We start from the raw sequence: 57,671 nt of genomic DNA, 5'->3' as shown, positions 1-57,671 counted from the left end.
AAAAGGAGCTCTTAGAGAGCTGGATCAATGTATTTGAGTATCAGTAAACAGTAGACCGATCTTACATATCACATTATTTAGGGTTCAAAAAGGCCCTCCGAAGCTGATTTCGGAGAGCCTTTTTCTTTATGTATCTTCCCATTCGCTGGAATCAGACGGTATTTCCTCCGCTATTCGTTCCGCCTTCCTCTCCCGCCGTTCCACAGGAAAAGCTACCTGGGCTTTAAACAGATCGCCGTCAATACTGATGATAAACTCTCCCTTCTGAAGCTGTGTTAAGCTTCTTGCAATGGAAAGTCCCAATCCGCTGCCTTCTGTGGTTCTTGCCACATCGCCCCGTACAAATCGCTCTGTAAGCTCATCCGGACTGATATTCAAAGGCTTTTCAGAAATATTCTTGATCGTAAATACGGCCTTATCTCCCTCTTCTCTTACGTCTACATAGACGCGGCTGCCCTCCTGGGCATATTTAAAGGCATTCGTATACAGATTTTCCAGAACTCTCCACAGGCGCCTTCCATCTGCCCGGATCATAATGATCTCCTCCGGCAGCGTCTGGATCAGCTCCAGACGGCGCAGAGCAAAACGCTCTTCAAACTCACCGTTTGTCTGCTGAACCAGCTCTACCAGGTTAATATCCGAAACCTCCAGCTTCAGATTGCCTGAACTGGCCTTTGAGGCTTCTACCAGATCTTCTGTCAGCGTCTTTAATCTCTGAGACTTCTGATCCAGCACCTCCAGATAAGCGGCAATTTTGGGATCCTGGATTTTCTGCCGCTTTAAGAGATCTACATAGTTAATAATAGAAGTAAGAGGCGTCTTGATATCATGGGACACATTGGTAATCAGATCTGCCTTTAACCGCTCGCTTTTTACCTTTTCCTGAAGAGCAGTGTCCAGACCGCTGGTAATATTATTGATATGCTCTCCCATTTTCTTTTCCTTGCCTGTGAGCATGGAAGTGTCCAGACGGTAGCCCGTATCTCCGGTAGAAATGGTACTGATGGCCTGATCCAGCAGATCTCTCTGGCAGGCTTCCCTAAACAGCCGGTGAAATACCCAGCCGTCGAGCCATACAAACAGCACAAGCACAACATAATACATGATCCGGTAGCTGATCCGTTCTCCTCTGGTTGTAAATAAAAAGAGAATCAGCCACATCATAAAGCCGTTGCAGCCTAAAAAAGTAAGATAACACAGCGCTCCGCCTACTGCATAGCTGGTCTTTTCCCGATAAGCTTTAAATGCCGCAGTCCCTCTTTTTCCAAGACTCCCCGTCCAAAGCGTTCCGGCCTTGTATCGGCGCAGAAGACTGAAACCGCAGGGAACTGCACAGCTGTAAATGATCAGATATCGAAGCATCTTATTCCAGAAAGGCAGATGTTCCTCACTGAAAAAAAGACCGATTACCATCATTCCAAGCCGTTTCCCCCACAAAAGGAGCACCGCTGCTGCTACAGCCCCCAGGAGAATGCATACCTCCGTAGGAATCCGATCAACCGGATAAAGGCGTATCTCGCTGTCCAGATTGTCTGTATGTCCCGACAGGAACACCAGCCATACTAACGCCGCAAACAGACCGATGAATCCGACAATTACTCCGCCCATTCCCATAATAAACGCATTTCTCACACTGCGGTACTGGGCAGACTCTTCGGAATAGCTGTCAACATAAGGATATGTGGTATCAACCGAAACCACCAGATAATTCTGGTCATTATTATTCGGATTCCATGTTTCCAAAAGAGCAGCCGCATTCTGGGGAATGACCGCCAGATTCGTATCCATACGAATGGTATTTCCGGGAATAAACAGGTATTTTCCAAATCCTCTCAGCTCATCCAGCGAAAGTTCCGGTACATTGGTATACACCGTTTCCACTCCTTCATCGCTCTTATAAACTACCCGGAAGCGCACATTGGTCTGGTGCTCCATGAAATTGTAATAAATAGAATAATACTGTCCCAGACATTCCAGAATATCCAGAGCCAGTTCTTCCTTTGTCATCCGGGTTTCCATTTCACCCATGCTCAGAAAATCAAAGCCTGTATTCAAAAACTGGACTGTAACCTCCATGTCGTCATCGTCCATGGACATAGGGGAACCCTGAACCGTAAAGTTTTCTCCCAGATAGTAGCCTCTGATCCTGGCATACCGGACGATCTGATCCAGTGTCCAGTCCTCATCTACCCCCGGCCCATCCGTAAGCCGGACAATGGGCTTGCTCATATCCAGCTGTCCGTTTGTTTCAAAGAGATCCTTATAGCCGATATATGTAAAAATATTTTCTATATCTTTTCCCAGCTTCATGCTGAAGGTATCAGAGTCCTCGTAGGTTTCCTCATAGACCCAGCTGATCCCTCTTCCGTAGCCTCCGTTTAAATACATGGCGCTGATGCCCGCCAGGGCCATAGCGAGGAATATCACTGAAAGAAGGGATAAAACCACCTTCTGAATACGTATTTTCTTTCTGCTCTGCTCCATAGGTCCACCTACTGTTTTTCAATCTTGTATCCTACGCCCCAGACTACTTTAAGATACTTCGGCTCTCTTGGGTTAATCTCAATTTTTTCCCTGATATGGCGGATATGGACCGCTACTGTATTGTCTGCCCCGATCGCTTCCTCATTCCATATCTGTTCATATATTTCATCAATGGAAAATACCTTGCCCGCATTCTTTACCAAAAGCAGGAGAATATTATACTCGATAGGAGTCAGCTTAATGGGTTCTCCGTCTACTGTAACCTCTTTATTATCATCATTGATCTGAAGGCCGCCGCACTTGTAAACCTGATCCTGCTCCTGCTGGTTTAAGTTGCCAAGCTGTGTATAGCGGCGCAGCTGGGACTTGACTCTGGCAACCAGCTCCAGAGGATTAAACGGCTTTGTAATATAGTCATCTGCCCCGATATTCAATCCCAGGATCTTGTCTGCATCCTCAGATTTGGCAGACAGGATGATAATGGGGATGCTGCTGTTTTCCCTTACCTTAAGAGTCGTCCGGATACCATCCAGTCCGGGCATCATTACGTCCAGGATCAGCAGGTCTGCGGAGTTATTTTCCAGATATTCCAGGGCCTCATAGCCGTCATACGCCTTAATTACCTTGTAGCCTTCTCCTGTAAGATAAATATCAATGGCTTCCACAATCTGCTTGTCATCGTCGCATACTAAAATTGTCTGCATTTGTATTTCCTCCCATTTTTTTCCAAAACGCACACATCCGCGGGACATGTGCCGCGGATGTGTTATGGCTTTGCCTGACTCTTTCTTTCAGAGATTCTCTGTAGCTTTTAGAAGATTCTCCATGCACAAATAAAGTTGTTTCTCCACCACTGGCTTAAGCTTCTGTGTACTACGCGGCCGTTACTGGAGGATGCGTCGATCACAGTCCCGCCTCCTGCCGCAATACCTACATGGCCGTTTACTACCACAATATCGCCGGCCTGAATATCATTAAAGTTGGTGATCTTCGTATAGCGTCCCACATTGCGCCAGCCGGAAGAAGTAAGGTAGCTCTGACGAACACCTACCTGATTCAGACACCAGTATACAAAACCGGAGCAGTCGAAGGCATTGGGACCCTTAGCTCCCCACACATAAGGACTTCCGATCTTGGATGAAGCCACAGATATCAAAGCAGATACGCCTGTACCGGAAGGTGCCTTCGGCGCAGAGGAAGAACCGCCCTGGCTGCCGTTATTTCCTGCCGGCTTCTTATTTCCGCCGCTTCCTCCCGTACTTCCTCCTCCGGTCTGTGCAGAGCTTCCTCCGCCGGAGTTTGCTGCCGGACGTCTCACATTGTCGCTGGTAAGCTTTGTCATGGTCTGGATGCCGACCTGACCATCTGCTGCCAGTCCGTTGCGGCTCTGGAAGTTTTTAACCGCCTGCTCTGTTACCTCTCCATAATATCCGGTCACATTGGCAGAGCTTAAATATCCATATTTGCTTAAAAGCTGCTGTACTCTGGTAACCGTTTCGCCCTGTTCGCCCAGCATCAATCCATTTGGACGAGCCGACGGATCATTTAAGGCAATACGGGTAGATGGACCCAGGTAGCCGTCTACGACCTGATCGTTTCTGGCCTGGAACTGCTTTACAGCAATCACCGTATCCTGTCCATAAGCACCGTCCGGTGTGGTTGTAAGATATCCTAATTCCTTCAGACGCTGCTGGCAGGCTAAAACCACCTCACTCTTTTCGCCGTAAGACAGGAGGTTGGGGCGGACCTCATCGCTGTACAGAAGGTTATAGGTTTTCTGTCCTACCTTTCCATCCGGGCTTAGGCCATTGACCTCCTGAAGCTTAATTACCGCAGCTTCCGTGGAATCTCCAAAATTACCAGTTACCTGATCCGCCTTTGCCAGATAACCCAGCTCATAAAGACGCTGCTGGATCCGCTGTATATCGTCGCCCTGGGTTCCCTTGGAAACGGCATAATACTTGGCGTCCTCAGCCATCAGAGCCTCCCAGGTGGCATCTCCTACAATTCCATCCTGTGGCATCTCATTCTGTCTCTGGAAATGTTTTACAGCCTGAAGTGTTACCTGGCCGAAATAATCGGTAGGTTCATCATTATCCATAAATCCCAGATCCATGAGACGCTGCTGGAGCTTCTTTACGATCTCATGGCGGACGCCTTCCCTTAAGTACTCAGGAACCGGCTCCGCATTCTCCGGAAGCTCTACATCATCCAGATCGGGCAGGATCTGGCCGCTTAAGTTTAAAGGTGCGATAGCTTCTGTTTCCTCCTCAGGGGCTGCCGCCCGTGCCTGGGCCTGAGCCGGAGTTGCCGCCATCCCCCCTGCTGTCTGGTCTGCACAACCTCCCAGTGTGAGAGAGGCTGACAGTATCCCTGAGGCCAGGGCATATGTAAGGTATTTTCTGTATCTAAATCTTTGGTTCATGAAATTGCTCTTGATCCTTCCTTTGTATGACTCAGCCTGAAATATGGCCGGATTTAACAATATGATACCGGATGTAAAATCCCGGTGTGCTGTCTCGTTCACTTTCAGTATCATATTATCATATTCCGATATAAATGGCGAGATTTTTTTACGGGATCAGCCCCCCGGACCGCTGAGGATGGCCTGATGCGTTCCTGCTTTTTCCACTTCTTTTAAATGGCTTCCGCTTAAAAAACGGCACTCTGGCAGCTGCCGCCTCAGCCTGTCCGCTCTTCTGGAAGGAGCGGATCACCTCGTCCAGCTGGCGGAATCGCTCCTCTTCTTTCCGGTCTGAGGACTGAAGCAAAAGCTCCATTTCCCCGGATAGCTTTTCGTTTACAAGACTGCTGATATCCTGACTGAGCTTCTCATTATTAACCTCCAGAGCCCGTCCGATGATCAGGTTCATAATCTGCTGGAACTGGGCCATTCGTTCCTCCATAGAAACAGCCGGGATTGTTTCTGCCTGAACCGGCCTTAATGGCGCCAGACGTTCCTCCTCCTTAAACCCTCTTAAAGCGGCATCCATATCCTTTTCCAGCAGTTCGTCCGTAAGCTGCGCTCCATTTTCCCCATCCTGATGCAGAACCTGGTTTAGGGCATGCTTAATGGCTTTCAGCTGATACCCCTTTTCCTTTAAGCTCTTTACCTGCCTAAACATACGGATATGAAAATCTGTATAATATCTGTGTCCCATCTCATTTCTGGGAATATCCAGCTCCAGTTCTTCCTCCCAGTACCTTAATACATGGGCTTCCACATCCACCTTTCTGGACGCGTCTGATATAAGATAATGTACTTCATCCATAACTGTTCTCTCCTTCACACTGCTTAATGTAACGATCCTCCGCCGTGCCCTGCGCGGTTCGGTTTGACCTTACTTTTAATGTATGCGTTGAGAACTGCTATTATGACTGAAATTTTAACCCTCTGAATTCCCGCCCTGAGGCCGTGCTGCATTGACGAACTTCGTGTACTCCGGCTTCCAGATTAGATTCACCGTTCCAATAGGGCCGTTACGCTGCTTTGCAATAATAACTTCAGCCTCGTTGGGATGCTCCGTATCTTTGTTGTAATAATCATCGCGGTATAAAAACATTACCACATCCGCATCCTGCTCAATAGCTCCTGATTCTCGAAGATCCGAAAGCATGGGCCTGTGGTCTGTACGGGTCTCGCAGGCACGGGACAGCTGGGAAAGAGCGATCACAGGCGCATGAAGCTCTCTGGCAATGGCCTTTAAGGAACGGGAAATCTCGGAAATTTCCTGCTGGCGGTTGTCATTTCCGCCCTTTTTGCTGCCGCTCATCAGCTGCAGGTAGTCAATGATCACAAGGCTTAGACCGTGCTCCAGCTTCATTTTCCTGCACTTGGATCGAAGCTCTGTGATGGAAATGCCCGGAGTATCGTCAATGATCAGCTTGGAATTTCCGATCACGCCGATTCCCTCTACCACTGCATCCCAGTCTGCATCCGTAAGAGTACCGGTACGCAGCTTCTGGGAATCTACGTTCGATTCCATAGACAGCATACGGTTTACCAGCTGTTCCTTGGACATCTCCAGGCTGAATACCATACAGGGCAGATTTTTCCGCACGGATACATAATCTACCACATTCAGCACAAATGCCGTCTTTCCCATGGAGGGACGGGCAGCGATCAGGATAAAATCAGAGGGCTGAAAGCCGGACAGCTTGTAGTCCAGGTCAATAAAGCCGGACGGAATACCCGTAACTGTTCCCTGATTGCGGTAGGCGTCCTCGATCTTTTCCAGCACATTGATGGCAACCTGCTTGATGGGTACAAATTCCTGCCCGCCCTTATTCTGAAGAAGGTCAAATACCGATTTCTCCGTATCTGCCAGAATATTTTCCAACGGTTCCTTTCCCGCATAGCAGGCCCCTGCAATCTCCTCTGTGGTCTTGATCAGCCGGCGCAGCACAGCCTTTTCGCTTACAATATTGGCATAGGATTTTATATTGGCCGAGGTAGGCACCATGGTCATAATATCCCGGACAAAGTCAAGGCTGCTGACCTCAGGTGGGACATCCTTTTCCTTCAAACGGTCCTGCAGAGTAACCAGATCCACCGGTTTTCCCTCGTTAAAAAGCTCCACCATAGCATCAAACATAATGCCGTACTGCTGCTGATAAAAATCACTGCCTGTTATAATCTCTGACGCCGCGATCACAGCCTCCCGGTCCATCAGCATGGAGCCGATTACCGACTGCTCCGCTTCCAGACTGTGGGGAAGCACCCGCTTAATCAGGGCTTCTTCCATGACTCTTTCCTCCTACTATAATATTTGCCAAACCTGCGCTCCGGAATTTTCTGTCCGGAAGCCTGCGAAAACAGGACGGCGCATCCCTTCCTTCCGGAATACGATACGCCGCCCCCTTTACGTCCTTTTTACGCTTCTACTACCTTCACAGCCAGCTTTGCAGTCACTTCCTTGTGAAGCTTAACTGCTACCTCAAAGCTTCCGATGGCCTTGATGGGATCGTTTAAAACGATCTTCTTCTTATCAATATCCAGCCCCAGCTGATCAGCTGCTGCCTTGGCAATTTCCTTGGAAGAAACAGCGCCAAAGGCTCTTCCGCCTTCTCCTGCCTTGATCGAAACAACCACCTTGGACTTTTCAATCTTCTCTCCCAGCTCCTTAGCCGCTGCCAGCTGCTCTGCTGCAACTTTCGCATCATTTGCCTTCTGAAGCTTTAAGTCGTTTAAATTCTTGGCAGTTGCCTCTACTCCCAGCTTTTTAGGCAGGATAAAGTTTCTCGCATAGCCGTCATTTACCTTTACAACCTGACCTTTTTTTCCAAGTGCCTTTACATCCTCTAATAATACAATTTCCATATTGATCCATCCTTTCTGTCTCTATGATACGTCGCCCTCTTCCAGCATCTGCCGGATTACTTCTTTCAGGCGGTCTTTTGCCTCCTGTATGGAAACGCCCTGCATCTGGGCTCCGGCGATGGTACGGTGGCCGCCGCCGCCCAGCTTCTCCATCATTACCTGTACATTGACCTCGTCAATGGAACGGGCGCTGAAATAAATGGTATTATTGTAATCGGTGAGAACCACGGAAGCTTTTATTCCCTTGATCTCAAGGAGTTCATTAGCCGCCTGGGCTCCGGTGATCGTCGGACTGTCAAGCCCCTCTGCCGGGCACACGCTGATGGCAAACGCATCCATATACACCTCTGCTGCCCGCACAGCCTCTGCCTTGGCCTGATAGTCCTTCATATTTTCCCTGAACAGCTTGCGCACTCTCGTAATGTCCGCCCCGCTTCTTCGCAGGAAGGCCGCTGCCTCAAAGGTACGCACGCCGGTCTGATTTGTAAAATTCTGGGTATCAATCACAATACCCGCATACATGGCGTCTGCCTCTGCAGGCCGCACCTTGATGCCGTCTGCAATATACTGCAGCACCTCTGCCACCATTTCACAGGTAGAAGAAGCATAGGGCTCTACATAGGAAAGCACCGCATTGTCAATAACCTCGTTGCTGGTTCTGTGGTGGTCCAGCACAACGATCGTCCGCACCAGGCGCAGAAGGGACGGCTCATCTGTGATGCTGGGACGGTTTACATCCACCACCACAAGCATGGTGCCTGCATCTGCCAGCTCTGCCGCCTGAGGCCCTTTTAGGAACATATCGTCCGGATATTCCGCATTGTCCAGGAAGCGCTCCATCATGGGACGGACGGAGGAAGTAACCTCATTGAGCACAATATTGGCCTTTTTATTCATGGACATGGCGATCCGGTAAATGCCGATGGCTGCGCCGAAGGCGTCAATATCTGCCAGACGGTGGCCCATGATCAGCAGCCGATCCTTATTTTCCATCAGTTCCCGCAGGGCGTGGGCCTTTACACGGGCCTTCACGCGGGTTGTCTTTTCCATCTGCTGTGCCTTGCCGCCATAATACTGGATCTTATCCGAATCCTTTACGACCGCCTGGTCGCCGCCCCGTCCCAGAGCCATATCAATCGAGGTTCTGGCATACTCATAATTCTGAGCATAACTTTCACCGTTCATGCCGATACCGATACTTAAGGTCACGGCCATCTCATTTCCGATATTAACAGTCTTTACATCTTCCAGAATGGGGAAACGGGACTCCTGCATCTTAGCCATGTGCTGCTGGCAGATTGCAAAGAAATATTTATCCTTTTCAATCTTTTTTACAATGCCGTTCATGGAAGCAATATACTTGCTGATCTTACGGTCGATCAGAGCCGTAAGCAGGGATCGCCGCACTTCTTCCACGCTTTCAAGCGCTTCTTCGTAATTATCCAGATAGATCAGTCCTGCTACCAGTTTCTGATCATTGACCTGCTGTTTGTATTTTAACGTCTGGGTCTCATCCATGAGATAGACAGCCGTAATGCCGCCTTCTCCCGTTTCCAGACCATTATCAGCCACGGCCTGAGACAAGGAAGCAATCGCCAGCTCCCGCAGGTCTACCCGGTAATTTCTCTCCAAATATGAGCTGTGTATGCTCACTGTCTCTCCGCCTGTAGCCAGCATTTCCTTCGTAACCTCCGGAAACAGGGCCGTCAGATTAGGCGCTGCCGTCTTATCTTCCCCTAAGATCAATGAAAACTCTCGGTTCATCCACAAAAGACGCCCCGTCCGGTCTGTCACTGCATAGGGAACCAGCATTTCTTTCAGGATATCCTGCTTGCTCTGATCGTAAGCTTCCGCAAATGCGATCAGTCCTACCAGGATTCCCCTTTTTCTGGAACAGTAAAGCCACAGCGCAATTCCAATATAGACAAGAGTAAAAGCCGAAACAATGATTCCCGCCGTAAACGACACCGCCCCCACAGCTGCCGCAAGCAGGACCATAAAGACTGTCAAATACAGCGGCCACTGCAGATATACGCGAAATGTCCACCGCATCTTTCCTTTATCTTTCATATCCTTCCTCCAATTTGTACCCGAAAATGGAATACGCCTATCTTATAGAGTATACCATATCTGCCCGGATTCGTCCATTGGAAAACGGATTTTGAAACGCAGGAGCTTTCATAAGCCTTTTCCAAACCGTAAGGCAAAATAAAAGATACGCACAAAAAACGGTTTACACGCAAAAAAGAATCGAATATAGTAGGAATGACAGCAGAGAATATCTTTAATACAGGAGTATTCATATGAAAAAATCAGACTTTATGAAAGAATTTATAGTAATAACCTTTGCCACCCTCATTGTTTCAGCCGCCGTGTTCTTCTTTCTGATCCCCAGTCAGGTGTCTGTAGGAAGCATATCCGGTCTGGCTATGATCCTCGGCAATATCATCCCTCTCCATATCTCCATCATTACTTTTATCCTTAACGGGCTTTTGCTGATAATTGGCTTTCTCCTGATCGGAAAGGAATTTGGCGCAAAAACGGTTTACACCTCTCTTCTGCTTCCATTATTTTTAAGGATATTTGAAATATGGTTCCCCGATTTTTCATCCATTAACGGCGATCCCTTTCTGGATATGGTCTGCTATATCTTTGTTGTAAGCATCGGACTTGCAATTTTATTCCGGGAAAATGCCTCCTCCGGGGGACTGGATATTGTGGCAAAGCTGTTAAACAAATATTTCCGCATGGATATGGGAAAAGCCATGGCGCTTCCCGGTATGTGCGTGGCCCTGTCCTCTATCCTGTTTTATGATAAAAAGTTGGTCGTTTTAAGCCTTTTAGGCACCTATTTAAACGGGCTTGTACTGGACCACTTCATATTCGGCCTGAATCTGAAAAAACGAGTCTGCATCATCTCTGAAAAAGAAGCTGAAATACGCAGTTTTATCCTGAACCGCCTTCACAGCGGCGCTACCATCTATGAAGGCCGGGGCGCCTATGACGGTCAGCCTAAAACAGAGATCATTACCATCGTGGATAAAAATGAATACGCCCTTTTGATGTCGTATCTTTTAAAAACAGACCCTTCCGCCTTTGTCACAGTTTACACGGTCAGCGAAGTAATCTACCGGCCGAAACCCCGCCAAATTTTATAAAATAATTTCATTCCCCCTCTTGATTTTTCCCCGCTCATGTGATATTATTATCACTGCTTATCAAACAAAGCATGGGCGAATTCCCGAGTGGCCAAAGGGGACAGACTGTAAATCTGCTGGCACTGCCTTCGGTGGTTCGAATCCACCTTCGCCCAGTTGCATACCAGAGTAAGCTTAAGAGCATCAGTGCTTTGCATGTAAAGGCTCTTGTTTTCAGGCCAAGTATGCATATACTCCTATATGGAATGCCGCAGTGGCGGAACTGGCAGACGCCCGGGACTTAAAATCCCGTGGGTAGTGATACCCGTACCGGTTCGATTCCGGTCTGCGGCATTTGATTTTAACCTCTGTTTCTTTTGAAACAGAGGTTTTTTGCTGTATATTTAGCAGAAACAAAAGTGCTGCCGGAACGCAGATTCGTTCCTTCAGCGCTTTTTCTTTTTATATCCGTTTATTCAGAAACCTTTCTGGGCGTTCCTGTGATACGCAGATATTCCGAATCTCAGTCATAAGACGGAGGAAGAAGGGTATGGGGATTTCCCTTTATTTCCTTTGTAGGGGATACCCGACGGCAGGGGCCGATATTTCCCTGCATCTGGCCCACAATCACCTTTTTGTCTCCCAATTTCTTTTTCAGAGTAATGAAAGCACAGTTTCCTGCTGAGAAGCATACAATCTGCCCATCCTTCAGATGAGGTGCAATCCAGTCCGTAATGGCCTCGTGGCGTTTTGCCATAGCAGAGACAAGCACTACCTCAGCCTCCACCAGGGCTTCCTCTACATCAAACGTAATGCTGCGGATCACCGCATGGCCGGTTCCGCAGCTGCCAACCAAATCCACACCATTCCCATCTGCCTGAATGGCCTTTAAGCAAGTTATGTGCCAACATATTTACTCTCAAAAATCAGGGAAATTCAGGACAAATCTATCAAAAAAATCAGGGAAAAGCGGCATTTTTATCCAGATATGGGCATTAGAAGGATAATTTTTTGATATGAATATTGTTTTTCTTCCATCACGAACGATTATTTTTTAAAAAAGGGTACTGCAAACTCAATGTTTCCGTTTGCAATACCCTTTGAAATATTTTATGCAATTTCCTGCTCAAACTCCTCTACTGTAGAGGCCCTGGCAGCCTTTTTAAGCCATACCCCCAGCGTCTCCAGATCCGTTTCGCTGCGGATTCGCTTTTCCAAAGTTTCCGAAATTGGGCCTATATCATACCTTCTGCATTTCCCTTCTCAATTCCGACCGATAAAATGCTCATTTTTACGCCCTCCCATTCTTCTGATTCCTTTACCTCAGATACAACCTGATCCAGCTTCAAAGCACTTCCTCCCCACCCACAAACCGCGACTCGATCACCGGATAAAACGCCTCTGGCCGGGACACGAAGACAGCGCCACCATATGGCGGCATGATAACTTTCAACATCCCATTTTCCACACGGTAAAACACGATTCCTGCATTATACCCATTCTCAAAGGTCAAAATCGGCCTTCCAAGAATCATATCATCCGTAATCCCCAGCTGCCATACAGGGATCTCCATCACAGCCGGTTCCGGGCGGTTGGATATCACGGTAATGGTCTGGTGATCCCCGCTCATTCTTCCGTAGGCGATCTGATGCCGTCCTGCAAAAAGAGGTTTTAGCGCGCCTTTGCGCAGCGCCGGAATCCGCTTGTGGATTCCAGTCATATACCGGTGAAATTCAATCAGTTCCAGATCCTCCTTCCCCCAGGGATAGGTTCTTCTGCTGTCAGGGTCTGTCCATCCGCAGACGCCCGCTTCATCACCGTAATACAGAGTCGGAGCTCCGGGCCAGGTCATCTGGATGACTACAGCCTCCCTGAGAACCGGCTTTTTCACATGCTCCGAGGCACGCTCCGGCCCCATATTCCCCAAACGTCCTACAATCTGGTTCGTCCGGGTAAGAAAGCGGGAATGGTCGTGGTTGGAAAGCTGGTTCATGGCCGTGAAAATCGTATTTGTCTGCATCCGGCTCATGTGGTAATTCATTGCTCCGAAAAACGCCTCTCCATCGCCGTAAAGAGCGCCGTTATAACCGTCGCTGTGCTTCTCCATCCCTGTCAAAAACCAGGTCACGGGCTCCATAAACGCATCATAATTCATAATGGAATCCCACTGATCCCCCTGAAGCCAGCTGGCGGGATCGCCATAGTGCTCTGCCAGGATCAGAACCTCCGGATTTACTTCCTTTACAGCCTTTCGAAACATCTGCCAGAACGTATGGTTATACTCTGCCGTATGCCCCAGGTCAGCCGCCACATCCAGACGCCAGCCGTCTACGCTGTAAGGCGGGGAAATCCATTTTTTTGCCACATTTAAAATGTATTTTACCAGCTTTTCAGAACCCTCATAATTAAGCTTAGGCAGCGTATCATGACCCCACCAGCCGTCGTACGTCCTGTTTCTTGGCCATGCTTCATCACTGTCGTCGTGAAACTGGAAAAAGCTGTGGTACGGACTGTCCTTGGTAAGATATGCTCCCGGCTCATAATCTCCGGAACGCTCGTAAATCTCCTCCGCATCCAGCCATTTATTAAAGGAACCGCAGTGGTTAAACACACCATCCAAGATCACCTTCATTCCCCGTCTGTGGATCTCCTCAACCAGCTCCGCAAACAGGGCGTCGCTGGCTTCCAGATTTTCTCTGGCTGCCGCACGGGTCACATACCGCTCCGCCTGTCGGTTGTCCGTTCCATTTTTATCCACCAGCTTTCCTCCGTCTTTGACAATCCGGCCAAAATGAGGATCAATGTGCTCATAATCCTGGCAGTCATACTTATGGTTAGACGGCGATACAAAAACAGGATTCAGATAAATAGCCTCCACTCCCAGGCTCTGTATATAATCCAGCTTGTCCCCGACACCTTTTAAATCTCCGCCGTAAAAGCAGCCTACATCCATGGTAGACGGATTTCTCCCCCAGTCTTTTACCCGGTATACAGGCTTTCCGATATATACATATTCCATAGATTCCACATCATTGTCCGGATCTCCATTGCAGAAGCGGTCTGTAAAAATCTGGTACATCACTGCTCCCTTAGCCCAGTCAGGCGTATAAAATCCCGGTGTGATTTTGAAATCAAATTCCGGATCTGCCTCATCCACCGGACCCAAACGGTTATACAGGCAGATCTCCTTATTCTTTTTCACTTTAAAATGATAAAGCACTTGATCGGAAGCTGCTGCGATCTCGTGCTCATAATAATCAAAATATGGATCAGAAGCTGTCTTCTTCATAACAGCCTCCTTCTCCCCTTCTATATAATATACCTGATCCGCGTCCGCTTTTGCGGTACGCAGCCGCAGACGTACCCGTTCCCCTTCTTTCGGCTCCATAGGGCTGCGGTAATCCTCTGTTTCTGCTGAAAACAGCGCCTCCCGATTGATCTTATTTGTTCCCTCTTCTTTCACAATGAATTCCTTACCTTTTCATAATGATTCATACTATTTTGAATTAGCATCTCTATTGTATCTGAATTTACTTAAATATACAAGGAAAATCCCGCAATCCGGTGAATGTCCCACGCGCACAAAGCCCGGATTTTCCTCATTGTTTTTATAAAGTGAAAAGCCTGGCGGGGTAGCCAGGCTTTTCAGGAGAAGGTATTTCGTTTCTTATGGGGTGTAGCAAAAACTATATAATGTATTGGGGGGGTTACGTCTATTATAATAGCACAGGCGGAGAAAAAAGTGTGCACAAACATGCATTTTTTTCTCCGCCCTTTACAGTCAAAATAACGATTGAATTTCGCAAATACGAATCAAGCTCCGTTTTTATGCTCAAAACGTTTCTGTTTTTTCTCAAACAAATGAAATCTAGCCTTTATGCCTTTACTTCAGTCTCAGCAAAAAGACCCTCAAACTCATCCTGTCCGATCTTTTCCTTCTCGATCAGAAGAGCCGCACAGGAATGAAGCACATCCTCATGGTCGCAGATGATCTGCTTTGCCTTTGCATAGCATTCGTCTACAATCCTCTTTACTTCCTCGTCAATGACATCTGCAATTCCATTTCCATAAGACTTGGTATGCGCCAGATCACGGCCGATAAATACCTCATCCTCATCACTGCCGTACTGGATCATTCCCACACGTTCGGACATACCGTACTGGGTCACCATAGCTCTTGCCAGCTGAGTGGCCTGCTTGATATCCTGAGAAGCGCCGGTTGTCACATCCTTAAAGATCAGCTCCTCTGCAATGCGTCCGCCCAGATCCACCATGATGCTCTGAAGCATACGGCCTCTGGTGTTGAACATCTCATCCTTTTCCGGAAGAGGCATGGTGTAGCCTGCAGCCCCCATACCGGTAGGGATAATGGAAACCGTATGAACCGGCCCCACATCCGGAAGCACATGGAACAGGATCGCGTGGCCTGCCTCATGGTAAGCTGTGATCTTTTTATCCTTTTCGGAAATAACCTTGCTCCTTTTTTCAGCTCCGATCCCCACCTTTACAAAAGCCCGGTCAATATCATTTTGACGGATAAAACGGCGGTTTTCTCTTGCAGAAAGGATTGCTGCCTCATTCATCAGGTTTTCCAGATCCGCGCCTGTAAAGCCGGAGGTCGTCTGAGCTACCCGGTGCAGATCCACGTCCTCTCCCAGGGGCTTTTCCTTGGAATGAACCTTTAAGATCTCTTCCCTTCCCTTTACATCCGGCCGTCCCACAGCAACCTTGCGGTCAAACCGGCCGGGACGCAGGATCGCAGGATCCAGGATATCTACACGGTTGGTAGCCGCCATGACAATAATTCCCTCGTTGATCCCAAAACCATCCATCTCTACCAGAAGCTGGTTTAAGGTCTGCTCTCTCTCATCATGGCCTCCGCCCATACCGGTTCCTCTGCGGCGGGCTACTGCATCGATCTCGTCGATAAATACAATACAGGGAGCATTCTTCTTAGCTTCTTCAAAAAGGTCGCGGACACGGGATGCACCTACACCTACAAACATTTCCACAAAATCAGAACCGGAAATAGAGAAAAACGGAACTCCAGCTTCTCCGGCTACTGCCTTGGCAAGAAGGGTTTTTCCTGTTCCCGGAGGGCCTACAAGAAGAAGTCCCTTGGGGATCCTGGCTCCCACGCTGGTATATTTCTGAGGATTCTTCAGGAAATCAACTACTTCTTCCAGTTCTTCCTTCTCCTCCTCAAGTCCTGCTACCCGTGAAAAGTTCACTTTGCTGTCACGGCTGAGCCTTGCGCGGCTTCTGCCGAAATTCATCATTCTGGCATTTGCTCCGTTTCCGGCCGCCCCGCGGTTCATCACCGTAATAATCACAATTACCACAACAATAGAAAGGAGAAACGGCATCACAACAGTAAGCATGGTATTTTCCTGCGGTACGCCTTCTACTGCATAATCAATGTTGCGGTCCCTGAGCAGCTGTTCTGCTTCCTTTACATCCGAAACGTTCTGACGGGCGATCCGGTCTCCCTCCAGAGTCAGGGTTACTGTACCCGTAGGTGCCTGGGGATTCTGGCTGATTACCGCCTCCTCTACCTTTTCCGTATCGAGAACCTGTAAAAACTCCTGATAAGTAAGCCTGTCTCCTGCCCCTGCCGTAGACGTAAATTTAAACGCAAAGGCCAGCAGTACCAGCATCATAATGAGAAATACAAATCCTCTGAATGTCTGCTGCTGTCTCAATGTCTGCCTCCTTCAATCAAATGATGTAATACTCTGTACATACCAAAGGACATCAGTCCTCCTGCTCTACTACTCCGATGTAGGGCAGATTTCTGTACTTCTGGTCAAAATCCAGACCGTATCCCACTACGAACTCATCCGGAATGGTAAAACAGGTATAGTCTACCTTTACCTGCTTCTTCACACGTCGCTCCGGCTTGTCAAGAAGGGTGCACAGACGGATATCCGCCGGGCCTCTCTGTTTTAATACCTCGATCAGATATGCCAGTGTCTGGCCGGAATCAATAATATCCTCCACAATGAGAACATGTTTCCCCTCCAGCGGCTCATCCAGATCCTTGATGATACGCACTACACCGCTGGATACAGTGCCTGAGCCGTAGCTGGATACAGACATAAAGTCCATGGATACGGGAACGGTCAGTCTCTTGGCCAGTTCACAGGTAAAGAACACGCCTCCCTTTAAAATACAGATCAGATGGACGTGCTTTCCCTCATAATCTCTGTTAATAAGCTCTGCTACCTCATTGATTCTCTCGTCTACTTCCTTCTCTGTGAGCAATACGCGGATCTTATCTGCCATGATTTTATCCTCCGTTTTTAATCTTTTCTTTTTGCAGGCAGCTTCCTTTCCTCACTGTCGGGAAGTTCTGCCTGAAATACTCTTTTTGTCGCTTCGTCTATCTTGTAATCGCTGCTGATGCGGTATCCGATAACCCACATCACACGGTTTCCGTCTGCCAGAACAGGAATCCGGTCACGAAGCTCAGAAGGGATTTTTTCATCGATCATATACCTTCTGAGAGGCTTGTGAACCCCTGGCGAAAGGGCCAGCTCATCTCCTGGCTGTCTGGTCCTGATGACGGGCGTACCCTTTATTTTATCACAGTCAAACCATTTCGTATACATATTTTTAGGAATTGAAAGGCCTTTTTTGTAAGAAAATACAGTAAAAACCGGCTTTGGAAGAAAATCCAGCCCTTCTGATGCCCCCTCTTTCTCCCTGTTCTTCCCAGAAAATGCTTTTATTCCCCCAATCCGTATCCCCCCATATTCTCTCCTGGCCTCAAGACCATACGGAAGATCGATCCGGCGTCCTGGCTGCCGGTCAAACAGCTCCGCAGCAGCCTGACCGTGAACCAGTCCCAGATCCTTTGATGAACCAGCCAGCTCCTTTAAAACCTCCATCACTGCGTACAGCTGTAAAATGGCATCGGCCTCTTTGAACGGTTTTTCCGGCAGAAAAATGCTCCTGGTTCCATTATTCTCATCCAACGCCCATATCTCAAGCCACCGTCCTGCCTGCTGCCTTAAATAGCTGTCCGCCATTGCCGCCAGCTTTCCCATGCGCAGGATATTGGCCCCGGCTCCAGGATTGATCCGTTTCTCCACCGCCGGAAGGATCTCCCTGCGGATGCGGTTTCTGGTATAATGGTCTGTATGATTGGTGGAATCCTCCTTCCATGAAACCCCTCTCTCCCTCAGGTATTCCCGTATTTCTTCTCCGCTTACATCCAAAAGAGGACGGATCACATTTCCACGCACATAAGGCATCCCCTTTAACCCTCCCAGGCCGCTGCCGCGAAACAGGTTATGTAAAATGGTTTCTGCCTGATCCCCGCTGTGATGGGCCACTGCTGTTTTCACGGAGGAGGTGCCTGCCCCTGGCTCCTCTGATTCCCACTTTTTTCCTTCTGACTCAAAGCTTTCATACCGCAGGATACGACCTGCCTCCTCTTCTGAAATCCCCTCTCTGTCCGCCAGTCCCCTTACATCTGCATAAATAAGGGAAAAAGGCACGGAAAGCTCCCGGCAGAGTTCCTCTGCAAACCGGCTGTCCCGGTCCGCCTCCTCTCCCCGCAGCCCATGATGGACATGAACGGCCCTCAGCCGGATTCCCAGAATATCTCTCAACTGAACCAGGATCCGCAGCAGGCATACCGAATCTGCACCGCCGGACAACGCCGCCATCACCCGGTCTCCCGGCTTCACCATATGATGCTCTTTTATCGTCTTTCTGACCCGTTCTGTCAGCTTATCCATTGTCTTCTCTTTCTACTCCTTTTTCCAGATTCCTGCTGTAAGCACGGTCATATCATCTCTGGCTCCCGGCACGAAGGAAAGGGCAAATTCCAAAATCCGTTCTGCCATCTCCTGGGGCGGCATAAAGTCCAGACTTTCCAGAAACTGGCACATAGCCTGCTCCTTATCCTCTCCCGGAAGGGCATCTAACACCCCGTCTGTCACCATGATAATGTGATCCCCATCCCACAGCTTTCTGGACAGCATCACCGGCTCCGCTTCACTTAAAATCCCTGCCGGAACCTGCCCTGCTTCCAAAACCTCTGCCCCCTCCTGTCCCAGCACAAAGGTAGGCGCTGCCCCCAGCTTCATAACATCCAGCACTCCTGTGTACAGATCCACGCAGCTCATGTCCAGAGCCGCCGGATGCTGCTCCGTTCCTGCCAGTAAAAGCACGGCATTTACCAGCTTAAAGGCTGCTCTGGGTCCAAAACCTGCTTCCAAAAGATTTTCCGTCAGTTCTACCACTTGTCCGCTTTCCTCACAGGCCGGCTCACCGCAGCCCATGCCGTCGCAGAGACTGATCATGGCCTGACTTCCCGGACTTTCGCAGAAGGTATAATTATCCCCGGAACACCGTTCCCCCTGCTTCGGCACTCTGGCTGCCCCGTAAAGGAGCTGATACTCCCCATCCTCCTCAAAACGCACGGTTCCGCTCTGTCTTGTGATAATGCTGCGGCTGTCCTTTGCAGGGTTCCACCTCGTCCCGGGGATCACCTCGCTCATAAGCTCTGAGGCATCCTTTGCAGTCATGCACCGTCCGTTGGTGGTGCGGGCTGTAACATAAGCCTCTCTTCTTCCGCTTTCATACTCCAGGATGAGCATATTTTCCACTGCCACATGGCACCTGCGGAACAGCTTTTTCATTATGTATCCGTATTCCTCCGTTATATCTGCCGCCTGATCGATCTGATGAGAAAATTCTCCCAGGATCAGGGACAGCTCGCGAAACTGGGATACCACTGCGTCACGGCTTTCCAGAAAACGGTTCTTCCAGGACAGATTCATGGCAGCACGGGCCAGACTGCGGTTTAACTGGGCCAGATAATCCTCTTTTTTGCGGCAGCCGGCCAGAAAAGGACGGGGCATGTCCTCCTTTTCGATCTGTCCTTTCTGTTCAAATGCACGGAGGAGATAGTAAAGATAATAACTGTCCTCCCGCTCACTCTCTGCATAGATTCCACACTGGCTGCAGTCCTGGCACACCATGGATGCGGAAGTCTGCATAGCAGCCAGCCCGTCATCTCTTGTCAGGCTTCCTGTCTTGTGCATCCCCTCGTCAAAAGCTTTTGCCAGCCGCTCCATGGATCTTGCCATATCCTCCAATTTCCTGGCTGTATAATAATTTACATCTGATCTGCTTCTTACTTCCCGTCTTCCCGACAACAAAAAAATCCCTCCAATCTGCGCTGACGGACTTCCAATACCAAAAAGCCCGCCTCTTATCCAGTATACGCAGACCGGAGAGGAAATATCTGTCATATTCAGTTAAAGGGTGCAAAAATCCTTCGACCCCATTCGACACACGACTTACTGTCTGGGCTTTAAAAGGATCTCATCCGGATTTACCAGACCCAGCTTTTCCTTTGCTACTTCTTCTGCATACTGCTTGGTCTGTACATAAATTTTGTATTCCTCAAGCTCTCTGGTCCTGTTTTCCTCATCCTGAACCTGACGGGCCAGATCCGCTTCCTTCTGTCTGTAATCCAGGTCTGCCTGCTTTAAAGAAGCCCCTTTTGCATTTACAGCCACAGCAAGAGAAATGACTACCATAGTTATACCTATGATTGCCATCCGATTTTCCCATTTGCCGCGTCTTAAACGCTTTGACCTCCCATAATATGCCATCCCTGTTCTCCTGACTCCCGCTCTCTACGATCCGGAATTATCCTTTCTTGTTATTTTAAACCATCTGCTAAACTTTTTCAAGCACCGGAAGAAGATACGGCTCACAAAACGATCATATGCCGCCATACCTAAAAATACACCTGCTACGGCATAAAACCGAAAGCTTCCGTCATTCTGTTCATACAGCAGCATAAATACGGCTCCTCCAGCATAGATCCAGTAAAAAAAATCTTCCATTCCCATAAAAAGGGAATTATGATGGATCAAAAGGCGCAGCAGCCTTAAGCTGTCATAGACGATCATAAGCCATCCTCCCATAACCAGGCTCAAGCCTGTAAGAAGAAGCTCATAGCGGATACGCTCGCTCATCTGCCCCCACCTCCTATCACTTAAAGAGGCGGGCAAACAGGGATTCTCCCGACCGCCGCAATGCTTCATTGGAACTGTAGGCAAAGCTTTCCACCGTTCCGTCCAGATCTACCTCTCCCTTTTCCAGAGTCAGACGGTTCACATGGAGATCCTTTCCCCGAATCGTCAAAAGTCCCATATCGGTATCCAGCACCACCTCATTTTCATCAAAGGACACACAGTCTGATACTCCGGTAATTCCGGCAGTCTTACGATCCTGAATGGTGATCCGGTGGGGCCGGATGCTGCCAAGCGTTTCTTCCATACAAAAACCTCCCCATATATTCAGTTTAAGGGCAGTCCCTAAACCTAATATATGGGGAGGCGGGCCATTGTATGCCACAGCCTGTTCCGAACCCCGGCCATCAGACCTTTGACCTACAGATAACGGAACAGTTCCTTTGCTTCATCCTTTTTTACAGTTTCCTGTACATCCAGAACCTCAGCTCTTACAGCCTTTGCTCCGAACTGGATCTCGATAATATCGCCTGTTTTTACATTTAAGGACGCCTTAGCCGGTTTATCATTGACCAGGACGCGTCCTGCGTCGCAGGCTTCATTGGCTACAGTCCTGCGTTTGATCAGGCGGGAAACCTTAAGAAACTTGTCAAGTCTCATGAATTATTTATTAACCTCATCCTTTAATGCCTTGCCGGCCTTAAACTTTGGTGTCTTGGAAGCTGCGATGGTCATAGCCTCGCCTGTCTTGGGGTTTCTTCCCTCTCTTGCAGGTCTCTCAGCAACCTCAAAGTTACCAAATCCAACTAACTGTACCTTGCCGCCGTTTACTAACTCCTCAGTTACAACATCTGTGAACGCTTTAACTGCCTTCTCAGCATCCTTCTTGGAAATCTCTGCCTTCTCAGCAACTGCTGCGATAAACTCTGTCTTATTCATCAATTTTTCCTCCTAGATGACGGGAGTCCTGAAATGAAAGCGCCACCCGGCGCAGACCCGTTTTAAACAGTCCTTCAGGAATCCGCTTCTTTCGATAATGTCAGTTTTTACCTTATCATTTATATCTGTTTTGTTCAGATTTGTCAAGGTTTTTCAGTCTTCATCCGCTTTATTACTTTAAGTCTTGTAAATTCCTCTCTTTCCTTCTCCTCAAGGGCATTGGAAATGGTTCTGGAAAGCGCTTCATAATGGGGAATTGTGATGTTTTTTAAGGCATTGGCGCGCTTCTGGGTTTTCTTGATGGAATTAGCCAGGCGATAGGCAGAATTTTCCACCATGGAAAGCTTGATCGTAAGCTCCTTCACCCGTTCAAAGTGCTGTCTGGCAATGTCCAGAGACTCTGAAGTGTTATTAAAACCGTAAGCCACCTTCATAGGCCCCTGTTCATGACGCACCAGAGGGATTTCCGTTCCCATAATACTTCGTGCCTTGATCCCTACACCGTCATCTACAGGCATGGACATGCCGATCTCCTGGACATAGTTGATCCCAAGCTCAATATTCGCTTCCTGGAGAGCCTGGTACGCAGCCGTAAACACAGCGTCGATCTCCGACTGGATTCCCTTTGCCTCATCAATTAACCCCATCAGCTCCCGGATCAGGATATTTCTCTTTTTATCCATAAGACCATAGCCCATAGTGGCAAGCTTCAGGGAATTTTTAGCCGCGATCAGATTTCCTTTGGTGGGAAATGTATTCGGATCCATGCTGCGTCACCTCACCTTTTCTCGTAAAACTGATCCAGAACCTTTGTATCAATACGGTCCAGTTCCTCTCTCGGAAGCATCCGAAGAAGCTCCCAGCCGATATCCAGGGTTTCTGTCATGGAACGGTTCTCATAGTGGGTCTGGCCGATAAAACGGCTCTCAAACTCCCGTCCGAATTCCAGATACTTTTTATCAAGAGGCGACAGCTCGTCCTCACCGATTACAGAAGCCAGCGCTCTTGCGTCTCCCACCTTGGCATAGCAGGAGAAAAGCTGGTTTGCCACATCCTGATGATCTGCCCTGGTATAGCCCTCTCCGATGCCGTCCTTCATCAGACGGGACAGGGACGGAAGAACGCTGATGGGCGGATATACAGACTGGCTGTTTAACTGCCGGTCCAAAACGATCTGCCCTTCTGTGATATATCCCGTCAGGTCAGGGATGGGATGGGTAATATCATCATTGGGCATAGTCAAAATAGGGATCTGAGTCACAGAGCCGTGACGGCCTGCCACAATCCCCGCTCTCTCGTAAAGAGAAGCCAGATCACTGTAGAGGTAGCCTGGGAATCCCTTTCTGGAAGGGATCTCACCCTTGGATGAGGAAACCTCACGCAGCGCCTCCGCATAGGAGGTCATATCCGTCAGGATAACCAGAATATGCATCCCCTTCTCATAGGCCAGGTATTCTGCCAGAGTCAGGGCGATCTTGGGAGTGATCAGCCTCTCTACCACCGGATCGTTTGCCAGATTGATAAACATGGCAACGTGCTCGGAAACGCCGCTCTCCTCAAAGGTTCTGCGGAAGAAATCCGCCACGTCATGCTTTACGCCCATAGCTCCGAAAACAATGGCAAAGGACTCATCCGAACCTTCTCCCAGAGACGCCTGCTGTACGATCTGGGCTGCCAGCTGGTCATGGGGAAGGCCGTTTCCTGAAAAGATCGGCAGCTTCTGTCCCCGGATCAGGGTCGTAAGCCCGTCAATGGCGGAGATGCCTGTGCGGATGTAGTTTCTGGGATATTCTCTGGAAACGGGATTTAGGGGCTGTCCGTTGATATCCAGACGCACATCGGAAATAATGTCTCCCAACCCGTCAATGGGTTCTCCGATTCCGTTAAAGGTCCGTCCCAGCATCTCCTCAGACACGGCAATCTCCATAGGATGTCCCGTAAGCCTTGTATGGGTATTCCGCAGAGCCATACCGTCTGTCCCCTCAAAAACCTGAATAATTGCCTTATCTCCATATATTTCGATAATACGGCCGATCTTTTTCGTGTTTCCGGCTACGGTCATTTCCACGATCTCATCATATGCCGCATTCTGAACGCCCTCCAGAACCACCAGAGGGCCATTGATCTCACTTAAACCTAAATATTCAACTGCCATCTGAATCCTCCTTATGCGTTGCGCTCCACTACATTTTCATAGAACCGGTCTACCTGGGTCTTATACTCGTCAAACAGATCCAGACGGTCATTAGGTACATCGTACTTGATGGAAATGATACGGTCAAAAATAGGATCCTCCTTCAGGACGGACATTGGCATACCCATGGAAATCAGGGTCTTTGACTTCTTGTACAAATATAAAATAATCTCCATCATCTTAAACTGCTTCTTAAGGGGTACAGAGGTATCCTCTTTATGAAAGGCATTCTGCTGCAGAAAGCCCAGACGGATCACTCTGGCAATCTCCAGGACCAGCTTCTGATCATCCGGCAGAACATCAGAACCAATCAGCTTTACAATCTCCATCAGGCTGCTCTCCTGTGTCAGAAGAGCCATGAGACGGTTGCGGTAATCTACAAACTTCTGGTCTACGTTGTCCATATACCAGGAGGACAAATCATTTACATACTCGGAATAGCTGGTAAGCCAATGGATCGCCGGAAAATGCCTTGCATAGGAAAGACTCTTATCCAGTCCCCAGAAGCAGCGCACAAAACGCTTGGTGTTCTGGGTCACAGGCTCGGAGAAATCGCCGCCCTGGGGTGACACAGCTCCGATAATCGTTACAGAGCCTTCTGTTCCGTTTAAATTGCGCATCATGCCTGCTCTCTCATAAAAGGCAGACAGACGGGATGCCAGGTAAGCCGGGAATCCCTCCTCTGCAGGCATCTCCTCCAGACGGCCGGACAGCTCTCTGAGCGCCTCAGCCCACCGGGAGGTAGAATCGGCCATAATAGCCACATGATATCCCATATCCCTGTAATACTCAGCCAGGGTCAATCCGGCGTACAGGCTTGCCTCACGAGCCGCCACAGGCATATTGGAAGTATTGGCGATCAGTGTGGTGCGGTCCATCAGAGGATTTCCGCTCTTTGGATCGATCAGTTCTGAAAACTCCTCCAATACCTGAGTCATCTCATTTCCGCGCTCGCCGCAGCCGATATAGATGATCACATCTGCATCGGACCACTTGGCGATCTGATGCTGTGTCATTGTCTTTCCGGTTCCGAAACCGCCGGGAATGGCAGCCGTACCTCCCTTTGCCAGAGGGAACATGGTATCCAGGATACGCTGTCCCGTAATCAGAGGGCGGGTAGCCGCAAAACGCTTGGCAGCGGGCCTTGGCACACGGATGGGCCACTTCTGGGTCATGGTCAGCTCCTTCTCAGAACCGTCCATCAGCTGAACTTTTACAAGCATATCATTGATCGTATACGATCCGTCCGGAACCACGTCAATGACATAGCCCTCCATGTCCGGCGGAACCATGACCTTGTGTACGATCGCTCTTGTCTCCGGCACCTCTGCAATGATGGTTCCCGGCATCAGCCGTTCGCCCTTTTTCACTGTAATATGTGTATCCCATTTTTTGGAAGTATCCAGCGAGTCCACACTGATGCCCCGGCTGATGGAGTAACCGCTGTGCTCTGCGATCTTGCTTAAGGGCCGCTCAATTCCATCAAAAATATTACTCAGAATACCCGGAGCAAGGGTAACGGACACAGGCGCTCCCGTCCCGGTGACAATCTCTCCCGGCTTTAAGCCGCTGGTCTCCTCATAGACCTGGATCGTTGTCTTTTGTGAGGTAAGTCCGATGACTTCGCCTACCAGATTTTCCTTTCCAACGTACACCATTTCGTTCATCTGGAAACCGGGATCTCCCTCCAGAGAAACCACAGGGCCGTTGATGCCGTAGATCACACCTGTCTTCGTCATTTACTTACCTCCCAAATGAAATGTAAAATCATGTCTGGCTTCCTTTAACTTGGTGTCAAAGGAATGATCGATCAGAACATGCTTGGACGGGATCACAGCCCGGATCCCCCCGCTGAAGGAATACTCGCTGATCTTTACCGTCACGTTATTGTGGAGAGCCAGTCTGCGGGCCTTATCCTCATCAGAGGGATCCATATAAACGATCAGCGCCTCATCTCCTGCGAATTCCTTAGCGCTCCGGATCTGCCGTTCCAGAAGCTCCTGATACTCTCTTGTTTCCATAAAATTCGCCAGCATATCCTTTACTTCCACGAACAGCTTATCCTTAAGCTCCTCCTGCCTGCGGCTTATTTCACGCTTTAAATCCAGCTGTCCGATGGAAAGCTTTTTATTTTTTTCACGCTCCAGCTTTTCCTTCTGGGCCTCCTCCTGCATGGCAGCCCTGCGCTCTGCCTCTGCCTTATGCTCCTCAAAGGCCGCGTCCAGAGCCCGGACGCAGTCATCCAGCATACGGGCGCTTTTTTCTCTGGCATCTGTCATGCAGATTTCCTGAAAATGCTTCAGTTTTTCTTCTGTTGTCATGCAATTCACCTGCTTTCTCTGAAAAAATGTGCCTGGGCGGCTGCGCCCTACAGCTTCAGTCCAATGGCTTCGTTTACATAAGAGGTGATAAAGTCCGGCTTGCGGCCGGTACCATGGCGGTCCGGGATCTCCACGATCAATGGAAGCCTGCGTTCCAGCTTTACATTATCGATGATCTCCGGAAATTCCCTGCCGAACTTCTCTGTCAGCAGGATAATGCCTATATCCTTATCGGCCAGGACCTTATCCAGTTCCTGTTTCAGTTCCTCCCTCTCATGTACCACAGCCCCTTCAACACCTGCCAGCCTCATGCCGGTCCAGGTGTCGATGTTGTCGCTGATCAGATACATTTTCATTACAGCTTACCAAGGATCATAAAGGAAATGATCAGACCGTACAGACACACACCTTCGGCAAGACCTACGAAGATTAAGGATTTACCAAGAATCGAGCTGTCCTCACTGATAGCTCCTAACGCTGCGCTGGCTGCAGCAGATACTGCAATACCGCCGCCCAGACAGGAAAGACCAGTTGCAAGAGCTGCAGATAAGTAACCCATACCGGCTGCAGATGACGCTGAACCGGCTGCGGAAGCCGCTTCCTCTGCCGCAAATGCATTTCCGTTAAACATCAGCACAGCCGCGATCACCATGGTGCCGAAGAAAAGAAACAGATTTGCTCCCAGAGCTGTCTTATAGCGTCCTCTTGTCTTCTCTCCTGCCGCAAATGCTCCAAAGGGAACTCCGATACTTAAAATAAGTGCTGCGCTCAATGTGATCTTAACTAATAAACTCATAATTTTGTTCTCCTTATATTGTAATTTTTTACATTTTCCTATCTTCCATAAGGCTCAAATGCCCGTCCGCTGCCTCGGTAGAAACGGCTGAACAGCTCATAATACTCCAGACGAAGCACCTGGATCCCCACGATCAGTCCCTCCATACCGCAGACAAAGAGGTTGCCGCCGATGACGATGCCCCAGTTGGGATCTCCCGCCTCAGCGCCAGCAAGCATCAGCACCACCTGCATCATGGCTGCATGGCTCACTGCAAAGGCGCCCACACGAACAAAAGAAAGTGTGTTGGAAAAATAGCTTAAAAGCACTTCAAAGAGCTCGAAAATACCCTGAGTGATAAACATTCCCACACCGCCGGATATCTTCTCGGATTTTTTTTCCACCATAGCTGTCAGAGGCTCCTTAAAGAATATCACAGCCAGAGGGATCACAAACATAATAACCAGAACAATCGTAGCAGGAAGGGTTTTTCCGCTCATATACAGCACGATCACGCTTGCCAGAGCCGCATAAAAGACAAGGCCCGCAGCGCCGTTCGTATCAAACCAGAGTTTTTCCGTATCATGGACTCTGGCGCTGTTTATGATATTGAGGATCATGCACAAAAGAATAATACCCATACCGATCGCAATAGCAACCACAAACACGGTGTTCAGACGGCCGATAAAGGGCAGGTCTGTCATTGCCTCCTGAGGACGCAGCCATATGGCGTCTATGATATCCTCAAAACCGAAGATGCTGCCGAAAAGGAAGCCGAAAATCGTTGAGAAGAAGCCGCAGCAGGAAATAATGCCCGCCAGACGCACCTTCTTAAATCGATACAAAAGAAAGCCTCCTATGAGAAGACAGAGTCCCTGTCCCGCATCTCCAAACATAAATCCAAACAGAATGGAATAAGTAATCCCAATGAGGATCGTCGGGTCGATCTCATTGTAGGAAGGAAGTCCATACATCTCCACATACATTTCAAAGGGCTTAAACAGTCCCGGATTCTTCATCTTGGTCGGAGGGGTGCTGGTAATATTTCCCCGGTTGTCCTCTACAATACAGAAGGTATTCTCATCCCCCTCAATTTCCTTTCTGAGGGCTCTGGCGTCGCTTTCGGACATCCAGCCGCAGAGAATATAGAAGTTATTGGAATTGTGCATGGTGCAGGCTGCCAGCTTGCGCACGTCAAAATTGATCCCGAAGCGCTCCAGCCGCATCCATGCTTTTGTAAGCTCTTCCTTTTTATCCTCCAGAATCGTCTTTACCGCCTGTTCTGCCTCTAACTTTTCGGCCTCCAATGCCTGGATCTTTTCTTCCAGAACATGCTCTGCCTCCAGCGGCGTGCCTTCATATTCATCCGGCAGGAACACACGCTCAAAATGCATAGAAGCATAGATCGCGTCGATTTTTTCCGACAGCTTGTCCGGTACAAAATATACAAACCAGACATATTCTGAATCCTCCAGACACTTAAACATAACGGTGTCTATTGTATCATATACATAATTATTGATCTTATCATAATACTCTCTGGTAACGCGTCCGAAGCGGAACTTGATAAACTTAAAGCCCAGGATCTCCCGCAGGCTGTAGTTCAGCTCCGTAAAGGGAGCCACCCGGTCCTTGGACTTTTTCAATGCCTCGATCTGGATCAAAAGCTCCTCTCTGCGGTCTGTCAGTTCCTTTAACTCTTCACTTAAGCGCTCCACAAAAGCGGACGCCTCCTGAATGTCTGGCAGAGTTTCCTCTCCGGACCGTTTTACCTCCGGCAGCTGTCCTCCAAACCGCTGCATCAGGCTTCTGGCCATGGCCAGCTGATCCCTGTACGGATTAACTTCAATATACGGTCTTAAGTTTTTTACCGTTTTCAGCTCAGAAAGAGCATTTTCCAGGTGGATCTCATATCGGGACAGATAGGTATCCGCCACCCGGTCAATATCCTCTCTGGGGCCGGTAATACTTAAGAACTTCATCTTTTCGATCACGTTTTAAAACCCCCTTTATATGCCGGCCGCCACTCCGTAGCGGATCCGCTCAATGGTAGTAATGATTTTCTCAATCTCCCTCTCTTTAAAATACAGGTATGAATTGAGTACAGACGCAGAATAAGGCTCCTTCCTGCTGGTAAGCTCATAAATACGGTCTATCACTTCCCTGCAGGGTTCTTCCAGGCTCTGTCCTTTTTCCAGGTTTCCCAGATCCAGCCGTCCGTACCAGCTGTTTCGGATCAGCGCGTAAACCTGCTCCACATCTTCTGCCTGGGCCATAGCCCGGATCTCTGTTTTTTTCAGATGAAGGCTGATCGGAATGATCATTGCATAAATTTCGCCCTCAGGCAGATGGTAATACTTCTTTGCCCGGCAGATCCACTGCAGGTTCAGCATATCCATCCGGGTACCGAAGCACTGGGTCAGATCCTTTTTTTCCTGTCCAGAAAGATATTTTTCCTTTATTTTCCACACCGTTTTAAAATACAGCATATCCACCGCTGTCTCACACGCCGGAAGAACTGCCTGTCCCTTCTGCCGCAGGCTTTCCAGCGGACTGTAGTAAATCGTACCCTTCAGACCCGAAATCACCTCATCAATAGAACGGCACTGAGAAAGCTGGGCCAGATCCACAGAAGAATGGCGGTCAAAAAACTCCTTAAAACCCGACAGATCCTGAGCGGCCTCACGGCGTCCGGCTCCGTTTCTCAGGCAGGTCTTTACGATCCCTATTTCATAATGCATGAAATACAGGTCTAAAAACCGCCTCTGTTTCATATTGGCAAACTGATACAGACTTGCAAAGTCCTCGTACTGGGCCAGGTTCAAAAGCTGTTCAATCCTCCCCCTGTGGAGTTCTTTATCCTCAACACCGGAAAAAATCTTCTCATACGGCGGCAGGGAGCGAAGAAAACGGACTGCCTCAGGAACGCTTTCCAAAGCGGCCATCTGTTCAAACTGTTCCGGCTTAATACGCCACCGTTCCATAGCCCTTATCTTGGTAGAAATGCCGCTGTAATGAATCAAGCTTCCCATAGGCTCACTCCTTTATCATGCTCCGAAAGAGGCTCTCTGCATACAATTTATGCTGTTTCTCATAAGTTTCCTCCAAACGGGCGATCATGCCCCTGGCATCAGCGGCCTGCTTATCCAGTTCCTCCTGCATCTCCTGCTCCATCTGCTTCTGGATGCATGAAATGCGCGCAGCTGTTTTTTGCTCCAGTTCTCTGTCAAAAGCCGCCGTTTTCTCTTCCATTTCCTTTGCAAGAGCCTTCTTTCGGACTCCTGCATCGTCCATTAAAGATCCGGCGGCTTTCTCAATGTCAGATAACCGGTCAATTATTTTGTCCATTTTTACGCCTCCTTTTTATATTCCCTTATAATACTCTTTTTTTCTGAAATTACCAGTGGCATTTTGTAGAATAAATAAATTTTTAACAAATTTTTTTTCAGAACAATACAATAAAAAAGATATGCCCTCCCTTTTCCATGAATGACATATCTCCTTTAATTTCAAATATCTGGAAATTTTCTGCTACTGAGCCTGAACTTCTGCTGCGTCTGTTCCACTGGCGCTTTCTGCATCCTCTTCGGAAGAAGGCTCACTCTCCGAAGCCTTTTTCTCAATGTACTGGCTGGAAACATAAGCCTCCTGTCCGTCATAGTTAATCACAGTCCAGTCATTATTATAACGCTTTACATAATCCACCTCTGTGCCCTGAGAAAGCTGTACCAGAATACGGCTGCTGGTGGACGGCTCTGTACGAACATTTACGCTGTTGCCTGTCACTACATAACGTTCAGCCTCCGGCTGCGTCTCCGGTTCTGTCTCCGGCTCTGTTTCCGGCATACTCTCAACCGTCTGTGAGCTTTCAGTGGGAGCTGCCGTATCTTTAACCTCATCCTTTCCGGGACGGATCATCTGGATCACTACGATCAGAAGGATCACCACCAGGAGCGGAATCAGAAGACGCCACAGATAAAACAGCGGTGATACTCCCCTGCGTTTTCTCCGTCTGACATTTGGATTTCGCTGTCCGGAGCTGTAACCGGAACGTCCGGTCTGGCTTCTCTGCCCCTGGACAGGCCGGCTGCCTCCCGCACGGTTTCCAGCAGATGCAGGCCTCTGTCCAGTACGTTCCCGGCCTCCTCCGGAAGATATTCTCTGGGTCCGTCCCCCTCCGGAAGCGCCGCCATCATGAGAAAAAGCATGAACCTCCTGGGTTAAAAGCTGGTATGCCTGATTGGCATTATACGCTGTATTGTCATTTTCATGCACCGCCTTATTCCCAAGAATGCGGATGGTATGGTAATTATCTTTTGTCGTCTTATTGATCCAGCCGCCTTCATACAGCTGGTCAATGGTATCTGACAGATCGCCCTCCACCAGACAGGCCTTCTCCGCCATACAGCGAACCATGCACTCTAATGTCTGTCTTGCTTTTACCATCACCAGATTATAATTTTTATTCACAATCAAACGTTCTGCCTCTTTGACCCCCTGCTGGATCTGCTGCCAGCTGGTGGTATGCTCCAGGTTTGACATATCCCTTCCTCCTTTGTATCAGCAGATTTCTACAGAAACTCTCTGTGTTCATATTATACCTTATTTATATTGAAATTGCACTAGGAATTGGAAGGATTTTATGAAGGAACTATATGATCATATCCTAAAAATATACCTTGAAACCGTTTTTCTCGTTTTTGACAGGCTTCCGCCTGCGTTTCACAGTTGCATTTCCCCCATTTGAATGTTAAAATAAGTCCGATCATCCTTACAAAAACCGCAGTCTGCGGATAAAACAACTACACTTCCCTGCGGTTTGACCGCAAAGAAAGACGAGGACATACATCTATGCGTTTAAGACATATTCCCGGGGCAGAGGAAACCATCGCCTCAAGTCCCTATGTGATCCAGGAACCGGCCCTCCACAAAGGAAGCTGGAACCAGGTATTCGGAAATGACCATCCCATCGAAATAGAGGTAGGAATGGGAAAAGGGCGCTTTATCATGGAGCTGGCTCAGAAAAATCCCCATATCAACTACATTGGAATCGAACGGTATTCCAGCGTACTTCTGAGAGGCCTGCAGAAAAGAGCCGGACTGGAACTGGATAACATTTATTTCCTCTGCATTGACGCAAAGGCCATGGCTGACTATTTCGCTCCCGGCGAAGTAAACCGCATCTATCTAAATTTCTCAGATCCGTGGCCTAAGGATCGTCACGCCAGACGCCGCCTTACCTCTCCCGATTTCATGGCTGTCTATGACCAGATTCTTGCCCGCGACGGCGTGATCGAGTTTAAAACAGACAACCGGGGACTTTTCGATTATTCCCTGGAAGCTATCCCCCAGGCTGGCTGGCAGATCAAGGCCCATACCTTCGATCTCCACCACAGTCCCATGAATGAGGGAAATGTAATGACAGAATATGAGGAAAAATTTTCCTCTATGGGAAATCCCATCTGCAAGCTGGTAGCAGCCAGGGAAATCCCGGCATATGATAAAGAATAAAGCAGACTCCAAAAAGCCCCGGCGCCGGATCTTCCTACAGATAAATCCGGATACCGGGGTATCAATATAATTTATAGAAAGAAGGTTTATGACTTTTATGCTTCTTCCTCCATGTTTTGTAAAAAAACTCCAGCGCGCCACCTGCGACCGGCGGGATCTGGATCGGCGTTTCCTTCACCTGAGCAAATGCTTTAAGGAAGTGGAAACAGCATTAAACTGCAAAAAGAAAAAATAATCCTACAGCCTGTTCACACTTGTTTTCAGACACAAAAAAAGTCCGACCCCGCAGCTTCCATTATCTGCAAAATCAGACCTTTTAGTGCGCCTCCAGGGACTCGAACCCTGGACAAATAGATTAAGAGTCTACTGCTCTACCAGCTGAGCTAGAGGCGCATTTTCCTGAACACAACGAGTATTATAGCTCAGGCTGAGAGAGTTGTCAACTACTTTTTTTATTTTTCGACAGAATAATTTTTCCCGGCTTCTACGCCTCCTGTCTCATTCGCTCTATGATGGCATTGGCCCTGCGGTATACCTCTTCAGGATCTTCTCCTATAAAGAAGGTTCCGTCCTCGTACCGGACTGTTCCGTCAATCATAACCAGCTTTACATTCTGCTTGCTGCCGCTGTAAACCAAATTTTTTACGATATTATTGACAGGCTGCATATTAGGCTGGTGCAGATCGATCAAAACCAGATCCGCCAGTTTTCCTTTTCGGATGCAGTCGCAGTCTGTAAGCCCCATGGCATAAGCGCCGCCCACACAGGCCATCTTGAGCACTTCCTCCGCAGGCATGGCGGAAGCATCATTTTCGCGAAGCTTTGTAAGGCCTGTAACCAGAAACATTTCACGGAACATATCCAGACAGTTATTGCTGGCAGGTCCGTCTGTTCCGATCGCAAGACGAACTCCCTTTTCAAGCATCCGGTTCAGCCTGGGGATTCCGCTTGCCAGCTTCACATTGGAACCGGGATTGGTAACAATGGTCATGTCATGCTTTTTAAAGATATCCATATCCTCGTCTGTGATGTGGACACAGTGATAACCGCCTCCGCCGTATTCAAACATTCCCAGAGAATCTAAAAATGCAGTCGGCGTCATCCCATAGCGCTCCAGACATCCTTCTGTTTCACCCTTTGTCTCTGAATTGTGGGTAAACACAGGAGCCTTATACTTGTGAGCCAGATCTGCTACCGCCTCCAGAATCTTCCGGCTGGTGGTATACTCTGCATGAAAGCCCAGCTGATAGCTTACCAACGGATCATAGGAATTGAATTTCAGATAATCCTCCTCCAGCCCCTCAGGAGATGACACAAAATCATTCAGCCCGCTTACTAAAACGGTTCTGAAACCACTTTCCACACAGGCTCTTGCCATTTCCTCCGGCCAGGGATACATATCAAAAGCTGCCGTCATGCCGCTGGTCAGATACTCCATTACAGCCAGTCTGGACAGCCAGAATGCATCTCCCGGCTGCAGCTTTGCTTCCATAGGAAATACCTGAGTATGGAGCCAGTCCATAAGCGGCAGGTCATCTGCATAGGAACGCAGAAACGTCATAGCGGAATGAGTATGGGCATTTTTAAAGCCCGGCATGAGAAGATTGCCATTTCCATCGATTTCACGATCCCAGACAGGAGGGGTGATAGCATCCGTATTGGCATCTCCCATAAAAGCGGACGGGCCTGCATAGGAAATCCTGTTTCCTTCCACCCAAACCTCTCCTGGCACCACATCCATAGTTCCATCCATTGTCAGAAGACGGATATTGTAAAAGCGTGTATTCATAATCCTACTCCTTCTTTAAATATTCTTATTTGGTGAAAATATTATATCACATAGATAATTTTATGCTATAATGATTTTTACACTATCAGACAACAGGAGACTGCCAAATGATACATTTTACCATGCAAACACCCTCAATCCCTTCTATAGAAGAAACCCAGGCCATTGTGCAGGAGGTTCACGAAGACCTTCAGCAGTTAAGACCCAACGCAATTTTAGAAACCATACGCTCATGGACTCCAGGACTTTTGGCCTTCAGCTATCGGCTGCTTTATGCTGCCATCATTATCATCATCGGCAACCGGATTGCATTCTATCTGCGCCGTTTTTTAAAGCGCACCTTTGACCGCATGGGGATAGATCTCAGCCTGAGCAAGTTCCTGATTTCCCTTGCAAATGCCATCACCTACGCCATTGTGATCTTTATGGCTCTGGAAAAAATAGGAATCCCTTCCACCTCCATTATCGCGCTCTTAGGCTCCGCCACTCTGGCAATCGGCCTTTCTTTGCAGGAAAGTCTGGGAAACTTCGCCGGAGGCATCCTGATTCTTGTCATGCGGCCCTTTGGCATTCATGACTATATTGTATCAGAAGGCGTGGAAGGAAAGGTTCTTAATATCGGCCTTGTATACACCACTCTGCTCACCATTGACAACCGGCGCATCACCATCCCCAACGGCACCCTGTCAAATGCTGTGATTACCAATGTAACGGCCCAGGAAAAACGGCGGATCGATCTAACCATCGGCATCAGCTATTCCTCCGACTTAAAACAGGCAAAGGCCATTCTGGAACGTATTTACAAAGAAGATCCCCAGATCCTTCAGGATGAACCTATCACTGTCTATGTAGATGAGCTGGCTGAAAGCTCTGTGGTTCTCGGTTCCCGCGGCTGGACCGCCACAGAGGATTACTGGAGCGCCCGCTGGCGGATCATTGAACGGACAAAACTGGAATTTGACGCTGCCGGCATTGAAATTCCTTATAATCAGATGGATGTAAATATTATACAGAAAAAGGAAGGACCGCTCAATAACTGATCATTGAGCGATCCTTTCGCTTATTTATAATAAAATTCAACTATACTTCAGCAATCGAATTCTGCCCCTGCATCAATAGCCGGAAGCTTCTTCGTTTTTTACCAGCTTTACCATACGGCTGGTGCCAAGGCGGTCTGCCCCCAGCTCCAGAAAATGCTCTGCGTCAGCCAGAGTAGAGATACCTCCTGCTGCCTTGATCTTTACATGCTCTCCCACATGGGCAGCAAAAAGTGCAATGTCCTCAAAGGTAGCTCCTGCCTTTGAAAAGCCCGTAGAGGTCTTGATATAATCAGCGCCGGAGGCTGTAACTACCTGGCACATACGGATCTTTTCTTCCTCTGTCAGCAGACAGGTTTCAATAATCACCTTTAAGATTTTATCCCCGCACACTGCCTTCAATCTACGGATTTCATCCTCGACCTGATCGTAAAGACTATCCTTGACCCATCCGATATTGATCACCATATCAATCTCGTCTGCCCCATTTTCAAGCGCATTTCTAGTTTCAAATTCCTTTGTCTCTGTGGTCATATAGCCGTTTGGAAAGCCAATCACTGTACAAACAGCCATCTTATCTCCCATATATTCCTTTGCCTTTTTTACAAAGCTTGGAGGAATACAGACTGACGCCGTTTGATAAGCAATCGCATCATCGCAGATCTGGCAGATCTCCTCCCAGGTGGCAGTCTGAGTCAGAAGTGTATGATCCACATGGCTCATAATTTCTTTTATTTCCATTTCTGCCTCTTCTCTACACATAAATCCTGTATTTTCTATATAAGCCCCTTCTTCTTATCCTGACGGATAATATCTCTCATTGCTTCAATACCTACCTCGATGGCTCTCTCCTCCCAGCCGGAGGGGTAATCTTCCGCATCATTGGAATACTCGCCAAAATTGGTAGCGCTGATCATAACACTGGAGGTTCTAATTCCCAGAGAAGCCCCGATGAGGAAAATCACGGAACACTCCATACTGGTATTGGTAGCGCCTCCTGCCAGATAGGAATCCCATTTTGCCTTTAATTCATGATAAACCGGCTTTGTCTCAGGCTCTGCCTCTGTGTAATAGGAATCCTTTGTAATGGTCACTCCCACATTATATGGATAGCCCAGCTTCTTCGCTGCCTGCTCCAGAGCCTTTAACATCTGGAAATCGGGAACAGCCGGGAATTCAAAGGGAAGGTAGTGGTCTCCCGTTCCCTCCATACGCACAGCGCCGTTGGGAATCACTACATCTCCGATTTTTACCTTTGGAGAGGTGGAAGCCGCTGAACCGATCCGCATCATGGTGTGAGCGCCACAGGAATGAAGCTCCTCAATGGCGATACAGGTAGAGGGGCCGCCGATTCCTGTGCTGGTCACAGTAACAGGCACTCCGTCCAGAGTTCCCGTATAGCTTAAATACTCTCTCTTGTGGGCAACCTTTACAGGATTATCAAAATGCTTTGCAATCAGGGACGCTCTTTCAACACTGCCCGGCAAAAATACATATTTTCCGATCATCTCTGATGTAACGTCTACATGCATGGTTCTTTCTTCTGCCATTTCTAGTTCCTTCCCTGTTTCTTTGCTTCCATTTCCTTCTCAAAACGGTAAATGGCCTCTAAAACGATCTTAATTTCTTCATCCCATCCAACCGCCAGTGCCTCATTCGCAGTCTCATAGATCACTTCCCCAGTAATCAGGTTGCCGGATACGGCGCTGATCATGGCAGCTCTCTTTTTGCGTCTGTGGCATACGGTATAGAGGGCAGAGCTCTCCATCTCCACATTCAGACAGCCCAGAGCGGACAGCTTTTCGATCCATTCCTGTGTCTCCCCATAAAATGCGTCATCGGAAGCATTGATGCCGTAATATACTTTTCCGGAAAGGTCCGGCTCCATCTCCTTTGCCGTATCAATAATCGCCCTTGTCAGATCAAAATCAGGCACTGCCGGGAAGCAGTCCGGCACATAGAACCGGCTGGTTCCCTCATTTTTCATGGATCCGGTAGAAATCATCAGATCACCGATCTTAATCCCATCCTGAAGGGCAGCGCTGCTTCCGATCCGGATCAGACACTCTGCTCCGATGTTCATCAGTTCCTCTGCCGCAATAGTTGCAGAAGGACAGCCCATACCGGTAGAAGTAACGGAAATCTTTACCCCCTTGTAATAGCCGGTAAATGTTCTGTGTTCTCTGTTGTTTGCCACCAGCTCTGCCTGATCCAGATATTTTGCCACTCTGTCAGAACGGGCCGGATCACCCGGAAGGAGTACGTATTTTCCAACATCACCCGGTTTTAAATGAATATGATACTGCTTTTTACCTGCTGTCTTGCTTTCCTTATCAAGTGCCATCAGCCTTTTGCCTCCTCTAATTTTTTTATTTTCCTGCTGGCTGCCGCGGACTTCTGAATAGAGTATACGGTCAGGCCGGCAATCGTTGCCAGATATGGCAGCATCTGAATAAACTCAGACGGAATCTTAAGTACCTGAAGAATATTGGACAGGCCGTCAAAAAAGGCGAAAATCATGGATGAAATCAGCGCTCCCACGGGAGTAGCCTGGCCCATGGAGCAGGCTGCCAGGGCGATAAAGCCGCGTCCTGCTGTCATGTCGCGCACAAACATGGTCAGATAGCCCATGGAGAGATACATTCCTCCAAGGCCTGTCATAAGGCCGCATAATACAATAGCCAGGAACTGAATCTTTATTACATTCTGTCCCACGCTGGATGCCGCGTTTGGATTCTCTCCCACAGCCCTCATGCGAAGTCCGGTTGGCGTCTTATACAGGAAAAACCAGATAACCACCACCATAGCAAGAGCCAGATAGGTAAGGGCATTATGCCCTGATAAAATACCTCCTAAAACCGGGATATCCTTAATAATGGGGATATCCACATTTGGGAAGGAGAAGCTTTTCAGTGAAGAGGAATTTCCCTTTTCTCCGGTAGCCAGCTGCAGTACAAACACCGTAAGGCCGGAAGCCATGGTATTAACCGCAGTACCGCAGAGCACGTTATTAGCCTTTAATACCAGATGGAAATAGGCAAATACAGCACTTACAGCTACGGACGCCAAAAGCCCCGTTAAAAGTCCAATCCAAAGACTTCCTCCAAAAGCGCTTCCCAGCACTCCCGCCAAGGCAGAAATCAGCATGATGCCCTCCAGACCCAAATTTACTACTCCTGCCTTGGTACAGATCACGGCTCCCAGGGAAGCCAGCAGAATCGGAGTTGCAACTCTGATCCACATATACAGAAAATCTGTGCTGAAAATCAATTCGATCAAATTCATGCCTGTGCCGCCTCCTTTTCCTCTGCCTGTGCTGCCTTTACGATCATACGCTGTCTCCATCCTTTTAACAGGGCATCTGCCGCAATAAAGAACATCATAACAGCCTGGATAATATCAACTACCTCCCGTCCCACATCACTGCTACGGGCCATAATATCTGCGCCTACATTCAGGTAGCCGATAAATGCCGCTGCCAGCGGAACTAAAAGAGGATTGCTTCTTGCCAGCAGAGCCACTACGATACCGGTCCAGCCGTAGCCCGGGCTTGTGGTCCATTTAAACCGGTTGTACATTCCCAGAAGTTCTGCGGCACCGCCCATACCGGCAATTGCTCCGGCCAGAACCTGGGCTGCTACCATGATTCCTGTCACCTTAAGGCCCGTATACTTTGCAAACAGCGCATTGTCTCCGGTAATTCTGAGTTTTGTACCGTAAGAGGTACGGTATAGGAAGAACCATACCAGAACGCAGATCACAATACCCAGTACAATACCTGCATGAATTCTGGTTCCCTCCAGTACCACCGGAAGGCGGGAGGTATCTGCAAATTCCAGGGAAGCCAGACTGGAGCTGCTGACCTCACGGAAATGGTAGCTGACCATGTAAATGGCAAAAAACTGAACTACATAGTTAAACATAATGGACGTTACCAGCTCACTCACGTTCCATTTCATTTTCAGGAAAGCCGGAACCATGGCGACTGCCGCTCCGCAGAGTCCGCCAAACAGGATAGCCGCTGCGGAGTGGATACCTGCCGGAAGCTTACATGCAATAGCAACCACCATAGCACCTGTGGTTCCGATAAAGAATGAGCCTTCTGCAATCATGGAAAACTGTCCGGAACCGAAAATAATGATGACCGCAAGCGCCGTAAACATAAGGGGTGCTGCTGCCTCAATGATATTTCCAATCCTTCGCAGGGAGGTAAATGGCCCAATAAAAAAGCTTGTGATAGCTGTCATAGGATCATCGCTGACCATGAACACAATCACCGATACCATGGCGCAGGCAATGAGAATGATCAGGCCCAATTTTACCATATCCACTAATAAGTTAATCCGTTTATTACTGTTCATGCCGTGCCTCCTTAATCTCCTCCTCGGACTGAAGATGGATACCCAGCATATAGACGCCTAACTGCTCCTCTGTCATCTTGGATACATCCTTGATATATGCGGCAATCTTTCCTTCGTACATAACGATCAGGCTGTCAGAAAGACCCAGAACCTCGTTAAGATCAGAGCTTATAACGATAACTCCCTTTCCCTCATCTCTCATCTGCACCAAACGCTGGCGGATAAATTCCGTTGCACCTACGTCTACGCCTCGGGTAGGCTGGTCTGCAACAATAATTTCAGGAGAACCGGAAAGTTCTCTTGCAAGAACCGCCTTCTGGATGTTTCCTCCTGACAGACTGTTGATGGAAACCTCCTGGGATTTGCAGAAAATCAGGTATTCCTTTACCATTTCATCTCCGTATTCCTTTACAGCCTTTGGATTGCGTACCCCATGTTTAAAGAAGCGCTTCCAGCCCAGCTTATCTGCAATCATGTTTTCTGTAATGGAAAGCCTGGGGGCCATTCCCATGGTCATACGGTCTGCAGGAATATGGGCCAGCTTTAGCTTTCGGATCTTTTCAACGGAAAATCCCTTGATGTCCTGGCCATTTACTTCAATGGTGCCGCCGCTGTAGGAGCCCATTCCGGTGAGAGCAGATACCAGCTCATTCTGGCCATTTCCCTCCACTCCAGCGATTCCCAGAATCTCGCCCTTTCTCAGGGTAAAGGAAACATGGCCTACCGCCCGTTTCCCATTTTCATTGATCACTACCAGATCCCTGATTTTCACCAGAGGCGCACCGGGATGAGCCTCTTTCTTTTCCACATTCAGCACCACGTCTCTTCCTACCATAAGGCGCGAGATATCCTGCTCGGAAACCTGGGACACATCATGGACGCCCATTGTCTCACCCCTTCGGATGATGGTAATGCGGCTGCAGATCTGCTTGATCTCCTGCAGCTTGTGGGAAATAAAGATAATCGTATACCCATTATCCTTCAGGTGAAGAAGCTCGTCAAAGAGTTCCTGTGTCTCCTGGGGTGTCAGCACCGCTGTAGGCTCATCCAGAATCAGGATTTTTGCCCCGCGGAACAATGCCTTTAAAATCTCCACCTTCTGCTTCTGGCCTACGGTCAGATCCTCCACACGCCTATCAGGCTCTACAAAGAGATTGTACTTCTTTCCCATCTCCTCTACCTGTTTCCTTGCGAAATTCAGATCCGTCATAATACCTTTTTTCGGTTCCATTCCTAAAATGATATTTTCTGCCACTGTCAGAGAGGGCACCAGCATAAAGTGCTGGTGAACCATTCCGATCCCCAGCTTAATTGCCATCTGCGGAGATGTCATATGAACCTGTTTTCCGTTTACATAGATCTCTCCGGAGGTAGGCTGCTCCTCTCCGAAAAGAATCTTCATCAGAGTCGATTTTCCCGCTCCGTTTTCTCCGGAAAGAGCATGGATCTCCCCCCGTTCTACAGACAGGGTCACATCCTTATTAGCCATAACGCCATTGGGGTATACTTTCACAATATGCGACATCCGCAATGCTTCTTCTGCCATGATCATACCTCTTTATCTTCGTTTTCATACAAAAGCTTGGCAGCCTCCTTCTAGTCACTTTAACTGTGCGCTTCGTCTCTGCATCAAGGCTTCATTTCGTCACGCAGGGCTGCCACTTCCTCTGTTGTCATATCAAAGGCAGTTCCCACTGTGATTTCGCCACCGATGATCTTCTGCTCTGTCTCTTCTATGAATTTCTGAATCTCTTCCGGAACAATGGCCTTGTAGTTGTCATTCTTAGCCAGCCCAACTGCTCCACTGTCCAGTCCCAGGATATAATCCTGATCCAGTGTCTTGGTTCCCTCTTTCCAGTCTTTGATAGAGGTGTAAATAGACTCGCCTACATTCTTTAAGCTGGAAGAAAGCACATTGGCTGCCAGCTCAGGGTCAGACTCCTTTAACTCGCCATACAGATCCTGGTCGCAGGCAATGAGGTACTTGTCAGACTTCTGTGCAGCTGTTACCGCTCCTAAAATAGACTGGGAAGCAGGTGCATATACAATCTGAGCGCCCTGGTTGTACAGCTGTGTGGTCATCTCCATACACTTGGAAACGTCCTCAAAGGAACCAACATAAGAGGTAACTACCTTAATTTCAGGGTCTACATACTTAACACCCTCCAGATAGCCTACCAGGAAATCGTTGATATTGGCTGCATCCATAGATCCTACAAAGCCCAGGACCTTCTGAGAAGCATCGATCTTCGCATCTCCGGATTCCAGCATCTTGGCCGCAAGTGTGCCGGAAAGGAAAGCGGCCTGATTGGAGTAGTAATTAATACCCATCATATTTCCTTCTGTTACCACATCTCTGTCAACAGAAACGTCGAAGATCAGGTAGTTCTTCTCTGGGAATTCAGCTGCGATATCCTGAGCCAGCTCCTTTACAGACCAGGTTCCAGATACGATCATATCCCAGTCCTGCTCAGAAACATCCAGGTAGTTTCCTTCGTAGCTGGTCTCGTCTCTTCCCATCTCGATGGTTTTAACCTCAGCTCCCATCTCGTCAGCCAGCTTCTGCATACCGCTTGCTGCGGAATCGTTAAATCCCTTATCGCCCAGATTTCCGTTACACAGGTAAACTACCTTTAACGGATCATCGGAAGAAGCCTCTGCCTTTTCCTCTGCTTTTCCCTCTTCCTTGCCCTCAGCATCCTCTGCCTTGGTTTCTTCCGTCTTAGCTGCTTCTGTGGCTCCCTGTCCGGAAGCTCCGCATCCTGAAATCATGGAGGCTGCCATCGCGGCCGCCAGTACGGTACTTACGATTCTTTTTTTCATTTCTTTGTCCTCCTTGGATATATGAATGTATCTTCATAGCGCCGATTCTGCTTAAAGCCGGCGTCTATTTCTTACGTTCCAGTACAAAACGGTACCAGTTGCTGTCCATACGGTACTTGTGATAACTCAAAGGCTCTTCATTCTGAAACAAAACCTCATCCATAATGATTACAATGGGACATTCCGGTTGATCCACCGCAATCTCCGCCCATTCCACAGCGCTCATGGACACCTGGGAACGCTCTGCCTCCTGGTAAAGCTCTCTCACGGCAAATTCCTTCAGCCGTTCCTCATTATCAATGTCAATCCCTCTTTTTTCCAGCTGCATAATAGGGATAATAGCCACCGAAGATGCTACATAAATATCTCCTGCAAAATATCTGATATCCACCACAACCGCCGTGAATGTCTGTCCATGATATCCCAGCAAATCACCTACCAAACGTCCTCCGTTTTGAACATGGAACGTATATTCTGTTTTTGTAATCTGGTCAACGCAGCATTTAAAGCAGGGGTTTGCGATATGCTGAAATCCCTCCCTGTCCCTGGCAAGCTGTCCCGTAATCATGGTTTTTTTTCCTTGCATCTTATAGATATATCCATCTTCTTCCAACTTGCGCACTGCCATCCGCACTGTACTGCGGCTTACATTCCAATAATCTGCCAGAATATTCTCACCAGGAAGGGTGTCTCCTTCTTTGAGTTTTTCTTCCTGAATAAGTTGGTAAATAATATCATAAATCTGAACATAATAGGGTATATTTAGTTCTGCCAGCTTTGGCATCTCCCGGCAATCCATCATTCGCCTTTCTGGTCTTCTCTTATAATAATCTTCATAGCCTCGATAGCGGTACGGATCGCTCTGTCTTCCACATTTACCTTCTCTGAACCCTCTTTGACCTTTCCGCTCTCATAATTGGTAGCGCTGGCCATGACACAGGAGGTACGGATTCCAAGGGAAGCCCCTACTGCAAAAAGAGGCGCGCATTCCATGCTGGTGGAGGATGCTCCTCCCTTCTTATATGCCTCCCATTTATAGATCAGCTCCGGTCCTACAGGCTTTGTCTGGGGGGAGGTCTGGGTATAGAAGGATGCCTTTGTAATGGTTACTCCTACATCATAAGGAAGACCCAGATTAATGGCTGCCTGCTCAATGGCCTTTAACATCTGGAAGTCCGGCACAGACGGAAATTCCACCGGAAGATAATGATGGCTTACACCTTCCATCTTTACAGCTCCGTTGGGAATCACAATATCTCCAATGGACACCTTGGGTGACACGGAAGCGCAGGTTCCCACACGCATCATGGTATCTGCACCGCATTGATACAGTTCCTCTACAGCAATCGCAGCAGAAGGACCTCCAATTCCGGTACTGGTTACCGCTACATCAACACCATTCAGCTGACCCACAAATGTACGAAATTCCCGGTTATAGGCAATCTCCTTTGGATTTTCAAAGTAAGCGGCAATCTTTTCTGTCCGCTCAGGACTGCCTGGAAGGAATACATACCGGCCAATCTGGCCTTTTTCCAACCCAATGTGCATCATTTTCTTACCCATAATGACTCACTCCTTCAATTATTTATTTTTAATTCTTCTTTTTATTATATCGTCCTGGCTCCATATTCTGAAATACACTAAACAGTCTGCGGACTGCCTTTACAGAATCTACCTGAATGCAAATGGCAATCTCTTCTCTGTCCAAAACTGGAACAAAGCCATCATCTGTGGTGATCATGCCAGAAAATTTCTCTGACTGATACTCTACTCCTGCTCTTACCATTTCATATACACCTAATGAAGGGTCTTCCGCGATCAGCATTGCAAGAGGATCATGAACCACACTGGCATGCGCCATTCCCATAGTTACGCGATGAAACTCAAAGTAGAAGCGAAGTGCTTTTTTGATATACTCAGCAATCGGACGGCACTCCTCTAAACAGTATTCGCACAGGTTATCCACATCTGCCTGCGTGATAAAGGTCTTCATCGTCACATCTAAACCTACGACTGTCAGATTAAACCCTGCCTTAAATACCATATCTGCGGCACGCGCATCCCCATGAATATTCGCTTCTGCATACGGGCTTACATTTCCTGGAACCTTATAGCACCCTCCCATAGCAACTACTTTTTTTACCTTCTTCGGAAGAGAAGCATCCTTCTCCAAAGCCATCGCCAAATTCGTCATCCGGCCAGTGGTAATAATGATCAGCTCTCCCTTTAACTCCTGTGCCTTTCGAATAATAAAATCACAGGCAGTCTCATTAATTGGTTCCTGTGTGGTTTCTGGAAGCTCTACGTTGCCAATTCCGTTATCTCCATGAATATAAGCTGGAGCAGAACCAAACACACCATCCAATGATTCATTTGCTCCCACTGCTACCGGAACATCATATCCGCATTTCGCCAGCTGAATCAGTCTCAGGCAGTTATCCGCTGACTGTTCTGCACAGTTATTTCCAAAACAAGTCGTAATACCTTCTACATAAAAATTAGGAGATCTAAGAGCATAGAGAATTGCCAGAGAATCATCAATTCCTGTATCCGCATCAATCAAAATATGTTTCATAAGTAATTCGTTCCTTTCCCCTTCGACTTATATTTATATCTTATAACATGGCTGTCAAGTTGTCAACATATTATGCCATATGTTTTGTATAAAATGCATATATTCTTTCATCCCATATCGAAAAAAATATTTGATATTACCTAAAAATTTTTGTATTCATATTTTTTCAAAAAAACCATTGACAAACAATCGCTCATGCCCTATAATGTTCATCGTATCACACAACAACACATAGACATGCGCCTCTAGCTCAGCTGGTAGAGCAGTAGACTCTTAATCTATTTGTCCAGGGTTCGAGTCCCTGGAGGCGCACTGAGAGGTCTGATTTTGCAGATATTAGAGGCTGCGGGGTCGGACTTTTCTATTACGAACATATAATTTTATACATTTTCCATTTATCAATGGCATGCAAGCCTTCCCGCATCAAAACAGGCGGGAGGGCTTTTTTTGTCCTTACAGGAGGTTTTATTATGGAACAGAATCAACGTTTTTTGCTGGAAAAGCCGGTTTTTCCTCTTCTTGTTTCCATGGCAGTGCCTGTGATGCTGTCCATGCTGATCAATTCTCTCTATAACGTTGTAGACAGTATCTGGGTATCGAGACTGGGCACAGATGCCATCACTGCCGTTTCACTGGCCTTTCCTCTTCAGAATATCATCATGGCTCTTGGAGTGGGCCTGGGCGTAGGTGTCAGCTCCTTAATTTCCATGAGTCTTGGAGCAGGAAACAGGAACAAGGCCGATCATCTGGCATCTGCCGGCCTCTCTCTGGCCCTGATACACTGTCTGTTATTTATTGCTCTGGGCATTTTTATTACAAGACCATTTCTTGGGATGTTTACAGATAATCCCCAAATATTCGAATGGGCCTACAGCTATACGTTCATTGTGCTCTGTCTCTCTTCCGGTCAAGTTCTGCAAATGTACATGGAAAAACTCTTTCAGGGTGTAGGGCGGATGAAAACCACCATGTTTCTCATGGCAAGCGGCTGTCTGATCAACATTGTTTTAGATCCGATCCTTATTTTCGGCTGGTTCGGCGCTCCCGCCATGGGTGTATCCGGCGCTGCCGTTGCAACAGTGATCGGCCAGTTTGGGGCGTTGCTTCTATATATTCTTGTGTATTTAAAAACCAATCTGGGCGTATCCATTCGGCCCAGACTTATGAATCTGAACCGCGAACTGATTCGTTCTATTTATAGTATTGCAATTCCATCCAGTCTGCTTTTAGCCATGCCTTCCCTGTTAACCGGCATTTTAAATGGAATCCTGACTACCTTTGGAAGCGTCTATGTAGCAGCCTTTGGACTGTATTTTAAGCTCCAAACCTTTGTAAACCTTCCCTGCAACGGCCTTCTCCAGGGAATGCGTCCCATTATCGGGTATAACTATGGAGCCAAACGCCATGACAGGGTCCGCAGTACCATTCGCTGCAGCCTTGGCCTGGTAACCGTTGTTACACTCACCGGAACAATTGCATCCATTTTCTTTCCCGGCCCGATTCTTCGTATTTTTGATGCAGATCCGGAGCTGATGCAGTATGGGACAGAAGCCCTGCGCATGATCGGCCCCAGTTTTTTGATTTCCTCTGTGGCTTTCATAGCAGCCGGAGTTTTTGAGGCTCTGGGACAGGGACGCCCTTCCCTGATCGTCTCCCTTCTGCGCCAGCTTGTGATCATTGTTCCTCTGGGATGGATCCTCTCACGCTTTATGGGACCCGCAGGCATCTGGATCTCCTTCCCCATAGCAGAGCTTATAGCCGCAGTGATTGCCTGGAAAATGATGGGGAAAATTTATGCGGATTATCCTGAAAATACACATTAACTCATTAACATAAACTCTAAAAAACAAACTCCGCACAGCAATTACGATCATAAACCGATCATTTGCAGTGCGGCGTCCTGTTTTTATCTTATACTTTATTCTGTTTCCCATGTCATATCCATCAGATACTCAAATAGAATAAGAACTCTTGCATAAAAATAATTAGCTGTAAGATTCCGATCATCTAATATTTTATCATCCAAAAGTACAAATGATAATTCTGCCATATCAGCAATCATAGAATGGGCTCCTCCCGTAAAAGCCACCACATCAATTCCATGTGCGCAGGCATCCCGGACAGGCTTAATAATCGTGTCTGTTGTGCCGCTTTTACTAATAGCAATTACCATTCCTGCCGAAAGGGCATTTCCCTCATATACCTCATAATTATTCGATCCAATGGCACAGTAACCCATAACCAGAAGCTTGCGCACAAAAAAATCCCTTAAGGGGGCACAGAATCCGGTACCTGTAATCAAAATGGGATTATGTCTGTGTTTTTTCAGAAGTTCCGGAAAACGATTCATTTTTTCAAATGGTATCTCTCCGATAAAAGCTGTAATATCTGACTCATGATTCTTATTATTTATCTCATTCTGTACCAGAAATCCCAGTCGATATACCATATCCGTATAACCAGTATATCCCATCTTTTTACTCAGACGGATCAGTGCTGCCGGCGAAACGTAATTCCGTGCTGCAAACTCCCTTACGCTGTACTGTATATTCTGGTCTGCCGCCTCTAAAAGCGACTGAAACATCTGCTGTTCACTTTCATTTAAATGATATTGTTCTGCCAGCTTATAAATATCGTGTTTCATCTCTCATTCCCTCTATTTTATCCCAAACCCATATTTTGTGTAATTTTCACTGAAATTATACGATACTCTGTCCATCTGCGCAACCAATTCTCATTACATCCGATTTCATTAATGAAACATGTTTCAATCTATGTGAATATGTTTAAAACCATCACAAAATAGTAGATTTTTTTATTCAAAATGATATAATTCAAACATCGAAACGGAATGGCGCCTTCCGACAGAAAACGAATGAAAAAGGAGAATGAATCATGAAAGCAAAAGTTATGAACGCCATGCAGAGCTTTTCCAAAGCTTTGATGGGCCCTGTTCTGTTCTTACCTATTGCCGGTATGCTCCAGGCTCTGTCTTCTGTAATGTGCAACACAGCATTTGTATCAGAGGGGGGTATCTTATATACAGCTGGAAAATTTATCAATGGCGGAGTCAGCGCAGTAATCGGCAATCTTGGAATCCTGTTCTGTGTAGGCGTCTCAATGAGTCTTGCAAAAAAGAAAAAAGCGGATGCCGCATTCGTATCACTTGTCAGTTATCTGATCTGGCTTGCAGCCAACTCTCGCTGGCTCAGTGTTGCGGGACTGATGGTGGAAGGTGATACTGCCAGCGCACTCTACGGTACAGGCCAGACGATCTGTCTTGGCTACCATGTAACAGACATGGGCGTATTCCTGGGCATGATCCTGGGCGTAATCGTAGCCTTAGTCCACAACCGCTTTATTGACACTGAATTTAAGGGTGCCATGGCTATGTATGGAAACAGCAAGTTCGTATTTATCGTGCTTCTTCCCATTGTATTAGTGCTGGCACTGGCAGCTGCCTATATCTGGCCTGTTGCAGCTGCAGCAATCAATGCCCTCACAGGCATTATGGCAGGCGCTGGCGCATTTGGAGTATTCCTGTATGGATTTTTAAACCGTATCCTGATCCCTACCGGCCTCCATCATCTGGTATGGTCTCCCTTCCTCTATTCCGCAATCGGAGACAGCATGATCATTGGCGGAGAGCAGATCGTAGGCGCAAAGCCTGTTTTCCTGGCTCTTCTCAGCGACCCTGCTGTTGCTTCCATGCCCGACTCTGCCCGATTCTTAACCTACGGACTTATGAAGACCTTTGGCGTCATCGGTGTTGCTCTGGCTTTCATCGCTACTGCCAAAAAAGAGAAAAAGGCCGCCACAAAGGCTCAGGTTATCCCGGCCACACTTACTGCCTCTTTAGTAGGCGTAACAGAGCCACTGGAGTTTACCTTCCTGTTTGCAGCTCCCATGCTGTGGGTCATCTACTCTGTCATGGACGGACTGTTCCAGATGATCGTATATCTGTTAAATGTCCGTGTCTGTGCTACCAACGGCATTATCGACTTCCTTGTACTGAACCTTCCGGCAGGAATCGGACGGACACACTGGCCTATGTATGTAGTTGCAGGTCTGATTGAGATCGTTGTAATGTATTTCCTCTTCCGTTTCCTGATCGTGAAATTCAACCTGAAAACACCGGGACGCGAAGACGGCGAGGATGTAATCGACCTGGCTGCCAATGCAGCAGCAGTAAAATCCCAGATCCGCTCCGGAAATAAAGCAGAAGCAAAGAAAGAAGCTGATGCTGAAACCGCAGCCCGCATCATCGAGGGACTGGGCGGACCTGACAATATTGAAAATATCGGAAACTGCATGACCCGTCTGCGCGTAGAGGTAAAAGACGCCTCTGTTGTAAAGGATAAAGAATGGTTTGCCCCAACAGGAGCAGCTGGTCTTGTTGTAAAAGGAAATAATATACAAATTATCTATGGCCCTGTTGTCAGCAAAAAACGTTCCATCGTCGAAAAAGCCCTTGGACGTGAAGAATAACTCACTTGTAATCACTCAGGAGGTATATAATGAAAACATTTAAACTTGTCATCGCCGGAGGCGGCAGCACCTACACTCCGGGAATCGTCAAAAGTCTTCTGGTACAGAAAGACCGTTTTAAACTCAATGAACTGGTTCTCTATGATAACAATGCCAAACGTCAGGAAGACGTGGGCGTTATCGTCCGCCATGTAGTAGAGATGTTTGATCCGGATGTAAAATTGACTCTTACCACAGACCCGGAAACCGCCATGACAGATGCAGATTTTATCTTTGCACAGATGCGTGTAGGACTGTACGCCATGCGCGAACAGGATGAGAAGATTCCGTTAAGATACGGCGTAGTAGGCCAGGAAACCTGCGGCCCCGGCGGTCTTGCTTACGGCCTGCGTACCATTTACCCTATGGTAGAACTGATTGACTACTGCGAAAAGTATGCAAAGCCTACTTACTGGATCGTTAACTACTCTAATCCGGCTGCGATTGTGGCAAAAGCCACCTTCCGCCTGCGTCCTCATGCCCGCATCCTGAATATCTGCGATATGCCTGTGGCAATCGAGAGAAACATGGCTGAGATTCTGGGCTGTGACCGCCATGATCTGGAAGTAGACTATTTCGGCCTGAACCATTTCGGATGGTTCACCAAAGTGCGCCTCAATGGAACCGACGTAACAGAGGAATTAAAGTCCTATGTGGCAGAAAACGGATATATGCCCAAAAATGAAAAGAGCGATGTAATGCACAGCGATCCCTCCTGGCTTCATACATATGCCAATTCCAGACATATCTGCTCTGCATTCCATGATTATCTGCCAAATACCTATATGCAGTATTATCTTCTGGGCGATGAAGTGGTTGAAAGCAGCAATCCCAACCACACCCGCGCCAACGAGGTAATGGAAGGCCGCGAAAAAAGGATTTTTGATGCAGTAGCAGATTACCGCGCAGGAAAAGAAGTCGATCTGACCAAATTCTTTGGCGGCGTACACGGCGAATTTATCGTAGACGTAGCAATGAGCCTGGCCTTCGACCTGCGCAAGCGCTACCTTGTAATGGTAGAAAACAGGGGGGCGATTGAGAATCTGCCTGACGATGCCATGGTTGAAATTCCTGCCTATATTACAGACCGCGGAGCTGAACCTGTGCGTGTAGGTGAGATTCCTACCTTTTATAAGGGCCTGATCGAGCAGCAGGAAGCAGTTGAAAAGCTGGTAGTTGAGGCAGCCATCGAGCATTCCTACGAAAAAGCACTGATGGCATTTACCCTCTCAAAAACTGTTCCCAGCCTTCTGGTTGCCAAAAAGATCCTGGATGACATGATCGAAGCCAACAAAGAATTCTGGCCTGAGCTTCATTAAATCCTTTTACATCCAAACAAAAGCCATACCAAACCCGCCCGTATCCCGGCAAATGTTTGATATGGCTTTTTTCATAAAGTTTCAACATTGACAACTCTCCTATTACATGATATAAAATAGGTAGTTTATGCGTCTTTTTAATAACGTATGCAGCCCTTAGTGATTTATAAAGGCGCGTTTAAAGGTCGGACTCTGCAGATCGTCAGCAAGCTGCGAAGTCGGGCTTTTTCTTTTATGTGAATCAAAACCATACCCATCCCAAAGGAGGACTTCCCGATATGAAATATCTTCACCGCCTGACCGGCATTCTGATGGCATTCTGCCTGATGATCGTCCTGTTTATCACCTCCATAGAAGCTGTCGTATACTGGACACCCGGATATTTTGAAAAAGAATACACAAAATATGAGGTACTTAAGGATCTTCCTGCCATGACCATGGAAGATCTGTTAGAAGTAACGGATGAGATGATGGATTATCTGCGGGGAGACCGTGAAGATCTTCATGTGATGACCGTCATGGACGGACAGGAGCGGGAGTTTTTCAATGCCAGAGAAATCGCCCATATGGAGGATGTTCAGGGACTGTTTCTGGCAGCCATCTCCATCCGGAGAGTATGTCTGGTTCTGTGTGCCTCTGCCCTTGTCTTTATGGCAGTTACAAAGGCTGATATGAAACGCCTTCTTCCTCCTTCCGTCTGCCTGGGAACCGGGCTGTTTTTCGGTCTGATCGCGGCCCTGGCTGCCATCATCTCCACCGATTTTACAAAATATTTTATTATGTTCCACCATATTTTCTTTAGCAACGATCTGTGGATCCTGGATCCGTCCACCGATATGCTGATCAATATTGTGCCTGAAGGCTTTTTTATGGACACAGCCGGACGGATTGCATTTACCTTTGGCAGCCTGTCTCTTATCCTGTTTGCAGTCTGTCTGGCTTTAACTCTGAAACACAAGCACCGCCCATAGGAGTGTAACGTATGAAACGACTTTTTCCCTTTTTTATATGCCTTAACCTGATTCTGGGCTTTACGCCTATTACAGCTGCGGCAGCCGTTCCCTGGCCCACCGGCGTTTCCATTGAAGCAGACGGCGGTATCCTGATGGATGCTGACACCGGAAGCATTCTATATGGAAAAAATGAAAATCAGGCCTATTATCCGGCCAGTATCACCAAAATCCTCACAGCGCTGATCGTACTGGAGGAATGTGAGCTGGATGAAATGGTTACTTTCTCCCATGATGACGTGTACAATGTAGAGGCAGGAAGCAGCTCCGCAGGAATTGACGAGGGCGATGTGCTGACCGTCCGCGACTGCCTCTATGCTCTGCTTTTAGCCTCTGCCAATGAGAGCGCCAATGCTCTGGCCTGTCATGTAAGCGGTTCCAGAGAAGCTTTTGCAGAGCTCATGAATCAAAAAGCCAGGAGCCTGGGCTGTACAGGAAGTAATTTTGCCAATCCCAGCGGCTTAAATGACGAAAATCACTACACCACAGCTCACGACATGGCGCTGATCACACAGGAAGCCATCAAAAATCATGATTTTGTGGAAATCAGTGGCACACGCAGCTACCAGATGGCGCCTACCAAAAAAAATGCTGAGGGCGGCTATGTTGCCAACCACCATAACATGGTAAAACAAAATACATCTGTTACCTATCCGGGAGCCTTTGCCGGAAAAACAGGATACACCTCCCTGGCAGGAAATACCCTGGTAACCTGTGCCGAACGTGACGGTATTACTCTGATTGCTGTTGTTCTGAACGGCCATCAGTCTCATTACCGGGATACAAAAGCTCTTTTCGACTTTGGTTTTTCCAATTTTCAGTCCTTAAAGGCCGCAGACCACGAAACCACCTACCGCTCTCTGGAAAATGACATGACCATTGCAGGAATGACCGCAAAGGACAGCATTTCCCTGTCCCTTGATCCAGACAGCCGGGTAATCCTTCCCAGGGAAGCCGTATTTTCCGATCTGACTCCCAGTCTGTCCTACGAACTCGGCCAGGATGCTCCAAAACATGCCATTGCCCGCATTTCCTATACCTATGAGGGTCATGAAACAGGACAGGTATATTTGTGCACAACGGCTCAGGTTAACCGGATAAGTGCGCCGGATACGGTCATTTCTTCAGACGCCGCTCTCTCTGAGTCTTCTGATGCAGCCAATCTTTCGACGGCTCCATCAAAAGCATCGGTTCCATCTGAAACAGAGTCCCCCGATCCTGTCCTACAGATCCAAAGGCGCTCTGCACAGCCGGATGCTGCAGGTACGGAAGACAAAGGCACACTTTTTGGCCTTTCCCTGTGGCTGGCAGTCTCTCTTGCCGGCGGTTTTGCTGTTATTCTCGGCGCAGGAATCTTCCTCTTTCTTCATAACAGGCAGAAAGAACAGGAGGATCTGATGCGCCGCCGGCAGAGACGCTTAGAACGGTTAGAAGATATGGGCTTCTCCTCCTCGGATTTTGATCAGATGCTGTCCAAAAAGAGAAGCTCTATACCCTCCTACCGCCCCCGCAGGCGGACAAAAGGGCGCTCGTTCCGAAAAAACCGCCGCAGATAGCCTGTAAACTTTACTACACTGAGATAAGGACTTCCGACCATGCTTCACTCCCATTCCCCTCTCCCCAGAGAACCATTTCACCTGAAACAGTCTGTTGTGGAAACCGTACGGACCCTTCCTACCACCATCATTTATATGGCAGCAGCAACTCTGGTTTCCAGCCTGATGTTTCATTTCACAGACAATCTGATCAATGTATCCATTGTCTATATCCTTGCTATCATCCTTCATGCCCGCGCTACCAGCTGCTACGGCGCAGGCATTATCGCTTCCCTGTACAGTGTCTTTTGGGTAAATTATGCCTTCTCTGTGCCCTACATGAAGCTGAATTTTACTCTCAGCGGCTATCCCCTTACCTTTTTCGGGATGGCATTTATCTCCTGTTTTACCAGCAGCATCTGCATCATGATTTCCCGCCAGACAAATCTGATCCGTGAGCAGGACAAAAAACTGATGAATGCAGAAAAAGAAACCATGAGGGCTAACCTTCTGAGGGCTGTGTCCCACGATCTGAGAACGCCTCTTACCACAATCATAGGCTCCAGCGTTGCCTGTCTCGAACAGCAAAATACCATGACAGCGGAGGAACAGCGTCAACTGATTTCAAATATTGAAGAGGATGCTCAATGGCTCTTAAATATGGTCGAAAATCTCCTGTCCGTTACCCGGATTCAGGATACGGACGGTGCACCTGCTGTGGTAAAGACTGAAGAGCCCTTGGAGGAAGTCATTTCTGAGGCAGTCCAGCGATTTCGCAAGCGCTTTCCCTTGGCTGTGGTTCATGTAAGTGTTCCCGATGCCTTTATTATGGTTCCCATGGATGCAAAGCTCATTGAACAGGTCATCAATAACCTGCTTGAAAATGCCGCCTTCCACGGAAACAGCCAGGAGCCCATCGAATTGACAGCTGCCATTCATGATAAAATCCTTTCTGTCACGATCAAAGACTATGGAAACGGCATTGATCCCGACCGTTTTCCCACACTCTTTGACGGCGGAGGCGCCTGCTCTAACCCCAAGGGTGACGGCCACAAAGGGATGGGAATCGGACTTTCGATCTGTAAAACCATTATAAATGCACATGGCGGCTCCATTGAGGCTGCCAACCATTCTAAAGGCGCCATGTTTACTTTCACACTACCTGATTGGAGGGAATACTGATATGTCAACAAAAGCAACCATTGTTATCATTGAAGATGAAAAAAATATCTGCAGCTTCATCAGCCGTATATTGGAACCCGAAGGCTACCGTGTTATCACATCTAACACCGGAAGGGACGGACTGCAGCACATCAATTCAAACCATCCTGATCTGATTCTTCTGGATCTTGGACTTCCTGATATGGATGGACTGGATATTATCCAGAATGTGCGTATCTGGAGTACTACCCCTATCATTGTCATTTCTGCCCGTACCATGGAAAACAGCAAAGTAACAGCACTGGATATGGGCGCTGATGACTATTTAACCAAACCCTTTGGAACCGGAGAGCTCTTAGCCAGGATCCGTACTGCCCTGCGCCATGCCCAAAGAAGCCATACTCATACATCCCATCTGTATGAAGTCGGCGATCTCTCGATTGATTTTGAACGTCGTCTGGTAAAAGTAAAGGGTCAGGAAGTACACCTGACCCAGATTGAATATAAGCTGGTTTGTCTGCTGGCTCAAAATGCGGGCCGTGTTATGACCTACGAATCCATTATCACCAAAATATGGGGGCCTTATGCGGACAATGATAATCAGATCCTGCGTGTCAACATGGCCCATATCCGCCGCAAGCTGGAAGAAAATCCCGCAGAACCCCAATACATATTTACAGAAATTGGCGTAGGATACCGGATGCGGGAGGAATAGTCTTTCCGTTTCCGCAAACGTGATAACTATTTTCCTTACTTCTATAAAAAAGTCTGCCCATCACTTCTTAGGCAGACTTTTTCTCTTTCTCTTATTATCTTCCCGTTTCTGAACCAGCAGTTCCAGATCCTCTTCCGAAGCAGCCTTAACCGTCTTTACTCCATAGTAAAGCTCCCGCTCTGACTTCTTTACCCGGATCTTTCCCTTCATATATCCATGCTCCGGGCAAATCCCCATAGCAAAATAAAACCGCTGTCCGTAAGAAAACCAACGGATCTTTTTTCTGAGCATCCGCCGGCATTTGATGCATACCAGATCACTGACCTCCTTATTCTTGATCAGCTCCTCTTTTGTCTCAAACTCTGCAGAAACAAGTTTAGAATATTCCGGGAAAGACAGCCGATAGCTCTTTCCAGATTCAGGCAGCTGATAATAGTCCACAGACACATATGGTCCAAACCGCTCCATATCTATTTTCCCAAAAATTTCTGCCGTATAGAGGGCGTCATTGAATGCCCGATGAAATCCTCCCTCATCTGCCAAATCCTGCTCGCAAACTGCCTGATCCAAAGCTGCCCTGCTTTTGCCATCTCCATACTCCAGAGAATACAGCTTCTGTATATCGTAATACAACAGTGGTCTCTCAAAGGGAATTTCCATCCCATAGTAGGCAATATTCCGCTCCAGCTCTGTCAGATCCATAGGCCCCCAGGAGCAGAAACGGTATTCCTCCGGTCCGCACCATTCTAAAAACTCCCGGATTACCTGCTCAAAAGGCTGCCCTTCTCTCAGAAGCAGCTCCATCTCCAGCCCCGTTACTTCCTGTATCTTAAAATGAAGCTCCTCATAAACCTGTGGCTTGACCAGGCGGCGAAACTCCCCTATAGGCTTCCGGTTCTGATCCAGCTTCACCGCCCCAATCTCCACAATCTCAAACTGCAGGTACCTGTCTGAGCGCTCCTTCCCCTCGGGACTCTGGTTCCATTCCAGATCAAATACAATATAATTCATTTCCATCATCCTGTCATTTTCTAGTGCGCCTGATGGGACTGTTCAGGCATTTTACTATCTTACCATATGACAGAGGATATGGAAAGGGGGGAAGTTAAAACAAATCCACCCGTTCTGGATCATCAATAATTCTCCACATGGATCTCAAAGTAACCTTGAGGATGATTGCAGGCCGGACATACCTTTGGAGCACTCATTCCAACCATAATATGACCGCAGTTGCGGCATTCCCAAACCTTTACCTCGCTCTTTGCAAATACCTCTGCCAGCTCTACATTTTTAAGCAGTGCTCTGTAACGCTCTTCATGATGTTTCTCAATCTCTGCAACCAGCCGAAATTTAGCGGCCAGCTCCGTAAACCCCTCTTCCTCCGCAGTCTTTGCAAAACCGGCATACATATCTGTCCACTCGTAGTTTTCACCCTCGGCCGCTGATTTTAAATTTTCTGCCGTATCTCCAATACCGTTTAATTCCTTAAACCACAGCTTTGCGTGCTCCCTCTCATTACCTGCTGTTTTCTGGAACAGAGCGGCAATCTGCTCATACCCCTCTTTCTTAGCCACAGAAGCAAAAAAAGTATACTTATTTTTGGCTTCTGATTCTCCTGAAAATGCAGTCCTCAAGTTCTGTTCCGTCTTTGTTCCTGAATACTTATTCATAGCGCTGCTCTCCTTCTTCAAACTATTTATGTTCCTATTTTTGCCAGATTCTACTACATTTATTCCGCATTTTTTATGTTATGATGGATAGCTGAGAGCATGTACAGCAACAAAAAAGGAACCACATTTCTGTGATTCCAAAAGAGGCGACAACCGGAATCGAACCGGTGATAGAGGTGTTGCAGACCTTTGCCTTACCGCTTGGCTATGTCGCCATATTAACTTATATTATTCAATGACCCCAAGGGGATTCGGACCCCTGTTACCGCCGTGAAAGGGCGATGTCTTAACCGCTTGACCATGGGGCCTTAACGCTAATTCACTTGTATATGAAAATAAACTCCCCGAGTAGGACTCGAACCTACGACCCAACGGTTAACAGCCGTTTGCTCTACCGACTGAGCTATCGAGGAATAACTTCTCTCACATATACCTTCAAAACCACATACTGAACAACCAAGCCACAACCA

53 protein-coding genes and 7 tRNA genes (1 of these 60 running past the window's edge) are annotated in these 57,671 nt (G+C 47.9%); 14 read left to right on the top strand and 46 right to left on the bottom strand.

The genetic code is table 11. The annotated features are described in order from the left end of the window. Positions 1-47, top strand: partial view of a phosphotransferase family protein gene (locus WKT10_RS13230; RefSeq protein WP_066545090.1) — the final stretch only. 703 nt of this gene lie to the left of the window's left edge; only the last 47 of its 750 coding nucleotides appear in the window; its start codon lies beyond the left edge, outside the window; the stop codon is at positions 45-47. A 79-nt stretch (positions 48-126) separates the two neighbouring features. Here the strand turns inward: WKT10_RS13230 and WKT10_RS13225 are convergent, their stop codons facing one another. The 7 genes from WKT10_RS13225 to WKT10_RS13195 all read right to left on the bottom strand — a co-directional run bounded on the left by WKT10_RS13225 (position 127) and on the right by WKT10_RS13195 (position 9,874). Further along, positions 127-2,484, bottom strand: coding sequence for a sensor histidine kinase (locus tag WKT10_RS13225; RefSeq protein ID WP_340277699.1), 2,358 nt, complete (start codon positions 2,482-2,484; stop codon positions 127-129). Between the two features lie 8 nt (positions 2,485-2,492). Then, positions 2,493-3,188 (bottom strand): response regulator transcription factor, encoded by a 696-nt coding sequence (locus tag WKT10_RS13220; RefSeq protein ID WP_178275147.1) that lies wholly within the window; start codon positions 3,186-3,188, stop codon positions 2,493-2,495. 107 nt (positions 3,189-3,295) lie between these two features. After that, positions 3,296-4,909, bottom strand: coding sequence for a C40 family peptidase (locus WKT10_RS13215; protein WP_340277697.1), 1,614 nt, complete (start codon positions 4,907-4,909; stop codon positions 3,296-3,298). Positions 4,910-5,057: 148 nt separating this feature from the next. Continuing rightward, positions 5,058-5,756 (bottom strand): MerR family transcriptional regulator, encoded by a 699-nt coding sequence (locus WKT10_RS13210; protein WP_178275149.1) that lies wholly within the window; start codon positions 5,754-5,756, stop codon positions 5,058-5,060. 114 nt (positions 5,757-5,870) lie between these two features. Continuing rightward, positions 5,871-7,229 (bottom strand): replicative DNA helicase, encoded by a 1,359-nt coding sequence (gene dnaB / locus WKT10_RS13205; RefSeq protein ID WP_066545101.1) that lies wholly within the window; start codon positions 7,227-7,229, stop codon positions 5,871-5,873. Between the two features lie 128 nt (positions 7,230-7,357). Beyond that, positions 7,358-7,804 (bottom strand): 50S ribosomal protein L9, encoded by a 447-nt coding sequence (gene rplI, locus WKT10_RS13200; protein WP_066545103.1) that lies wholly within the window; start codon positions 7,802-7,804, stop codon positions 7,358-7,360. A 21-nt stretch (positions 7,805-7,825) separates the two neighbouring features. Beyond that, a complete protein-coding gene (locus tag WKT10_RS13195) occupies positions 7,826-9,874 on the bottom strand; it encodes a DHH family phosphoesterase (protein ID WP_340277694.1) in 2,049 nt (682 codons plus the stop codon). 233 nt (positions 9,875-10,107) lie between these two features. Here WKT10_RS13195 and WKT10_RS13190 point away from each other — a divergent pair, with 233 nt between their 5' ends. The 3 genes from WKT10_RS13190 to WKT10_RS13180 all read left to right on the top strand — a co-directional run bounded on the left by WKT10_RS13190 (position 10,108) and on the right by WKT10_RS13180 (position 11,295). Next, positions 10,108-10,962: a YitT family protein gene (locus tag WKT10_RS13190; RefSeq protein ID WP_066545325.1), complete on the top strand. Its 855-nt coding sequence runs from the start codon at positions 10,108-10,110 to the stop codon at positions 10,960-10,962. A gap of 73 nt (positions 10,963-11,035) precedes the next feature. Further along, positions 11,036-11,117 (top strand) — tRNA-Tyr (locus WKT10_RS13185). Between the two features lie 92 nt (positions 11,118-11,209). After that, positions 11,210-11,295, top strand: a tRNA-Leu gene (locus tag WKT10_RS13180). Positions 11,296-11,464: 169 nt separating this feature from the next. Here WKT10_RS13180 and WKT10_RS13175 read toward each other — a convergent pair. From WKT10_RS13175 to WKT10_RS13075, 21 genes are all read right to left on the bottom strand, one after another. Beyond that, the gene (locus tag WKT10_RS13175) at positions 11,465-11,803 is read right to left on the bottom strand and encodes a hypothetical protein (protein ID WP_340277691.1); all 339 of its coding nucleotides are present in this window, start codon (positions 11,801-11,803) and stop codon (positions 11,465-11,467) included. A 483-nt stretch (positions 11,804-12,286) separates the two neighbouring features. Beyond that, positions 12,287-14,329, bottom strand: coding sequence for a glycoside hydrolase family 13 protein (locus WKT10_RS13170; RefSeq protein WP_340277715.1), 2,043 nt, complete (start codon positions 14,327-14,329; stop codon positions 12,287-12,289). A 487-nt stretch (positions 14,330-14,816) separates the two neighbouring features. Beyond that, positions 14,817-16,643, bottom strand: coding sequence for an ATP-dependent zinc metalloprotease FtsH (gene ftsH, locus WKT10_RS13165; protein ID WP_340277689.1), 1,827 nt, complete (start codon positions 16,641-16,643; stop codon positions 14,817-14,819). Between the two features lie 52 nt (positions 16,644-16,695). After that, complete coding sequence (gene hpt, locus WKT10_RS13160) at positions 16,696-17,226, bottom strand: hypoxanthine phosphoribosyltransferase (protein ID WP_178275153.1); 531 nt, start codon at positions 17,224-17,226, stop codon at positions 16,696-16,698. Positions 17,227-17,243: 17 nt separating this feature from the next. Then, positions 17,244-18,686, bottom strand: coding sequence for a tRNA lysidine(34) synthetase TilS (gene tilS / locus WKT10_RS13155; protein ID WP_340277687.1), 1,443 nt, complete (start codon positions 18,684-18,686; stop codon positions 17,244-17,246). Between the two features lie 12 nt (positions 18,687-18,698). Beyond that, entirely contained in the window at positions 18,699-20,114 is a 1,416-nt protein-coding gene (locus tag WKT10_RS13150; protein ID WP_334302641.1) for a SpoIIE family protein phosphatase, read from the bottom strand. A 141-nt stretch (positions 20,115-20,255) separates the two neighbouring features. After that, positions 20,256-20,573, bottom strand: coding sequence for a septum formation initiator (locus WKT10_RS13145; protein WP_066545126.1), 318 nt, complete (start codon positions 20,571-20,573; stop codon positions 20,256-20,258). Positions 20,574-20,597: 24 nt separating this feature from the next. Next, entirely contained in the window at positions 20,598-20,942 is a 345-nt protein-coding gene (gene yabQ, locus WKT10_RS13140) for a spore cortex biosynthesis protein YabQ (RefSeq protein WP_066545127.1), read from the bottom strand. A gap of 16 nt (positions 20,943-20,958) precedes the next feature. Beyond that, complete coding sequence (yabP, locus tag WKT10_RS13135) at positions 20,959-21,246, bottom strand: sporulation protein YabP (RefSeq protein ID WP_066545128.1); 288 nt, start codon at positions 21,244-21,246, stop codon at positions 20,959-20,961. 113 nt (positions 21,247-21,359) lie between these two features. Further along, a complete protein-coding gene (locus WKT10_RS13130) occupies positions 21,360-21,599 on the bottom strand; it encodes an RNA-binding S4 domain-containing protein (RefSeq protein ID WP_066545130.1) in 240 nt (79 codons plus the stop codon). A 3-nt stretch (positions 21,600-21,602) separates the two neighbouring features. After that, positions 21,603-21,878 carry an HU family DNA-binding protein gene (locus WKT10_RS13125; RefSeq protein ID WP_066545132.1) on the bottom strand — a complete coding sequence of 92 codons (276 nt, stop codon included), beginning with the start codon at positions 21,876-21,878 and terminating at the stop codon, positions 21,603-21,605. A gap of 143 nt (positions 21,879-22,021) precedes the next feature. Then, positions 22,022-22,645: a V-type ATP synthase subunit D gene (locus WKT10_RS13120; protein WP_066545133.1), complete on the bottom strand. Its 624-nt coding sequence runs from the start codon at positions 22,643-22,645 to the stop codon at positions 22,022-22,024. An 11-nt stretch (positions 22,646-22,656) separates the two neighbouring features. Further along, positions 22,657-24,033 carry a V-type ATP synthase subunit B gene (locus tag WKT10_RS13115; protein ID WP_066545138.1) on the bottom strand — a complete coding sequence of 459 codons (1,377 nt, stop codon included), beginning with the start codon at positions 24,031-24,033 and terminating at the stop codon, positions 22,657-22,659. A gap of 11 nt (positions 24,034-24,044) precedes the next feature. Then, positions 24,045-25,811 carry a V-type ATP synthase subunit A gene (locus WKT10_RS13110; RefSeq protein ID WP_340277683.1) on the bottom strand — a complete coding sequence of 589 codons (1,767 nt, stop codon included), beginning with the start codon at positions 25,809-25,811 and terminating at the stop codon, positions 24,045-24,047. Further along, complete coding sequence (locus WKT10_RS13105) at positions 25,812-26,393, bottom strand: V-type ATP synthase subunit E (RefSeq protein ID WP_178275158.1); 582 nt, start codon at positions 26,391-26,393, stop codon at positions 25,812-25,814. A 47-nt stretch (positions 26,394-26,440) separates the two neighbouring features. Then, positions 26,441-26,749, bottom strand: a complete 309-nt coding sequence (locus tag WKT10_RS13100; protein WP_066545146.1) for a V-type ATP synthase subunit F — start codon at positions 26,747-26,749, stop codon at positions 26,441-26,443. After that, positions 26,749-27,189, bottom strand: a complete 441-nt coding sequence (locus WKT10_RS13095; protein WP_066545147.1) for an ATP synthase subunit C — start codon at positions 27,187-27,189, stop codon at positions 26,749-26,751. Before WKT10_RS13095 ends, WKT10_RS13100 begins: the two co-directional genes overlap by 1 nt. A 38-nt stretch (positions 27,190-27,227) precedes the next feature. Further along, positions 27,228-29,162: a V-type ATP synthase subunit I gene (locus WKT10_RS13090; protein WP_340277680.1), complete on the bottom strand. Its 1,935-nt coding sequence runs from the start codon at positions 29,160-29,162 to the stop codon at positions 27,228-27,230. A gap of 15 nt (positions 29,163-29,177) precedes the next feature. Then, a complete protein-coding gene (locus WKT10_RS13085) occupies positions 29,178-30,200 on the bottom strand; it encodes a V0D/AC39 family V-type ATPase subunit (protein ID WP_066545151.1) in 1,023 nt (340 codons plus the stop codon). A 4-nt stretch (positions 30,201-30,204) separates the two neighbouring features. Further along, positions 30,205-30,516, bottom strand: a complete 312-nt coding sequence (locus WKT10_RS13080) for an ATPase (RefSeq protein WP_066545157.1) — start codon at positions 30,514-30,516, stop codon at positions 30,205-30,207. Positions 30,517-30,699: 183 nt separating this feature from the next. Then, a complete protein-coding gene (locus tag WKT10_RS13075) occupies positions 30,700-31,710 on the bottom strand; it encodes an SH3 domain-containing protein (protein ID WP_340277678.1) in 1,011 nt (336 codons plus the stop codon). Between the two features lie 309 nt (positions 31,711-32,019). On the opposite strand from WKT10_RS13075, the gene trmB reads away from it, so the two are divergent. Further along, complete coding sequence (gene trmB, locus WKT10_RS13070; RefSeq protein ID WP_066545159.1) at positions 32,020-32,679, top strand: tRNA (guanosine(46)-N7)-methyltransferase TrmB; 660 nt, start codon at positions 32,020-32,022, stop codon at positions 32,677-32,679. 320 nt (positions 32,680-32,999) lie between these two features. Here trmB and WKT10_RS13065 read toward each other — a convergent pair. Together WKT10_RS13065 and WKT10_RS13060 are read right to left on the bottom strand one after the other, a co-directional pair. Then, positions 33,000-33,072, bottom strand: a tRNA-Lys gene (locus WKT10_RS13065). Positions 33,073-33,163: 91 nt separating this feature from the next. Next, a complete protein-coding gene (locus tag WKT10_RS13060) occupies positions 33,164-34,468 on the bottom strand; it encodes an amidohydrolase family protein (protein ID WP_178275164.1) in 1,305 nt (434 codons plus the stop codon). A 107-nt stretch (positions 34,469-34,575) separates the two neighbouring features. Here WKT10_RS13060 and WKT10_RS13055 point away from each other — a divergent pair, with 107 nt between their 5' ends. Further along, a complete protein-coding gene (locus WKT10_RS13055) occupies positions 34,576-35,508 on the top strand; it encodes a mechanosensitive ion channel domain-containing protein (RefSeq protein ID WP_178275165.1) in 933 nt (310 codons plus the stop codon). 72 nt (positions 35,509-35,580) lie between these two features. On the opposite strand, the gene deoC is transcribed toward WKT10_RS13055, so the two are convergent. The 10 genes from deoC to WKT10_RS13005 form a co-directional block, all read right to left on the bottom strand. Then, positions 35,581-36,246 (bottom strand): deoxyribose-phosphate aldolase, encoded by a 666-nt coding sequence (deoC, locus tag WKT10_RS13050; protein WP_340277675.1) that lies wholly within the window; start codon positions 36,244-36,246, stop codon positions 35,581-35,583. Between the two features lie 35 nt (positions 36,247-36,281). Further along, positions 36,282-37,055, bottom strand: coding sequence for a nucleoside phosphorylase (locus WKT10_RS13045; RefSeq protein WP_066545185.1), 774 nt, complete (start codon positions 37,053-37,055; stop codon positions 36,282-36,284). 2 nt (positions 37,056-37,057) lie between these two features. Next, positions 37,058-37,849 (bottom strand): nucleoside phosphorylase, encoded by a 792-nt coding sequence (locus tag WKT10_RS13040; protein WP_178275167.1) that lies wholly within the window; start codon positions 37,847-37,849, stop codon positions 37,058-37,060. Then, positions 37,849-38,790, bottom strand: coding sequence for an ABC transporter permease (locus tag WKT10_RS13035; protein WP_066545188.1), 942 nt, complete (start codon positions 38,788-38,790; stop codon positions 37,849-37,851). The genes WKT10_RS13040 and WKT10_RS13035 overlap by 1 nt, the downstream gene beginning before the upstream one ends. Beyond that, positions 38,787-39,866 (bottom strand): ABC transporter permease, encoded by a 1,080-nt coding sequence (locus WKT10_RS13030; protein ID WP_066545190.1) that lies wholly within the window; start codon positions 39,864-39,866, stop codon positions 38,787-38,789. The genes WKT10_RS13035 and WKT10_RS13030 overlap by 4 nt, the downstream gene beginning before the upstream one ends. Further along, entirely contained in the window at positions 39,856-41,412 is a 1,557-nt protein-coding gene (locus WKT10_RS13025) for an ABC transporter ATP-binding protein (protein WP_340277671.1), read from the bottom strand. Before WKT10_RS13025 ends, WKT10_RS13030 begins: the two co-directional genes overlap by 11 nt. Positions 41,413-41,495: 83 nt before the next feature. After that, complete coding sequence (locus tag WKT10_RS13020; protein WP_066545194.1) at positions 41,496-42,689, bottom strand: BMP family ABC transporter substrate-binding protein; 1,194 nt, start codon at positions 42,687-42,689, stop codon at positions 41,496-41,498. 64 nt (positions 42,690-42,753) lie between these two features. After that, positions 42,754-43,491: a GntR family transcriptional regulator gene (locus tag WKT10_RS13015; protein WP_066545196.1), complete on the bottom strand. Its 738-nt coding sequence runs from the start codon at positions 43,489-43,491 to the stop codon at positions 42,754-42,756. Next, positions 43,488-44,252, bottom strand: a complete 765-nt coding sequence (locus WKT10_RS13010; protein WP_066545198.1) for a nucleoside phosphorylase — start codon at positions 44,250-44,252, stop codon at positions 43,488-43,490. Before WKT10_RS13010 ends, WKT10_RS13015 begins: the two co-directional genes overlap by 4 nt. Positions 44,253-44,280: 28 nt before the next feature. Then, positions 44,281-45,264, bottom strand: coding sequence for a nucleoside hydrolase (locus WKT10_RS13005; protein ID WP_066545200.1), 984 nt, complete (start codon positions 45,262-45,264; stop codon positions 44,281-44,283). 239 nt (positions 45,265-45,503) lie between these two features. Here WKT10_RS13005 and WKT10_RS13000 point away from each other — a divergent pair. Beyond that, positions 45,504-45,576: transfer RNA gene (locus tag WKT10_RS13000), tRNA-Lys, on the top strand. 158 nt (positions 45,577-45,734) lie between these two features. Continuing rightward, positions 45,735-47,087, top strand: coding sequence for an MATE family efflux transporter (locus WKT10_RS12995; RefSeq protein ID WP_296036788.1), 1,353 nt, complete (start codon positions 45,735-45,737; stop codon positions 47,085-47,087). A 95-nt stretch (positions 47,088-47,182) separates the two neighbouring features. Here the strand turns inward: WKT10_RS12995 and WKT10_RS12990 are convergent, their stop codons facing one another. Beyond that, the gene (locus tag WKT10_RS12990; RefSeq protein WP_178275172.1) at positions 47,183-47,908 is read right to left on the bottom strand and encodes a MurR/RpiR family transcriptional regulator; all 726 of its coding nucleotides are present in this window, start codon (positions 47,906-47,908) and stop codon (positions 47,183-47,185) included. 251 nt (positions 47,909-48,159) lie between these two features. Here WKT10_RS12990 and WKT10_RS12985 point away from each other — a divergent pair, with 251 nt between their 5' ends. The 6 genes from WKT10_RS12985 to WKT10_RS12960 all read left to right on the top strand — a co-directional run bounded on the left by WKT10_RS12985 (position 48,160) and on the right by WKT10_RS12960 (position 55,531). Then, positions 48,160-49,752 (top strand): PTS transporter subunit EIIC, encoded by a 1,593-nt coding sequence (locus tag WKT10_RS12985; protein WP_340277666.1) that lies wholly within the window; start codon positions 48,160-48,162, stop codon positions 49,750-49,752. Between the two features lie 29 nt (positions 49,753-49,781). After that, positions 49,782-51,110, top strand: coding sequence for a 6-phospho-alpha-glucosidase (locus WKT10_RS12980; protein WP_066545212.1), 1,329 nt, complete (start codon positions 49,782-49,784; stop codon positions 51,108-51,110). Between the two features lie 278 nt (positions 51,111-51,388). Continuing rightward, complete coding sequence (locus WKT10_RS12975; RefSeq protein WP_178275174.1) at positions 51,389-52,081, top strand: TIGR01906 family membrane protein; 693 nt, start codon at positions 51,389-51,391, stop codon at positions 52,079-52,081. Between the two features lie 11 nt (positions 52,082-52,092). After that, on the top strand, positions 52,093-53,676 hold the full coding sequence (locus WKT10_RS12970; protein WP_340277663.1) for a D-alanyl-D-alanine carboxypeptidase family protein: 1,584 nt from the start codon (positions 52,093-52,095) through the stop codon (positions 53,674-53,676). 39 nt (positions 53,677-53,715) lie between these two features. Beyond that, positions 53,716-54,837, top strand: a complete 1,122-nt coding sequence (locus WKT10_RS12965) for a sensor histidine kinase (RefSeq protein WP_337434235.1) — start codon at positions 53,716-53,718, stop codon at positions 54,835-54,837. Position 54,838: 1 nt separating this feature from the next. Next, on the top strand, positions 54,839-55,531 hold the full coding sequence (locus WKT10_RS12960; RefSeq protein ID WP_066545220.1) for a response regulator: 693 nt from the start codon (positions 54,839-54,841) through the stop codon (positions 55,529-55,531). A gap of 60 nt (positions 55,532-55,591) precedes the next feature. Here the strand turns inward: WKT10_RS12960 and WKT10_RS12955 are convergent, their stop codons facing one another. The 5 genes from WKT10_RS12955 to WKT10_RS12935 form a co-directional block, all read right to left on the bottom strand. After that, positions 55,592-56,542 (bottom strand): exonuclease domain-containing protein, encoded by a 951-nt coding sequence (locus WKT10_RS12955; protein WP_340277660.1) that lies wholly within the window; start codon positions 56,540-56,542, stop codon positions 55,592-55,594. 122 nt (positions 56,543-56,664) lie between these two features. Next, positions 56,665-57,201: a rubrerythrin gene (gene rbr, locus WKT10_RS12950; protein ID WP_340277658.1), complete on the bottom strand. Its 537-nt coding sequence runs from the start codon at positions 57,199-57,201 to the stop codon at positions 56,665-56,667. Positions 57,202-57,345: 144 nt separating this feature from the next. After that, a tRNA-Cys gene (locus WKT10_RS12945) sits at positions 57,346-57,416 on the bottom strand. A gap of 21 nt (positions 57,417-57,437) precedes the next feature. Then, a tRNA-Glu gene (locus WKT10_RS12940) sits at positions 57,438-57,509 on the bottom strand. 32 nt (positions 57,510-57,541) lie between these two features. Further along, positions 57,542-57,614: transfer RNA gene (locus WKT10_RS12935), tRNA-Asn, on the bottom strand. Positions 57,615-57,671 lie beyond the last annotated feature (57 nt).

Source organism: Enterocloster sp. HCN-30185 (assembly GCF_037890305.1).
Lineage (GTDB): Bacteria > Bacillota > Clostridia > Lachnospirales > Lachnospiraceae > Enterocloster.
Note: the sequence above shows the minus strand (reverse complement) of the source record. Positions and strands in the feature narration are given on the sequence as shown.

What these genes read in the sequence shown, in the direction of transcription:
- WKT10_RS13025 (WP_340277671.1), bottom strand. Translation starts at nt 41,412, where the DNA reads ATGGCAGAAGAAGCATTGCGGATGTCGCATATTGTGAAAGTATACCCC.
- WKT10_RS12985 (WP_340277666.1), top strand. Translation starts at nt 48,160, where the DNA reads ATGAAAGCAAAAGTTATGAACGCCATGCAGAGCTTTTCCAAAGCTTTG.
- WKT10_RS13225 (WP_340277699.1), bottom strand. Translation starts at nt 2,484, where the DNA reads ATGGAGCAGAGCAGAAAGAAAATACGTATTCAGAAGGTGGTTTTATCC.
- WKT10_RS13075 (WP_340277678.1), bottom strand. Translation starts at nt 31,710, where the DNA reads ATGTCAAACCTGGAGCATACCACCAGCTGGCAGCAGATCCAGCAGGGG.
- WKT10_RS13195 (WP_340277694.1), bottom strand. Translation starts at nt 9,874, where the DNA reads ATGAAAGATAAAGGAAAGATGCGGTGGACATTTCGCGTATATCTGCAG.
- WKT10_RS13105 (WP_178275158.1), bottom strand. Translation starts at nt 26,393, where the DNA reads ATGACAACAGAAGAAAAACTGAAGCATTTTCAGGAAATCTGCATGACA.
- WKT10_RS13100 (WP_066545146.1), bottom strand. Translation starts at nt 26,749, where the DNA reads ATGAAAATGTATCTGATCAGCGACAACATCGACACCTGGACCGGCATG.
- yabQ (WP_066545127.1), bottom strand. Translation starts at nt 20,942, where the DNA reads ATGAGCGAGCGTATCCGCTATGAGCTTCTTCTTACAGGCTTGAGCCTG.
- WKT10_RS13055 (WP_178275165.1), top strand. Translation starts at nt 34,576, where the DNA reads ATGATACATTTTACCATGCAAACACCCTCAATCCCTTCTATAGAAGAA.
- WKT10_RS13125 (WP_066545132.1), bottom strand. Translation starts at nt 21,878, where the DNA reads ATGAATAAGACAGAGTTTATCGCAGCAGTTGCTGAGAAGGCAGAGATT.
- WKT10_RS13170 (WP_340277715.1), bottom strand. Translation starts at nt 14,329, where the DNA reads ATGGAGCCGAAAGAAGGGGAACGGGTACGTCTGCGGCTGCGTACCGCA.
- WKT10_RS13040 (WP_178275167.1), bottom strand. Translation starts at nt 37,849, where the DNA reads ATGGCACTTGATAAGGAAAGCAAGACAGCAGGTAAAAAGCAGTATCAT.
- yabP (WP_066545128.1), bottom strand. Translation starts at nt 21,246, where the DNA reads ATGGAAGAAACGCTTGGCAGCATCCGGCCCCACCGGATCACCATTCAG.
- WKT10_RS13110 (WP_340277683.1), bottom strand. Translation starts at nt 25,811, where the DNA reads ATGACGAAGACAGGTGTGATCTACGGCATCAACGGCCCTGTGGTTTCT.
- WKT10_RS13220 (WP_178275147.1), bottom strand. Translation starts at nt 3,188, where the DNA reads ATGCAGACAATTTTAGTATGCGACGATGACAAGCAGATTGTGGAAGCC.
- WKT10_RS13210 (WP_178275149.1), bottom strand. Translation starts at nt 5,756, where the DNA reads ATGGATGAAGTACATTATCTTATATCAGACGCGTCCAGAAAGGTGGAT.
- deoC (WP_340277675.1), bottom strand. Translation starts at nt 36,246, where the DNA reads ATGGAAATAAAAGAAATTATGAGCCATGTGGATCATACACTTCTGACT.
- WKT10_RS13010 (WP_066545198.1), bottom strand. Translation starts at nt 44,252, where the DNA reads ATGGGTAAGAAAATGATGCACATTGGGTTGGAAAAAGGCCAGATTGGC.
- WKT10_RS13080 (WP_066545157.1), bottom strand. Translation starts at nt 30,516, where the DNA reads ATGGACAAAATAATTGACCGGTTATCTGACATTGAGAAAGCCGCCGGA.
- WKT10_RS12965 (WP_337434235.1), top strand. Translation starts at nt 53,716, where the DNA reads ATGCTTCACTCCCATTCCCCTCTCCCCAGAGAACCATTTCACCTGAAA.
- WKT10_RS12980 (WP_066545212.1), top strand. Translation starts at nt 49,782, where the DNA reads ATGAAAACATTTAAACTTGTCATCGCCGGAGGCGGCAGCACCTACACT.
- WKT10_RS13215 (WP_340277697.1), bottom strand. Translation starts at nt 4,909, where the DNA reads ATGAACCAAAGATTTAGATACAGAAAATACCTTACATATGCCCTGGCC.
- rplI (WP_066545103.1), bottom strand. Translation starts at nt 7,804, where the DNA reads ATGGAAATTGTATTATTAGAGGATGTAAAGGCACTTGGAAAAAAAGGT.
- WKT10_RS13005 (WP_066545200.1), bottom strand. Translation starts at nt 45,264, where the DNA reads ATGAAACATATTTTGATTGATGCGGATACAGGAATTGATGATTCTCTG.
- hpt (WP_178275153.1), bottom strand. Translation starts at nt 17,226, where the DNA reads ATGGCAGATAAGATCCGCGTATTGCTCACAGAGAAGGAAGTAGACGAG.
- WKT10_RS13045 (WP_066545185.1), bottom strand. Translation starts at nt 37,055, where the DNA reads ATGGCAGAAGAAAGAACCATGCATGTAGACGTTACATCAGAGATGATC.
- trmB (WP_066545159.1), top strand. Translation starts at nt 32,020, where the DNA reads ATGCGTTTAAGACATATTCCCGGGGCAGAGGAAACCATCGCCTCAAGT.
- WKT10_RS13035 (WP_066545188.1), bottom strand. Translation starts at nt 38,790, where the DNA reads ATGAATTTGATCGAATTGATTTTCAGCACAGATTTTCTGTATATGTGG.
- WKT10_RS13120 (WP_066545133.1), bottom strand. Translation starts at nt 22,645, where the DNA reads ATGGATCCGAATACATTTCCCACCAAAGGAAATCTGATCGCGGCTAAA.
- WKT10_RS13060 (WP_178275164.1), bottom strand. Translation starts at nt 34,468, where the DNA reads ATGAATACACGCTTTTACAATATCCGTCTTCTGACAATGGATGGAACT.
- WKT10_RS12990 (WP_178275172.1), bottom strand. Translation starts at nt 47,908, where the DNA reads ATGAAACACGATATTTATAAGCTGGCAGAACAATATCATTTAAATGAA.
- dnaB (WP_066545101.1), bottom strand. Translation starts at nt 7,229, where the DNA reads ATGGAAGAAGCCCTGATTAAGCGGGTGCTTCCCCACAGTCTGGAAGCG.
- WKT10_RS13145 (WP_066545126.1), bottom strand. Translation starts at nt 20,573, where the DNA reads ATGGCATATTATGGGAGGTCAAAGCGTTTAAGACGCGGCAAATGGGAA.
- WKT10_RS13085 (WP_066545151.1), bottom strand. Translation starts at nt 30,200, where the DNA reads ATGGGAAGCTTGATTCATTACAGCGGCATTTCTACCAAGATAAGGGCT.
- WKT10_RS12995 (WP_296036788.1), top strand. Translation starts at nt 45,735, where the DNA reads ATGGAACAGAATCAACGTTTTTTGCTGGAAAAGCCGGTTTTTCCTCTT.
- WKT10_RS13020 (WP_066545194.1), bottom strand. Translation starts at nt 42,689, where the DNA reads ATGAAAAAAAGAATCGTAAGTACCGTACTGGCGGCCGCGATGGCAGCC.
- WKT10_RS12970 (WP_340277663.1), top strand. Translation starts at nt 52,093, where the DNA reads ATGAAACGACTTTTTCCCTTTTTTATATGCCTTAACCTGATTCTGGGC.
- WKT10_RS12960 (WP_066545220.1), top strand. Translation starts at nt 54,839, where the DNA reads ATGTCAACAAAAGCAACCATTGTTATCATTGAAGATGAAAAAAATATC.
- WKT10_RS12975 (WP_178275174.1), top strand. Translation starts at nt 51,389, where the DNA reads ATGAAATATCTTCACCGCCTGACCGGCATTCTGATGGCATTCTGCCTG.
- rbr (WP_340277658.1), bottom strand. Translation starts at nt 57,201, where the DNA reads ATGAATAAGTATTCAGGAACAAAGACGGAACAGAACTTGAGGACTGCA.
- WKT10_RS13095 (WP_066545147.1), bottom strand. Translation starts at nt 27,189, where the DNA reads ATGAGTTTATTAGTTAAGATCACATTGAGCGCAGCACTTATTTTAAGT.
- WKT10_RS13015 (WP_066545196.1), bottom strand. Translation starts at nt 43,491, where the DNA reads ATGATGGATTGCCGGGAGATGCCAAAGCTGGCAGAACTAAATATACCC.
- tilS (WP_340277687.1), bottom strand. Translation starts at nt 18,686, where the DNA reads ATGGATAAGCTGACAGAACGGGTCAGAAAGACGATAAAAGAGCATCAT.
- WKT10_RS13030 (WP_066545190.1), bottom strand. Translation starts at nt 39,866, where the DNA reads ATGAACAGTAATAAACGGATTAACTTATTAGTGGATATGGTAAAATTG.
- WKT10_RS13190 (WP_066545325.1), top strand. Translation starts at nt 10,108, where the DNA reads ATGAAAAAATCAGACTTTATGAAAGAATTTATAGTAATAACCTTTGCC.
- WKT10_RS13130 (WP_066545130.1), bottom strand. Translation starts at nt 21,599, where the DNA reads ATGAGACTTGACAAGTTTCTTAAGGTTTCCCGCCTGATCAAACGCAGG.
- WKT10_RS12955 (WP_340277660.1), bottom strand. Translation starts at nt 56,542, where the DNA reads ATGAATTATATTGTATTTGATCTGGAATGGAACCAGAGTCCCGAGGGG.
- WKT10_RS13115 (WP_066545138.1), bottom strand. Translation starts at nt 24,033, where the DNA reads ATGGCAGTTGAATATTTAGGTTTAAGTGAGATCAATGGCCCTCTGGTG.